Origin of the sequence: Actinomadura sp. 6K520 (genome assembly GCF_004349245.1) — a bacterium.
Lineage (GTDB): Bacteria > Actinomycetota > Actinomycetes > Streptosporangiales > Streptosporangiaceae > Spirillospora.
On sequence record NZ_SMLC01000044.1, the window covers coordinates 1 to 48310 of the forward strand.

Annotated in this window: 53 protein-coding genes, 1 tRNA gene and 1 riboswitch; of the genes, 34 read left to right on the forward strand and 20 right to left on the reverse strand. The window is 70.7% G+C overall.

Annotated elements, in window-relative coordinates:
• Positions 1-403: 403 nt before the first annotated feature.
• Positions 404-766: a hypothetical protein gene (locus E1289_RS14385; protein ID WP_131980208.1), complete on the forward strand. Its 363-nt coding sequence runs from the start codon at positions 404-406 to the stop codon at positions 764-766.
• A gap of 140 nt (positions 767-906) precedes the next feature.
• On the forward strand, positions 907-1323 hold the full coding sequence (locus tag E1289_RS14390) for a hypothetical protein (RefSeq protein WP_131980210.1): 417 nt from the start codon (positions 907-909) through the stop codon (positions 1321-1323).
• Positions 1324-1328: 5 nt separating this feature from the next.
• Here E1289_RS14390 and E1289_RS14395 read toward each other — a convergent pair whose 3' ends face one another.
• Positions 1329-1991 carry a M15 family metallopeptidase gene (locus E1289_RS14395; protein ID WP_243712825.1) on the reverse strand — a complete coding sequence of 221 codons (663 nt, stop codon included), beginning with the start codon at positions 1989-1991 and terminating at the stop codon, positions 1329-1331.
• 6 nt (positions 1992-1997) lie between these two features.
• Positions 1998-2172, reverse strand: a riboswitch (cyclic di-AMP (ydaO/yuaA leader).
• Between the two features lie 718 nt (positions 2173-2890).
• On the opposite strand from E1289_RS14395, the gene E1289_RS14400 reads away from it, so the two are divergent.
• From E1289_RS14400 to E1289_RS14485, 18 genes are all read left to right on the forward strand, one after another.
• Positions 2891-3847 (forward strand): helix-turn-helix domain-containing protein, encoded by a 957-nt coding sequence (locus tag E1289_RS14400; RefSeq protein ID WP_131980212.1) that lies wholly within the window; start codon positions 2891-2893, stop codon positions 3845-3847.
• Positions 3844-4479 carry a hypothetical protein gene (locus E1289_RS14405; RefSeq protein ID WP_131980214.1) on the forward strand — a complete coding sequence of 212 codons (636 nt, stop codon included), beginning with the start codon at positions 3844-3846 and terminating at the stop codon, positions 4477-4479. The genes E1289_RS14400 and E1289_RS14405 overlap by 4 nt, the downstream gene beginning before the upstream one ends.
• Positions 4480-4630: 151 nt before the next feature.
• Positions 4631-4882 (forward strand): thioviridamide family RiPP peptide, encoded by a 252-nt coding sequence (gene tvaA / locus E1289_RS14410; RefSeq protein ID WP_165970469.1) that lies wholly within the window; start codon positions 4631-4633, stop codon positions 4880-4882.
• A gap of 12 nt (positions 4883-4894) precedes the next feature.
• Positions 4895-6004: a phosphotransferase gene (locus tag E1289_RS14415; protein ID WP_131980218.1), complete on the forward strand. Its 1110-nt coding sequence runs from the start codon at positions 4895-4897 to the stop codon at positions 6002-6004.
• The gene (locus E1289_RS14420) at positions 6001-6987 is read left to right on the forward strand and encodes a T3SS effector HopA1 family protein (RefSeq protein WP_131980220.1); all 987 of its coding nucleotides are present in this window, start codon (positions 6001-6003) and stop codon (positions 6985-6987) included. The genes E1289_RS14415 and E1289_RS14420 overlap by 4 nt, the downstream gene beginning before the upstream one ends.
• Positions 6984-7856 carry a hypothetical protein gene (locus tag E1289_RS14425; RefSeq protein ID WP_131980222.1) on the forward strand — a complete coding sequence of 291 codons (873 nt, stop codon included), beginning with the start codon at positions 6984-6986 and terminating at the stop codon, positions 7854-7856. The genes E1289_RS14420 and E1289_RS14425 overlap by 4 nt, the downstream gene beginning before the upstream one ends.
• Positions 7853-8449: a flavoprotein gene (locus tag E1289_RS14430; RefSeq protein ID WP_131980224.1), complete on the forward strand. Its 597-nt coding sequence runs from the start codon at positions 7853-7855 to the stop codon at positions 8447-8449. The genes E1289_RS14425 and E1289_RS14430 overlap by 4 nt, the downstream gene beginning before the upstream one ends.
• Entirely contained in the window at positions 8446-9675 is a 1230-nt protein-coding gene (locus E1289_RS14435) for a 50S ribosomal protein L11 methyltransferase (protein ID WP_207928967.1), read from the forward strand. The genes E1289_RS14430 and E1289_RS14435 overlap by 4 nt, the downstream gene beginning before the upstream one ends.
• On the forward strand, positions 9672-11027 hold the full coding sequence (locus E1289_RS14440; RefSeq protein WP_131980226.1) for a YcaO-like family protein: 1356 nt from the start codon (positions 9672-9674) through the stop codon (positions 11025-11027). Before E1289_RS14435 ends, E1289_RS14440 begins: the two co-directional genes overlap by 4 nt.
• A complete protein-coding gene (locus tag E1289_RS14445) occupies positions 11027-11704 on the forward strand; it encodes a TfuA-like protein (RefSeq protein WP_131980228.1) in 678 nt (225 codons plus the stop codon). Before E1289_RS14440 ends, E1289_RS14445 begins: the two co-directional genes overlap by 1 nt.
• Positions 11701-12516, forward strand: a complete 816-nt coding sequence (locus E1289_RS14450) for a phytanoyl-CoA dioxygenase family protein (protein ID WP_131980230.1) — start codon at positions 11701-11703, stop codon at positions 12514-12516. The genes E1289_RS14445 and E1289_RS14450 overlap by 4 nt, the downstream gene beginning before the upstream one ends.
• On the forward strand, positions 12513-13223 hold the full coding sequence (locus E1289_RS14455; RefSeq protein ID WP_131980232.1) for a C1 family peptidase: 711 nt from the start codon (positions 12513-12515) through the stop codon (positions 13221-13223). Before E1289_RS14450 ends, E1289_RS14455 begins: the two co-directional genes overlap by 4 nt.
• Positions 13220-14083, forward strand: a complete 864-nt coding sequence (locus E1289_RS14460; protein ID WP_131980234.1) for an SDR family NAD(P)-dependent oxidoreductase — start codon at positions 13220-13222, stop codon at positions 14081-14083. The genes E1289_RS14455 and E1289_RS14460 overlap by 4 nt, the downstream gene beginning before the upstream one ends.
• Positions 14080-15255 carry a cytochrome P450 gene (locus E1289_RS14465; RefSeq protein WP_131980236.1) on the forward strand — a complete coding sequence of 392 codons (1176 nt, stop codon included), beginning with the start codon at positions 14080-14082 and terminating at the stop codon, positions 15253-15255. Before E1289_RS14460 ends, E1289_RS14465 begins: the two co-directional genes overlap by 4 nt.
• A gap of 18 nt (positions 15256-15273) precedes the next feature.
• Positions 15274-16170 carry a cupin domain-containing protein gene (locus E1289_RS14470; protein WP_131980238.1) on the forward strand — a complete coding sequence of 299 codons (897 nt, stop codon included), beginning with the start codon at positions 15274-15276 and terminating at the stop codon, positions 16168-16170.
• Between the two features lie 348 nt (positions 16171-16518).
• Positions 16519-17325: an ATP-binding cassette domain-containing protein gene (locus E1289_RS14475; RefSeq protein ID WP_131980240.1), complete on the forward strand. Its 807-nt coding sequence runs from the start codon at positions 16519-16521 to the stop codon at positions 17323-17325.
• Positions 17322-18083, forward strand: a complete 762-nt coding sequence (locus E1289_RS14480; protein WP_131980242.1) for an ABC transporter permease — start codon at positions 17322-17324, stop codon at positions 18081-18083. The genes E1289_RS14475 and E1289_RS14480 overlap by 4 nt, the downstream gene beginning before the upstream one ends.
• A gap of 10 nt (positions 18084-18093) precedes the next feature.
• Complete coding sequence (locus E1289_RS14485; RefSeq protein WP_131980244.1) at positions 18094-18942, forward strand: MerR family transcriptional regulator; 849 nt, start codon at positions 18094-18096, stop codon at positions 18940-18942.
• Between the two features lie 181 nt (positions 18943-19123).
• On the opposite strand, the gene E1289_RS14490 is transcribed toward E1289_RS14485, so the two are convergent.
• Positions 19124-19699: a TerD family protein gene (locus E1289_RS14490; protein ID WP_131980246.1), complete on the reverse strand. Its 576-nt coding sequence runs from the start codon at positions 19697-19699 to the stop codon at positions 19124-19126.
• 211 nt (positions 19700-19910) lie between these two features.
• Between E1289_RS14490 and E1289_RS14495 the strand changes: the two genes are divergently transcribed.
• Positions 19911-20366, forward strand: coding sequence for a TerB family tellurite resistance protein (locus E1289_RS14495; protein WP_131980248.1), 456 nt, complete (start codon positions 19911-19913; stop codon positions 20364-20366).
• A gap of 242 nt (positions 20367-20608) precedes the next feature.
• Here E1289_RS14495 and E1289_RS14505 read toward each other — a convergent pair whose 3' ends face one another.
• From E1289_RS14505 to E1289_RS14515, 3 genes are all read right to left on the reverse strand, one after another.
• On the reverse strand, positions 20609-21958 hold the full coding sequence (locus E1289_RS14505; protein WP_131980250.1) for a hemolysin family protein: 1350 nt from the start codon (positions 21956-21958) through the stop codon (positions 20609-20611).
• Between the two features lie 179 nt (positions 21959-22137).
• On the reverse strand, positions 22138-23058 hold the full coding sequence (locus tag E1289_RS14510; protein ID WP_131980252.1) for a cation diffusion facilitator family transporter: 921 nt from the start codon (positions 23056-23058) through the stop codon (positions 22138-22140).
• Positions 23059-23250: 192 nt separating this feature from the next.
• Complete coding sequence (locus E1289_RS14515; protein ID WP_131980254.1) at positions 23251-23631, reverse strand: tautomerase family protein; 381 nt, start codon at positions 23629-23631, stop codon at positions 23251-23253.
• A 63-nt stretch (positions 23632-23694) separates the two neighbouring features.
• Between E1289_RS14515 and E1289_RS14520 the strand changes: the two genes are divergently transcribed.
• From E1289_RS14520 to E1289_RS14530, 3 genes are all read left to right on the forward strand, one after another.
• Complete coding sequence (locus tag E1289_RS14520) at positions 23695-24186, forward strand: helix-turn-helix domain-containing protein (RefSeq protein ID WP_131980256.1); 492 nt, start codon at positions 23695-23697, stop codon at positions 24184-24186.
• A gap of 180 nt (positions 24187-24366) precedes the next feature.
• Positions 24367-25626 (forward strand): acyl-CoA dehydrogenase family protein, encoded by a 1260-nt coding sequence (locus tag E1289_RS14525; RefSeq protein ID WP_131980258.1) that lies wholly within the window; start codon positions 24367-24369, stop codon positions 25624-25626.
• Positions 25627-25690: 64 nt separating this feature from the next.
• Positions 25691-26350 carry a TetR/AcrR family transcriptional regulator gene (locus E1289_RS14530; protein ID WP_131980260.1) on the forward strand — a complete coding sequence of 220 codons (660 nt, stop codon included), beginning with the start codon at positions 25691-25693 and terminating at the stop codon, positions 26348-26350.
• Between the two features lie 115 nt (positions 26351-26465).
• Here E1289_RS14530 and E1289_RS14535 read toward each other — a convergent pair whose 3' ends face one another.
• Positions 26466-27416, reverse strand: coding sequence for a WYL domain-containing protein (locus E1289_RS14535; RefSeq protein WP_131980262.1), 951 nt, complete (start codon positions 27414-27416; stop codon positions 26466-26468).
• Between the two features lie 63 nt (positions 27417-27479).
• On the opposite strand from E1289_RS14535, the gene E1289_RS14540 reads away from it, so the two are divergent.
• The gene (locus E1289_RS14540; protein ID WP_131980264.1) at positions 27480-28634 is read left to right on the forward strand and encodes an epoxide hydrolase family protein; all 1155 of its coding nucleotides are present in this window, start codon (positions 27480-27482) and stop codon (positions 28632-28634) included.
• Positions 28635-28987: 353 nt separating this feature from the next.
• Complete coding sequence (locus E1289_RS14545) at positions 28988-29983, forward strand: winged helix DNA-binding domain-containing protein (RefSeq protein WP_165970470.1); 996 nt, start codon at positions 28988-28990, stop codon at positions 29981-29983.
• Positions 29984-30094: 111 nt separating this feature from the next.
• Here E1289_RS14545 and E1289_RS14550 read toward each other — a convergent pair whose 3' ends face one another.
• From E1289_RS14550 to E1289_RS14570, 5 genes are all read right to left on the reverse strand, one after another.
• Positions 30095-30679 carry an HD domain-containing protein gene (locus tag E1289_RS14550; protein ID WP_131980268.1) on the reverse strand — a complete coding sequence of 195 codons (585 nt, stop codon included), beginning with the start codon at positions 30677-30679 and terminating at the stop codon, positions 30095-30097.
• Positions 30680-31221: 542 nt separating this feature from the next.
• Entirely contained in the window at positions 31222-31797 is a 576-nt protein-coding gene (locus tag E1289_RS14555; RefSeq protein WP_131980270.1) for a GNAT family N-acetyltransferase, read from the reverse strand.
• 230 nt (positions 31798-32027) lie between these two features.
• Positions 32028-32246 (reverse strand): hypothetical protein, encoded by a 219-nt coding sequence (locus E1289_RS14560; RefSeq protein ID WP_131980272.1) that lies wholly within the window; start codon positions 32244-32246, stop codon positions 32028-32030.
• The gene (locus tag E1289_RS38205) at positions 32243-32791 is read right to left on the reverse strand and encodes a hypothetical protein (protein WP_165970471.1); all 549 of its coding nucleotides are present in this window, start codon (positions 32789-32791) and stop codon (positions 32243-32245) included. The genes E1289_RS14560 and E1289_RS38205 overlap by 4 nt, the downstream gene beginning before the upstream one ends.
• 370 nt (positions 32792-33161) lie before the next feature.
• The gene (locus E1289_RS14570; protein ID WP_165970472.1) at positions 33162-33719 is read right to left on the reverse strand and encodes an alpha/beta hydrolase; all 558 of its coding nucleotides are present in this window, start codon (positions 33717-33719) and stop codon (positions 33162-33164) included.
• A 59-nt stretch (positions 33720-33778) separates the two neighbouring features.
• Here E1289_RS14570 and E1289_RS38210 point away from each other — a divergent pair, with 59 nt between their 5' ends.
• Positions 33779-33994, forward strand: a complete 216-nt coding sequence (locus E1289_RS38210) for a hypothetical protein (protein ID WP_165970473.1) — start codon at positions 33779-33781, stop codon at positions 33992-33994.
• Between the two features lie 907 nt (positions 33995-34901).
• Here the strand turns inward: E1289_RS38210 and E1289_RS14585 are convergent.
• The 9 genes from E1289_RS14585 to galU all read right to left on the reverse strand — a co-directional run bounded on the left by E1289_RS14585 (position 34902) and on the right by galU (position 40491).
• Entirely contained in the window at positions 34902-35228 is a 327-nt protein-coding gene (locus E1289_RS14585; RefSeq protein WP_131980278.1) for a hypothetical protein, read from the reverse strand.
• A gap of 214 nt (positions 35229-35442) precedes the next feature.
• The gene (locus E1289_RS14590) at positions 35443-35631 is read right to left on the reverse strand and encodes a hypothetical protein (RefSeq protein ID WP_131980280.1); all 189 of its coding nucleotides are present in this window, start codon (positions 35629-35631) and stop codon (positions 35443-35445) included.
• 174 nt (positions 35632-35805) lie between these two features.
• A tRNA-Ala gene (locus E1289_RS14595) sits at positions 35806-35879 on the reverse strand.
• Positions 35880-35926: 47 nt separating this feature from the next.
• Positions 35927-36451, reverse strand: coding sequence for a hypothetical protein (locus tag E1289_RS14600; protein ID WP_131980282.1), 525 nt, complete (start codon positions 36449-36451; stop codon positions 35927-35929).
• A 215-nt stretch (positions 36452-36666) separates the two neighbouring features.
• The gene (locus tag E1289_RS14605) at positions 36667-37287 is read right to left on the reverse strand and encodes a GNAT family protein (RefSeq protein ID WP_131980308.1); all 621 of its coding nucleotides are present in this window, start codon (positions 37285-37287) and stop codon (positions 36667-36669) included.
• A gap of 99 nt (positions 37288-37386) precedes the next feature.
• Positions 37387-37863: a MogA/MoaB family molybdenum cofactor biosynthesis protein gene (locus E1289_RS14610; protein ID WP_131980284.1), complete on the reverse strand. Its 477-nt coding sequence runs from the start codon at positions 37861-37863 to the stop codon at positions 37387-37389.
• A complete protein-coding gene (gene moaC, locus E1289_RS14615) occupies positions 37860-38285 on the reverse strand; it encodes a cyclic pyranopterin monophosphate synthase MoaC (RefSeq protein WP_131980310.1) in 426 nt (141 codons plus the stop codon). Before moaC ends, E1289_RS14610 begins: the two co-directional genes overlap by 4 nt.
• 50 nt (positions 38286-38335) lie before the next feature.
• Positions 38336-39541: a gephyrin-like molybdotransferase Glp gene (glp, locus tag E1289_RS14620; protein WP_131980286.1), complete on the reverse strand. Its 1206-nt coding sequence runs from the start codon at positions 39539-39541 to the stop codon at positions 38336-38338.
• A gap of 26 nt (positions 39542-39567) precedes the next feature.
• Complete coding sequence (gene galU, locus E1289_RS14625) at positions 39568-40491, reverse strand: UTP--glucose-1-phosphate uridylyltransferase GalU (RefSeq protein ID WP_131980288.1); 924 nt, start codon at positions 40489-40491, stop codon at positions 39568-39570.
• A 33-nt stretch (positions 40492-40524) separates the two neighbouring features.
• Here galU and E1289_RS14630 point away from each other — a divergent pair, with 33 nt between their 5' ends.
• The 7 genes from E1289_RS14630 to E1289_RS14660 all read left to right on the forward strand — a co-directional run.
• Positions 40525-41106, forward strand: a complete 582-nt coding sequence (locus tag E1289_RS14630; protein ID WP_131980290.1) for a 5-formyltetrahydrofolate cyclo-ligase — start codon at positions 40525-40527, stop codon at positions 41104-41106.
• 81 nt (positions 41107-41187) lie between these two features.
• Positions 41188-42177: a 2-hydroxyacid dehydrogenase gene (locus E1289_RS14635; RefSeq protein WP_131980292.1), complete on the forward strand. Its 990-nt coding sequence runs from the start codon at positions 41188-41190 to the stop codon at positions 42175-42177.
• 105 nt (positions 42178-42282) lie between these two features.
• Entirely contained in the window at positions 42283-43767 is a 1485-nt protein-coding gene (locus E1289_RS14640) for a potassium/proton antiporter (RefSeq protein ID WP_131980294.1), read from the forward strand.
• A gap of 161 nt (positions 43768-43928) precedes the next feature.
• Entirely contained in the window at positions 43929-44279 is a 351-nt protein-coding gene (locus E1289_RS14645; RefSeq protein ID WP_131980296.1) for an FmdB family zinc ribbon protein, read from the forward strand.
• A 463-nt stretch (positions 44280-44742) separates the two neighbouring features.
• Complete coding sequence (locus tag E1289_RS14650) at positions 44743-46872, forward strand: MMPL family transporter (protein WP_131980298.1); 2130 nt, start codon at positions 44743-44745, stop codon at positions 46870-46872.
• A gap of 143 nt (positions 46873-47015) precedes the next feature.
• Positions 47016-47876: an S-methyl-5'-thioadenosine phosphorylase gene (locus E1289_RS14655; RefSeq protein ID WP_131980300.1), complete on the forward strand. Its 861-nt coding sequence runs from the start codon at positions 47016-47018 to the stop codon at positions 47874-47876.
• On the forward strand, positions 47873-48310 hold a 438-nt coding region (locus E1289_RS14660; protein ID WP_131980302.1), incomplete at its 3' end, for an SAF domain-containing protein. The genes E1289_RS14655 and E1289_RS14660, both read left to right, overlap by 4 nt.

The window sequence follows — 48310 nt, forward strand, 5'->3', positions numbered from 1 at the left end:
CCTGTTCGCCCGGCGGCGCGGCGGCACCGCCGCCCCCCGCCGGGACGCCAGATGACAGGAGAATCACCCAAACAAGCGATTGAAAATTCACAAATCGGGCTTACAGCTTTCGAATGAGCGGTGCCATGGCGATATGTCCGTCGTAATCGCACATGGTTGATCAATACCGGCTAAGATCGCCAATCGGACGCGGCGGCCGATCATGGTCGGCCGCGCCCGCCCCGGCCTGCGCAACGGCGCCCGGGCCACCCCGCACACCCAGGTGGTAATCAGTGCTGATGATCGTCGATGCAATAACCGCCATCTCCGCCATTCCGTACATTTTCATGTGGTGACCGGCAGGGACGGGGCCGATTAGGGACGTTCCCCGCACACGGGGCGCCGGTCGTGGTGAACTGAACGGATGACAGATCCCATGACCGTGGCGATCGCCACCGCCATGGCCGGCAAAGCCGTCGAGGTCGCGGGCGAACCCGTCCGCGCGGCCGTCGCCGAGATGTGCCGGCGGGTGCGCGAGCGGGTGCGCGGACGTCCAGCCGACGAGGCGGCCCTGGCCAGGGCCGCCGAGGACCCCGAAGCCGTCGAAGGGGCCGTCCGGCGCCTCCTGGACGACGATCCCGGTTTCCGCGCCGAACTGGAAACGCTCTGGAACCAGGCCCAGACGAAGGCGTCCGCGAACGACGAGGGCGTCGTCAACGTCTTCAACGGCCGGGCCGACAAGGTCGTCCAGCTCCGCGACGTCCAGGGCGACCTGAACATCAACTAGCCGGGGCCGCGGCCGGCGCCTCCCGAGCGAGTTTCGGTCCGTGTCGAACCACGGGCGAGCGGTCCCCGTATGACCGGCCGTGGGAGACCAGCCGGGAGCCGGGGTCGCGGTCGGCGGAGAACCGTGAAGGCGCGCGTCAGATGACCGGCGACGCGCCCGGCCCCGCCGATCCGTGGGCACCGTTCCTGGCGGCGCTCGAAACCGGATGCGGAACGTGCGGCGGCACGGGCAGCGTCGTCCGCGAGCAGTGGCGGGCCTGGTACCGGCAGGCCGACGAGCTGGTCCGGGTCGCGCAGGCGGCGCGCAGAGCGGCGGAGATGACCCCCGACAAGGCACCGCACCAGGACTTCTCGTACGGCTCGGTCAGGCTGGGCCCCGCCGAGCCCTCCATCGTCGCCGCCATCGACCGCGCGATCGACGACCACATGAGGGCCCGGCCGGAGGGCCCGGAGGAGACCGCCTGTGCGACATGCCGCGGCTCCGGGGCGGTACTCACCCCCGCCGGGCGGCGCCTCGCCGAGATCCTGGCCCGCCACGGCTTCTTCCGCGACAGGTGACGCCCCTACTCCTGGCCGACGTCGAACTCCCAGTGCCACGGTTCGTACGGGCTGCTGTAGGCCCACTTGGGGTGGATCCAGCCGTACTTCTCGGAGTTGTCCTCCAGCCACTTGAACTGGGGTGAGGACTCGCGCTGGACGCCGTCGCACAGATCGACGGCGATGCCGATCCCGTGCTTGCTGTTGCCGGGACGCGCGGCCATCCCCGCCGGCATGCTCTCGTACAGCCGCTTCTGCTTGTTGTAGCCGCGGTAGGAACTCCGCACGCACATCTGGTCGCCGAAGCGCTCGTGGTACGCGGCGTTGAGCTTGTAGAAGGCCACCGCGGCGTCCGCGCGCAGGTACTCCCCGCCCTGGGGCAGCTCGCAGAGCTGGTCGACCGGGATCCGGCCGTTGGCGTACCGGGCCGTGCTCTTCGAGGGGTCGCAGTCGTCCGGTGCCTTGCGCGGCGGCTCATCGGCTCGTCGCGACGACCGTTCGGTACGTTCCGCGGCGGCCTTCGTGGGCCGGGTCTCGCCGGCCTCCGCCGAGTTCCCGCGTCCCGCGCCCTCGTCCCCCGAATCTCCGTCCAGCGGCGCCAGGGCCACGGAGCCCGCGAAGACGCCCGCGAGGACGACGCTCAGCACGGGTGCGGTCTCGATCTTCTTTCTACGGTGCCGACCAATCACGGCGTCTGCTCCTTCCATGCCGCCTACCGGGTTAGCTGACGGATTCGGGCATGGAAGTCGCCCTACGACCCTCGTCGCGCGTGGCGAGGAGGCGTCGATTCACCCCTGCGAGGCGGCATGGACCGCACGTCGCGCTGGTTCCCCGGCTCCGCGCATCACGCGGACTCGGCGCAGCCGTCCCGTCCGGCCAGGGCCTGCTCCAGACGAAACGGACACGAATCGATGGTTACGGCGCCTGGCAGGCACCGATTCGGACAGACCGTACCAAAAGCTCAAGCGACTGCAAACACCCCGCAAAGCCACCCCCACCTGCCAGAACGCCGCCAAGTCCCCCCAGTCCGCCCGGCCGCCCTTGCAGGAGCCAGGCGAGACAGGGCCCTGGCACGCATCCGCACGGGCGTGCGCGTCCACGCGGATGGGGGCTGCCGGCGGTCACGCTCCGCCGTCAGTGCGGACCCTGGCCCGCCCATCACCCTCGGCCGTCGCGAGACACCGGGCGCGAAGCGGACATGAAGCCGATCTGAAGCGGGTGGGTGCTTCACTGCCTCCTGCCCGGCCCGCCACAGTTCGGATTGCGAACGATGCGCTCCCTCCCGGCTGGCTTGCACTGAAAGAGGTTGTGACGTGCGTGGTGGCCCTGGCCGCAAAGTCCACGGGGCGTGGAACCCGCCCTACCACCGGTTCCCGCCCCGAAGGATGACGACTACGGCAGCGAATTCACCGCGGCTTTCGTGCTTACTTGCCCTGCCGTTCCGCCACCCGAGGCTCTTCGCATCGTCCCCCGCGCCAACGGCACCGTGACCACGGTTGATCAGAGCTGTTCTTCCCCGGTCGCAGCGGATCCTCTCGTTCACACATCGCGGCAGACAGGTTTCTCACATCGGAGAAGACGTATTCGCATGAAGACGCCAATTCGGTCCACTCAGCCGACGAGCGCCCTCGAAGACGAGGCCACGGGCTGTTGCCGGTCGCTGGGCGCCGCATTGCGCAGCGCCCGGCTTCGACGCAATATTTCATTGCGCGAACTGGCGCGGCGCGTCCATTACAGCCATACCTATCTGAGCAAGATCGAGCGTGGGGACAAAGCGCTCACACTGCCTCTGGCCGAGCAGTGCGACGAAATTCTGGGCCCGGACAGCAACCTGGCCGCCCTGGTCCAGCGGGCGCAACTGGCGCGCACCCGCTGGCCCCGGCCCCGGCAGTTGCCGGCCGGGCCCTCCCTGTTTGTCGGGAGGGAGGCGGAGCTGGCCAGCGCGCGCGCCTGGTCGCGCACCCGCCGGGCGGGAGAGGCCGGAGTGCCGATCCTGGCGGTTCACGGCCCGGCCGGGATCGGCAAGACCGCGCTGGTGCTGCGCTGGGCGGCCGAGCAGGCCGAGCGGTTTCCGGACGGCACGCTGTTCGCCGACCTGGGCGGCGGCGGACGGCGGGTGGATCCCGCCGTCGTGCTGCGCGGGTTCGTGGCAGCGCTGGGCATCGAGCGACATCGGATACCCCAGGACGTCCGGGAGTCCGCCGCCCTGTTCCGCTCACTCCTGCACGGCGCCAGGACGCTGGTCGTGCTGGACAGTGCGGTGGACGACGAGCAGGTCATCCCGCTGCTGCCCGGCGCGGGCGGCGGCAACAGTGTGGCGATCACCAGTCGCGAGCGGCTGACCACCGTGCACGCCCGCTTCGATCCGCTGCGAATCACGCTCGGCCGCCTCCCACCCGCGAAAGCCGCTGAGCTGCTGCACTCCCTCGTGGGCGGTGGCGGCGACGTCCAGGCCGGGCGGGTCGGCTGGGCTTCACCGGAGGAGATCAGGTCGGCGGCCTATGACCTGCTGAATCGCTCGCGGCAACCGGAAGTGGGAGGGTGACGGCGAACACGGTGGGTGCGCAAAAGCGAAGGAACAAGCCGGTGCTGCCGGATCTCGCCGCTACGGTGGTCAAGCACGGCCTGCTGATGATTCGGGCACTCTGGCTGGCGGTGCGGGGAGGGCGGGATGTGCCCGCAGACGGGAAGGCGATTCACTACAGCGGGCAATTGCGCCCGATGATGTGGGTCTTCTTCGTGCTCGGCCCGCTGGAGATCGCGTTGGTGGAGCTCGCGGTGCCGTGGCCGCCGCTGCGGCTGGTCCTGGTCGTGTTCGGCGTGCTGAGCGCCCTCTGGTTCCTCGCGCTGATCGCGACGTTGTACAAGTACCCGCACAGCGTCGATCCGCGTCGGCTGCGGCTGCGCTATTGCTCGTTCTTCGATCTCCGGGTGCCGGTCACCGATATCGAGACCGTCTCCATCTCCCGGCGGGGACGCTCGATGAGGCGGTCGGCCGAAGTCGTCGACGGAGTGCTGATTCTGGAGGTTTCCCGGGCGACCAACGTCTCCGTCACCCTCCACCGCGAGCACCAGGTGGATCTCGGACTGCGCGGCCGAAAAACGGCACACCAAGTGGATTTCTGGGCGGATGACCCGGCACGCGCCGTCCAACTCATCCGCGCTCGGATTACCTGAATCATATGTGCATGCGCCCCCTTTGCGAAGACCTCCGGCGCCCATCAATGGTTCCTCGAAGAGTCACCACTGATCATCTGGACGAATGCCGCCAATGGCGACACTCTGGTCCGGAGAGCGCGACCGCCGCGCTCCTGCCGAATGGGGAGTCATGGAGAAGAACGAGGACGTGGTGACCGCGTCGGTTCCCGAGGCCGACATCGAGAAACTGGTTCAGCAGATCCAGGCCGACGACGCGGCGAACGCCGAACTGGGCGAGGTCGACCTGTCGTTCGCCGAGATCTCCGGACTGAGCGACGAGGAACTGCAGAAGTTCCTCGAGGAAAAGGCCAGCGTCACGGCGGCGAGCGGCGTGCAGCAGAGCGTCATCGGCTTCGCGGTCACCATCGGCGTGCACTGCTGATCTGGCCTTCGCATGAATCCGACCATCGATCACGATGAGCGGATGCGGGTCCGGGCGCTGGGTTTTCACACCCGGCGTCCGGGCGCCCATCCGAAGCCCCCTGAGGACTGGCGTGCCGAGCGCACCGCCGATCGACCCGCGGTGGCCGACCGCGTGCACGGCCTGGAACTCGGCGCCCCGGTCGCGTGGGTGCGGCCCTGCGTCTCCCGGCGCCCCGTCGCGCTGGCCGGGTTGGTCGACGGACGTCACATCGTGCTCAAGTGGCCGGACGAGGACCTGGACCGGACGGGCAGCCGGGAAGCCGAGATCCTGGACCTCCTGCACGCCGCCCCGCTGGCGCCCGCGACCCGGCTGGCCCTGCCCAGCCCGGTGCCGCTGGACGCCCCCGGACGCGTGCGCGCCTACGACGCCGTCCACCCCGCCGTCAGCCTGCGCGATCTGCTGGGCGCGGGCGTGCTGGGCCCGGGGCACATCGACGCCCTCGCCACCGCCCTGGCCGGGCTCCACGCCGCGCCGTGGCCGGCCGAGGTGTTCGACGACCCGGACATGCGGATGACCGTCCCCGCGCCGCGCACCACGCTGCTCACCGTCGAGGAGTACTCCCGGGGGGTGGGCGCGGAGTTCGACGTCTGGATCCGCGCAATGCAGCGGCTCTCGGACTGCTTCGCCGAGCTGCACCGGGACTGGGACGCTCGCTCGCTCGTCCACTTCGACCTTCGCGACGACAACGTGCTCTACGGCTCAGGCGGGAGAGTGCGGATCATCGACTGGGAGTTCGCCGCCGTCGGCGACCCGCGCTACGACGTCGGCTACCTGGTGGCCCAGTTCGTCGTGCACGCGCTGCGCTCGCGTCCCGGCACCCGTCCCGCGCTGCCCGCCGAGGCCCTCGGCATGGCCGACCGGTTCACCGCCGCCTACTTCACCCACACCCCCGGCGGGCGCGACGCGGTGCGGACCGTCGTGCGATACGCCGGGCTCGTGCTGCTCCAGCATGCCGGCGCCCGCCTGGAGCTGTTCGGCTCACTCGGCCGCACCGGGCACCTGTGCCTGCTGCTCGCCGAGGGCCTGCTCCGCCACCCGGAGACGCTGGCCGACCGCCTGTCCACCGGATGTGCGCGGTGATCCGGCACGAGGACCTGTTCCGAGCCATCGCCGCCGATCTCGTGGTGGAGTCGCCCGAGAGGTTCCGGCACCGCGAACTCGGTGCGTTCACCCCGCCCCGGGATCTGGAGACCACCGCCGACCGGCCGCTGCTGGTTCCGCTGTGCCGCACCGTGTACCTGCTCTACCACGCGGGCGATCAGCCGTCGGCGCGGCTGTTCCTCGGCGGAGGCCACGCCGCCCGCGCGGTGCACGACCTGGAGGACGCCGAGCACGCCGAGCGGCTCTCCCACGCCGCCAGGCGCTACGGGCAGTGGTCCGGCGGCTGGACCGTCACCGAGTTGCGCGGCCCGGACGCGGTGGTGGCCCGCGACGGCCTGGCGCTGCTGGCCCGGCCGCACGAGCTGTCGGAGCCCGCCGAACGGGCCGGGCAGATGCTCGGCGTCCGGTTCCGCACGGACCACCCCTACCGGGTGCCGGGCTGGTACTGCGTGGTCGGGGAGGTCGGCAGGCCGAAGAGCGCCGACCTGGTGCGGATCTACTTCTGCCTCGACAACCCCGACGCCGCCCCGGCCCTGCTCACGGCGGTGCTGGACGAGCTGAACCGGCACCGGATCGCCTTCGAGGCGAAGACGGTCAACAACCCGGCGTCGCTGCTGCGCCGGGACTCCTTCGTCGTCTACCTGGAACGCCCGGAATGGGAGCGGCACCGCGGGTTCTTCACCGACCTGAGGCGCACGCACGAGGCGGACCTGCGTGAGGACTACCCGCGTTTCGCCCTGCGCCTGGACAAGGGCCTGTCGTACGCGCAGGACCCGGACCTCCCCGAGGGGACCATGAGTTTCGGCGAGCACCGCAGCCTCCTGGTGGCCGAAGGACTGCTGGACGCCTTCGACGCCGGCGCGCGCACCGCGGCGGAGCGCTTCCAGGCGATCCGCGCGCGGTACCGGGCGGCTGGGCTCGACGTGCGCACGCCCTACCTGAACGGGGAGCCCGCGCGGTGACCGGTTCCGAGTGCGTCCGCGACATCCGCGGCCCCATCGCCGATCGGCTGTGCCTGCGCACGCCATCGGGCTTCCACTGGGTCGAACGCCTCCACCGGCCCGGCCCGCAGTATCTCGACGCGGCCCAGCTGTCCCGGCTGGGCAGGGCACTCCCGGCCGCGCACCTGCCGCGGGTGCGCTCCGCCGCGGTGGCGGTGTGGCCCGCCGTGCCGTCCCCGGCACTGCTCAGCGACCGGATGCTGGCGCCCGCCTTCGCCGAGGACGACCCGGACTGGCCGCGGATCCTGCGTGTACTGGGTGCGCAGGCGGCCAGGGTGCACCGGGCCCCGCTGACCGAGGAGCTGCGCGCCGCCCTGCCCGACCGCAGCGGTGGCCCCGCCTGGCTGGCGGAGGAGGCCGTCGCCGCCGAGGTGCGGGCCCATCGCGAGCTGCTTCCCCTGGAAACCGCACCGGAGCTGTGTGCGGCCGCGGCCCGCCCGCCGGCCTCCGCCCCCGCGACGCTGGTCCACGGCCGGTTCTCCGCCGGATCGTGCGCGGACGGCCCGGTGCCGCTGGCGTGGCGCGAGGCCGGGATCGGGGACCCGCTGCGGGATCTGGCACACCTCGTCGCCGAGATCGTGGAGGCCGCCGCGCTGGTGAACTGCCCGGCGGCGGTGGCGCGGGCGCGCGTGGACTCCTTCCTCGACGGCTACCGGGACCTGGCACCCGCCGATCTCGCGCCGCTGTGGGACGCGGTCGCGCGCCGGATCGTCGAGCACTACGCGCAGGGCGTGTGGGCCGGCGGCGACCTGGCCGGAGCAGCCGCCGCGCTGCCCCAGGTGGAGCGGTACTGGACCGCACTGCGACCGGCGGATGTGGCGCACCGATGAACGGCGACAGGATCGACCTGTCCGGCGCGCGGATCGTTCTCGGGGTGAGCGGTTCGGTCGCCGCACTGGGCACCGCGCACCTGCTGATGTGGCTGCGCACCCGGTTCGGCATCACCGGCGTGTCCGTCGTCCTGTCGGACATGGCACAGCGTTTCGTGACCCCCGCCTCGCTGACCGCGGTCGCCGACTGCACGGTCGTCACCGGCTGGTACGACCTGCCCGAGGGCACCAGGTCGCACGTCGGCATCGCCGCGCACGCCGACGTCGTGCTCGTGGTGCCCGCGACCGCGAACACCATGGCGAAGATCGCCAACGGCATCGCCGACTCCACGCTCACCGCCGTCGTGGCCGCCGCGAGCTGCCCGGTGATCCTAGCGCCATCGATGAGCGAGACGACCTGGAACAAGCCCGCCACCCGGCGCAACGTCGCTCAGCTGGTCGCGGACGGTTACCAGGTCGTCGACCCCAAGGAGGGGATTTCGACCAGCACATCCGAACTGGAGCTGGGTTCGGTCGGCGACTTCCGCGGCCCGCTGGTGCGCGCGCTGATCGCCACCCGCTCGGCAACACCCTGGGGAGAGGAGCGACCGTGATCACCAAGGACACGGTGCTGATGAGAAGACCGGACCTGATCGTCCAGCTGGACAGTGCCAACACCGCCCGCGTGCACCACGGCAGGGTGGTGTCGGAGTTCGGCAGGCACGCGCCGGCCCTGCTGGACGTGTTCTGGCAGCCGCGCACCGTGGGCGAGGCGCTGCGCCTGCTCGCGCCGAGGCTGGCCGGTGCGCGGGCGCTGGACGAGGCGGTGAGCACCCTGAGCCAGCTGGTCTCGGCGGGGGTGCTGGCCACAGAGCACCGGCTGGGCTTCACCGACCTGGTGTTCCCTATGGGCGGCTACGGCATGGCCTACCCGAACATCCGGATGCTGGACGACCCGATGCGCAAGCGGCTGTTCGTACGCGCGGTCAAGGAGGTCGTCCAGCCCGGTGACGTGGTGCTGGACCTGGGCACCGGCTCGGGCATCCTCGCCGTGGCCGCCGCACAGGCCGGCGCCCGGCTCGTCTACGCCGTCGAGCCCGCGCAGTCGATCGGCGTGGCGCAGGCGGTGGCCGAGCGCAACGGCGTCGCCGACCGGATCACCTTCCTGCGCGACTGGTCGTCCTCGGTCGAGCTGCCGGAGAGGGCGGACGTCCTCACCACCGACATCGTCGGCAACGACGCGCTGGACATGGCCATCTGGGAGACCGTGCAGGACGCCCGCGAGCGCCTGCTGGTCCCCGGCGCCCGGCTGGTACCCGAGCTGATCAACGCCTATGCGACCCTGGTGGACCTGCCGTCGGAGTTCGTCGCGGCGCACCGGGTGGTGCCCGAGCACGTCGAGCAGTGGAACGCCCGCTACGGCATGGACTTCTCGCCGCTCCTGGAACACGACCGCGACCGGGTGGCCGGTTTCTACGAGCCGCCGGACCTCGCCGCGCGCTGGCCCCGGCTGTCCCCCCCGACCCCCCTGTTCGACGTGGACCTGCACCGCCGCGCCCGCGTGTTCACCGGCACCGCCGAGGTGGTCGCCGACCGGGCGGGGGCCGCGAACGGCGTGATCATCCACTTCGAAGCCCGGCTGTCCCCGGGCACGACCCTGTCCACCGACCCGGCGGACGGCTGCGACAAGAGTCACTGGTTCACCGCCGGGTGGGCGTTCCCCCGGCCGGCCGACGTGGCGCCCGGCACCGCGGTCGCCCTCTCGTACCACTACACCGGCGACGGCCGGGCCGCCGTCGAACTCGCCGGGTTGGCGGCGCTGGAGGAGGTGACGGCGTGAGAATCCGCGACCACGCACCGAAGTACGCGAGCAGCGGCACGCACCGCGAAGTGGCCGCCGAGGAGACCGCGTCCCGGATCTGGCCGTACCTGCGGCACATCGGGGTCACCCGGGTCGCGAACATCACCTGGCTGGACTCCATCGGCATCCCGGTGTACAACGCGATCTCGCCCCGCTCGCGCGATCTGATATCGGTCTACAACGGCAAGGGCCTGCGGCCCGTGGACGCCAAGGTGTCGGCGGTGATGGAGGCGGTGGAACGGTTCGCCGCCTGGCTGCCGCGCACGCCCACCGCCATCGCCTCCTACAACGAACTGGCCAGGGGCGCCACCGCGGTCCTCGACCCGGCCGACTGCAACACCAGGCTGCACGCGCGCTACCACGACGACCTGCCCGTGTCGTGGCTGACCGGCTACGACCTCGTCCGCAGGGAGCCAGTGCTCGTCTCCATGCACGGCACCATCTACAGCGACCAGTACCACGAGTCGCCGGTGTACCACATCGCCTCCACCAATGGCCTCGCCTCCGGCAACACCCTTGAGGAGGCGGTCACCCACGCGCTGTGCGAGCTGATCGAACGCGACTCGATGACCCTGGCCGAACTGGTCACCACCTACCTGGAGGGCGTGCTGCGGACCGGTACCTCGGTGCCCCGCCAGCCCGAGGCGGTGACCGCGGCGATGCGGTCGCGGCACCCGCACTTCGACATGGACCGGCTGCCACCCGCGGTGGCCGAGGTGGTGGGCCTCTTCCGGGCCGCCGACGTCGAGGTGCGGATGGTGGACATCACCTCGGAGCTCGGCGTGCCCAGCGTCTGGTGCGCGACCGTCGAGACCTTCGGCCCGACCCTGGACTCTCAGGGCCACGGCGGGTTCGGCACCCACCCCGACGTCGAAGTGGCGATGATCCGCGCGCTGACCGAATGCGCGCAGAGCCGCGCGGTGGACATCCAGGCCATGCGCGAGGACATCAGCACCCCCGACGAGGAGGTTCCCAAGCACCTGCAGCACGTGCACCGGGCCAAGACCATCAACAAGTCCGGCTGGTGGTGGGAGCCGACCGACGTGCTCACCACCGCGGCCGACGTGCCCAGCCACCCCTCCGGCGACGTCGCCACCGACCTGCGGCTGCTGCTCGACCGGCTCGTCGCCTGCGGACTCGACCGGGTGATCGTGGTGGACCTGAGCCCGCCGACGGTGCCCGCCTCGGTGGCCAGAGTGGTCGTCCCCGGCCTGGAGTCCTGGTCGGTCGACCACAGCAGGCTGGGTGCGCGGGCGGCCCGGCTGTGGAACGAGACGGTCACCGGCCTGGCCCGGCCCGCCGAGGCGGCGGCCGCGGGGAGGGGGGTCTGATGCGCGCGGCGGTGTTCTGCGGTACCAGCCTGAGCCACGCCGACGCGGCGCGGGTTCTCGACGCCGAGTACCTGCCACCGGTCGGCAAGGGCGACGTGGACCGGCTGCTGGCACGGCCCGGGCGGCCGGAGATGATCGGCATCGTCGACGGCCGGTTCTTCCAGTCGTTGTCCATCTCTCCCAAGGAGATCCTGCGCGCGCTCGACGCCGGCGTCGCGGTCTACGGCTCGTCCAGCATGGGGGCGCTGCGCGGGGTGGAGTGCGCCCCGTACGGCATGGTCGGCATCGGCGCGATCTTCGATGCCTTCCGGTCCGGAGAGACCGACGAGGACGACGAGGTGGCCATCACCTACTCGACCGAGACGCTGGAACCGCTGTCCGAGCCGCTGATCAACCTGCGGTTCGCGATCGCGGCGGCGGTACGCGCGGGCTCGGCGACCCCGGAGCTCGGAGAGCGGTTCCTGCGCGTGGCCAAGGAGATGTACTTCCCGCGACGGTCCGCCGCCGCCGTGCTGAACGTGCTGCGGCGGGACGTCCCCGCCACAGAGGTGGACGCTCTGGCCGCGTATCTGCGCACGAGCGCGCCGGACACCAAGCGCGCTGACGCACTCCTGCTGCTGGAGCGGATGGGCAGGGACCTGGCGGCCGGGCAGCCCCCCGCGGGGGTGCGCGCATGACGAGCGTGGCGCTGGACCTGCGCGAACGGTGGCTGGCCGACGGCTACGCCTTCCCGGTGCCGCTGCTGCCGCCGGACGAGGCCGCTGGGCTGCTGGCCGCCGTCCGCAGGCACGAGGAGATCTCCCGGCGGGTCGGCGGCCGGGTCGCGCAGCGGTGGAACTCGCCCAAGATCCACCTGCTGGCGCCATGGGCGGACGCCCTGGTGCGCGACGAGCGGCTGCTCGACGTGGTCACCCGGCTCATCGGCCCGGACGTCCTGGTGTGGTCCACAACTGTGTTCACCCGCCCGGCGGGCAGCACCGAGCGGCTCGCCTGGCACCAGGACGCCCTGCACTACGGCTGGGTGAACCCGCGCGGTACCGCGGTGCGGGTGTGGCTGGCGCTCACCGGCACCACCCGGGAGAACGGCACGATGCGGTTCCTGCCCGGCCCCCACAACCGGGAACTGGTGCCGCACCGTCCGAGCGGCGGCGCGCACGGGCTGGAGGTGGACATGGAGCTCGACGAGGCCGCCGGGGTCGACGTGCTGCTCGCGCCGGGCGAGGCGTCGGTGCACACGCCCACGACGGTCCACTCCTCCGGGCCGAGCGCGGCGGCGGCCGACCGCGTGTGCTTCGCCATCGACTACATCAGCCCGGCACTGCGGCAACTCCCCGCGCCGGACAGCGCCCTGCTCGTCCGCGGCCGTGCCGCGCCGGGCTCGTTCGCCCTGGAGGAACCGCCGGGCAGCGAGTACGGCGCGGCCGCCCTGCGCGGTTTCCACGAGGCCGTCCTGGCGCGGGACAGGCACTTCGTCGCGGTCAGCCGATGATCGCCGGCACCGGTCTCCCGGAACGGGTCGCCCTGGACCCGGCCGCGTTCCCGCCCGTCGAGGACCACCAGCGGTACCCGACGTGCGCGGCGGCGGTCACGGCGACACTGGCGGCCTTCCACGCGCACCGGCTCACCGGTTCGGTGTGGCGGCCGTCGGTGCTGTTCAACTACTTCACCTCGCGGATCGTCGGGGACTTCATCCGGGGCGAGGGCTCGCGGGTGGACTGGTGCCTGGCGGCGTGGCGTCGGTTCGGTATCCCCGACGAGGCCAGCTGGCCGTTCACGGCGGCGGCGATCGACCGGATGCCGGACGCGCACGCCTTCGTCCGCGCCAAGGCCTACCGGGGCATCGGCTACCGCAGGCTCGACGGTGCGGGCACCTCCGGGACGGCACGCCTTGAACGCATCCGCGAGCACCTCGCGTCGGGCGCACCAGTGACGGTGGACTACCCGCTGAATCCCGTGCAGGCCCCGGGAGGCGAAACCGGGGAGATCCCCGAACTGCCGCCCGGCGCCGAGCACTGTGCCCGGCACGTGGTCCTCGCCGTCGGGTACGACGACCGGCGCGGCGCCCTGCGCGTCCGCAACAGCTGGGGCACCGGCTGGGGCGAGATGGGCCACGCCTGGCTGCCGTACCGGTACGTGCTCGAGGGCCGGACGGAACACCACTGGACGGTCGAGACGGGACATCGGGAGAGCACATGACGGACACGGTTGCGGTGGTCACCGGCGCCAGCGCGGGCATCGGCGCGGCGACCGCGCTGGAACTCGGCAGGCGGGGCATGCACGTGGTGCTCGTCGGCCGTGACGAGACCCGCCTGCTCGCGGCCTCCCGCGCGGTCAACGAGGTCGCGCCGACCCCCTCGCGCCCGGTGCGCGCGGACTTCACGCGCCTCGACGACGTGGAGGAGCTGTCCCGCGTCCTGCACGGGGACTATCCGGCCATCGAGGTCCTGGTCAACAACGCCGGTGTGCACACCACGCGCTGGGAGCTGACCGGGGACGGGCACGAGATCACCAATCAGGTCAACCATCTGGCGCCGTTTCTGCTGACCAGCCTGCTGTGGGAGCTGCTGTCGGCGCGGCCGGGCGGCCGGGTCGTGCAGACGGGCTCGCTGCTGGCCGAGGGACTGGACCCCGACGACCTCGACCGCACGCGGCACCGCCGGGCAGGCTGGGGTGCCTACAAGGCCTCCAAGCAGGCCAACGCGCTGGTCGCGGTGCGCCTCGCCGGGCTCACCGGCCCCGCCGGGCCGGTCCCGATGTGCTGCCACCCGGGCATGGTGCGGACCGCCTTCGCCTCCGGGTCGGTGCCGTACCGGACGTTCCGCCGGGCGTTCCCCTTCCTGTTCCAGCCGGTCGAGACCGCCGCGCTCGCCCTGGCCGAGCTCGCGACCGGCGAGGACGGGGTGAAGCATCCGGGGGCGTTGTTCAACGGCACGAAACCGGTGCGGAGCCTCAAACGCTGGCGGGACCCCGTGCTGGCGCGGCGGCTGTGGGAGGCCACCGAACGGGCGCTCGGTGAGGACAGGCTCGGCCCTGCGCACCCGAGGGTCGACGCATGACGGCCATCGCCACACCGCTGGAGCGGTTCCTCGGCGCGGACATGTTCCACCGCGACGTCCACCCGCTGATGGCAGAGGTGCGCGCCGAGACCCCGGTCGCCGCCGTCGACGTGCCCGCCACGGCCGAGTCCCCCGCGTCCCGACAGTTCTACGTGTTCACGCACGCGCTGGTGCGGGAGGTGATGGGTGACCCGGCGCGGTTCTCCAATCTCGCGTACGCGCCGCAGATGCGCATGTTCGCGGGGCGGACGATGCTGGAACTGGACCCGCCCGAGCACTCCGAGTACCGGGGGCTGATCGCGCCGCTGCTGCGGCCGTCGGTCGTGGGCCGCCGCTACCGGGAGCTCGTGGAGTCGGTCGTCGCCGCCGGAGTGGGCAGGCTCACCGGGCGGGCCGAGCTGCTGGCGGACCTGACCTCGTGGGTGCCGGTGCGCGTGATCGGCGGGCTGCTCGGCGTGCCCGGGGCGGACATGGAGAAATTCTGCGCGCTCGCGCTGCGGTTGATCGACGTGGCCTCGGAGTGGCGCGTGGTGGCCGAGGCGCGGACGGAACTGGCCGGGTACTTCACCGACCTCGTCGCGGCACACGGGGGCGGACCCGACCTGCTGGGCGACCTGCTCGCGATCCGGACGCCTCGCCGGTTGAGCACCGAGGAGCTCGTGTCGTTCCTGCTTCTGCTGATCCCCGCGGGCATCGAGACGACCCACCGGGCCGCCGCGAGCCTGCTGCTGACCCTGCTACAGCGCCCGGCGCTGCTGGCCGAGGTACGTGCGGACCGGTCGCTGCTGCCGAAGGCGCTGGAGGAGGTGATGCGTTGGGAACCCGCCGTGGCCGGCGGCCTGCGGATCGCCCGGCGCCCGACGACCCTGGACGGGGTCGCCGTGCCCGCCGGCGCTGTGGTGTACACCTCTTTCCTCGCCGCCAACCGGGATCCTGCGCAGTTCGCCGACCCGGACGCCTTCGACGTGCACCGCGGCGGGCTACAGCACGTGACCTACGGGCACGGGCCACACCTGTGCCTGGGGATGCACCTGGCGAGGTTCGAGGTCGTCGCCCTGGTGAACCGGGTCCTGGACGTCCTGCCGGGACTGCGGCTCGATCCGTCGGCTCCGGAGCCGTACTTCCACGGCAAGATCTACCGGACGCCGAACGCCTTGCCCGTTGTTCTTTGAGTTGAAGCGGAGGTTGACATGTACGTACCAGAATTCGCCGATCTCGTGGGTGAGGAATCCGAGTTTTTCTCTTCCGTCTTCAACAAGAAACCGATCCTGCGGCGAGGCGCGCTGCGCGAGAAGCACGCCGAGCTGCTGACGGTCGACGATCTGGACGGCCTGTTGAGGTCGGGCACGGCACGGCTGCCCTACGTACGGGTCACCAAGAACGGCGACCCGGTGCATCCCATGAGCTACACGAAATTGCTCCGGGTACAGGGAGAGTACTTCGCCGACGCGGTGGTGCCGGAGCAGGTCCTCGGTCTGTTCCGGTCCGGAGCGACCATCACCTGGAACACGATCAACCACCTGCACGCGGGCGTGCGGGGCCTGACGACGATGCTGGGCGCCAAGTTCTCCACCAAGTGCGACGCCGTGGCCTTCCTGACACCGTCGGGAACCGAGGGCTTCCGTCCACACCATGACCCGGTCGACGTGTTCGTGGTGCACCTGCACGGCCGGAAGCGGTGGCAGGTGTGGGGCCTCCCCGAGACGCGGAAGGGCGATGCCGCCCAGTTCTCCCGCGAGGACCTCGGCGACCCGTTGCTCAGCGAGGTGCTGGAACCCGGAGACGTCATGTACATGCCCTACGGAACTCCGCACGTCGCGATGGCGGAGGGCGGCGTGTCACTGCACCTGTCGGTGGTGGTGCGCCCCCGGATGTGGGGTGACCTGGTCCAGCAGGTCGTGCAGTCGGTGGTGGCAGAGAACCCCGCCTTCACCACGTATCCCTACGTGAACGTGGACAACGTCGGAGAGCTGCTCGTCGGCGCGAAGGAGATGCTGGGGACGCTCATAGAGGAATTGGAAAAGGTCGATATCAAAGAGGTCGTTGCCGGATTCACCCGGAGCGGCGGAAAGGAAGTCCGCCTGTAGGGAAAGGGTCGACTTCTCCGCCCCGACGAGCCCGCACCTCAAGTGTTGTCGCAAAGGCCGATTCCCCTAGGGGGCCGGCCTTTGACCTGCGTGGCGCCCGCCTCCGGCGGAGTGCCCCACTGAGCCCGGCATGGGCTACCGCTTCGTTCCCTGCCCCTCCTTCGCAGAGGGGATGAGCCACCGGGCCCGCCGCGGCCGGACTCGGTCCAACCTGGATACCGTCGGCCATGCCCGAATGCCCTGGTCAAGGCCGGGGTTGACCTTGACGCTGGGTCAACCCTTCATCCTTTGCGGCAGGGGCCTTTCGAAGGATTTCGAGGCCATCGCGAAGACAAGGGGGTCCCCTCCATGAAGGGTCGGTCGACCGCGGATCCGGCGGTTCGCGTGCATGGGCTCCAGAAGTCGTACGGGAAACTCCGGGTGCTGCGCGGCGTGGACTTCGACGTCTCGCGGGGCAGCATCTTCGCGCTGCTCGGCTCGAACGGGTCGGGCAAGACCACGATCGTGAACATCCTCGCCACGCTCCTGAAGGCCGACGCGGGGACGGCCGCCGTCAACGGCTTCGACGTCGCCGCGGAACCGGTGAGGGTGCGGGAGTCCTTCAGCCTCACCGGGCAGTTCGCGGCCGTCGACGAGATCCTCACCGGCCGGGAGAACCTCGTGCTCGTCGCCAGGCTGCGGCACCTCAAGGACCCGGGCGCGGTCGCGGAGGACCTGCTCGACCGCTTCTCGCTGACCGAAGCCGGCGCGAAGAAGGTGGCCACCTACTCGGGCGGGATGCGCCGTCGGCTGGACATCGCGATGAGCCTCATCGGGAACCCGGCGGTGATCTTCCTGGACGAGCCGACGACCGGGCTCGACCCCGAGGGGCGCATCGAGGTCTGGCAGACGGTCAGGAGGCTCGCGGGGTCCGGGACGACGGTGCTGCTCACCACGCAGTACCTGGAAGAGGCCGAACAACTGGCCGACCGCATCGCGATCCTGCACAGGGGGCGCATCATCGCGAACGGCACCCTCGCCGAACTCAAGCGACTGCTCCCGCCCGCCAAGGTGGAGTACGTCGAGAAGCAGCCGACCCTGGAGGACATCTTCCTCGCCATCATCGACGGCGACGGCGACGAGGCGACGGCACGAGCGACCAAGGAACAGCGATGAGCACGTACTTCTTCGGCGACACCGCGGCTCTCACGGGACGCACCCTGCGCCATGTCACGCGCAGCATGGACACCATCATCACGACCGCGGTCATGCCGATCGCCATGATGCTGATGTTCGTCTACGTGTTCGGCGGCGCGATCGAAACCGGCGGGGTCCGGTACGTCGACTACATGCTGCCCGGCATTCTGCTCATCACGATCGCGTCGGGCATCTCCTACACCGCCTTCCGGCTGTTCACGGATATGAAGAGCGGGATGTTCCAGCGGTTCCAGTCCATGCCGATCGCGCGGTCGGGCGTGCTGTGGGCGCACACCCTGACCTCGCTGGTCGCCAACACGATCTCGCTCGTGATCGTGGTCGGCGTCGCCCTGCTCATGGGTTTCCGCTCCGGCGCCGGTCTGCCGGCCTGGCTCGCGGTCGCCGGCATCCTGCTCCTGTTCACCGTGGCGCTGACGTGGATCGCCGTGATCGCGGGCCTGTCCGCGGGGTCGGTCGAGGGCGCGAGCGCGTTCTCCTACCCGCTCATCTTCCTGCCGTTCGTCAGCTCGGCCTTCGTCCCCACCGAGACCATGCCCGGCCCCGTCGGCTGGTTCGCCGAGCACCAGCCGGTGACGTCGATCGTCGACACGATCCGCGACCTGTTCGCCGGGCGGCCGGTCGGCGACGACATCTGGATCGCGCTCGCGTGGTGCGCGGGAATCCTCGTCGTGGCGTACGTTCTCGCCATGGCCACCTACCGCCGGAAGACCGCCTGAGAACCGCGTCATGCTCACCATCGGCCAGCTCGCGGCGTACGCCGGGGTGACGGTGCGGGCGGTGCGCCACTACCACCGGATCGGCCTGCTGCCGGAGCCCGCACGCGACCGTTCCGGTTACCGGAGCTACGACGCCGCCGCCGTGGCGCGGCTGATCCGGATCCACGCCCTGGCGGACGGCGGCGTGCCGCTGGCCCGGGTGCAGGAACTCCTCGACGCCGATCCCGAGGAGTTCGCCGCCGCCGTCCAGGAGATCGATGAAGAGCTGCGCGCCACGATCCGGCGGCTTCAGGGCACCCGCAAACGGCTCGCCCGGCTCGCCGCGGGGGAGCATCTGGCGCTCCCGCAGCGTGTCGTGGACTACCTCGACCGCCTGCGCGGCCTCGGTGTCGAGGAGCGGTACATCGAGCTGGAGCGGGACAGCTGGATCATGATCGCCGCCCAGGTGCCGCACCTGATCGACGACGTGATCGCCAAGAAGCACCGGGAGCTCGACGACCCCGACATGCAGCGGCTCTACCACCTGGTCAGCGGCGCGCTCGACTGGCGGCCCGACGATCCCCGGGTCGTCGAGCTCGCCGACGTCCTGGAGCGCGCGATGATCCGCGCCGTCGAGGCCGGCGAGGTGGGCGAGGTGGGCGCCGACGGCATCGACGACCAGTTCGCCGACTTCCTGGACGCGATCGTGGTCGAGTCCTCACCGGTCGCCGAGCGGGTGGTGGCGATTCTGGAGGAACGGGGCTGGAAGGGCTGGACCCGCATCGAGCGCGTGCCCGCCGACAGACTCGACACGCACCCAAATCCACCGGCGTGCACTCGTCGGCGCCACGGCCCTGCTGGAACCGACCGGGCGCGGTGAAGTCCCGCATCAGGACCGTTCCCCGTGGACGCCGTCGTGACGTCTGGTGGCCCTGCGGGCGGGCCACCAGGCGCGGTCGCCGAGGAGGGCGAGTACCGGACGCCGTGTCGCGCGGCACCCGCCCTCGGCGCCGCCTCCCAAGCGATCGGTGGCGGCTCGGATCGCGGCCGGGCGGCCCGGGTCAGACGCTGACGCCGAAGTCGGAGGCGACACCGCCCAGCCCGGACGCGTAGCCCTGCCCGGTCGCCCGGAACTTCCATTCGGTGCCGTTGCGGTACAGCTCGCCGAAGACCATCGCGGTCTCGGTGGAGGCGTCCTCGGACAGGTCGTAGCGGGCCAGCTCGGAGTTGTCGGCCTGGTTGACGACGCGGATGAACGCGTTGCGGACCTGCCCGAAGTTCTGGGCGCGCGCGTCGGCGTCGTGGATCGAGACGGGGAAGGCGATGCGGGCGACCTCGGCGGGAACCGCGGCGAGGTTCACCTTGATCTGCTCGTCGTCGCCCTCGCCCTCGCCGGTGAGGTTGTCGCCGGTGTGCTCCACGGAGCCGTCGGGGCTCTTCAGGTTGTTGAAGAAGACGAAGTGCCCGTTGGAAGGGACCTTGCCCGACTCGTCCAGCAGCAGCGCGCTCGCGTCGAGGTCGAAGTCGGTGCCCGTGGTCGTGCGGACGTCCCAGCCGAGTCCGACCACGACCGCCGTCAGTCCGGGGGCCTCCTTGGTCAGCGAGACGTTGCCGCCTTTGGAAAGGCTCACTCCCATGATGTTCTCCTCATGTCGTCGTGCGGGGCCGCCGTGGAACCGAAGGGCGGGCAGGACCGTTCGAGAGGGTGAACGCCTGCGGGGAACGACGCTGGACGCCGTCCGCAGGAAACCAACTCCCGTGTGGCAACCACGGAGGAATTATGCTACTACACTTGTAGTAGATCATGCCGGAGTTCGATACGGCGGCTAGCCGAAAGGGAGTTTCCCGATGGCCTTCTGGGACAAGTTGCGCGAGTCCTCTCAGACCATGCAGACCCAGCTGATGGCGAAGAAGAACGACCTCAAGAGCGGCGCCTTCCGGGACGCGAGCATGGCGATGTGCGCGCTGGTCGCCGCCGCCGACGGCTCGGTCGACCCGAGCGAACGGCAGCGGACCGCGGCACTGATCGCCTCCAACGAGGTCCTGCAGAACTTCCCGGCCGAGGACCTGCAGCGGCGGTTCAACGGCTACGTCGACAAGCTCACCGCCGACTTCGCCTTCGGCAAGGTCGGCGTCCTCCAGGACATCGGCAAGGCGAAGAAGAAGCCCGCCGAGGCCCGCGCCGTCATCCAGATCGGCATCATCATCGGCGGCGCCGACGGGAACTTCGACGACAACGAGAAGGCCGTCGTCCGCGAGGCGTGCCACGCCGTGGGGCTGCCGCCCGCCGAATTCGAACTCTGACCGCGCCCGCCCGGCACCCCGCGGCACCGAGGGCCGCCGCGTTCGCCGGCCTCCAGCACGACGGCCGGCCCATGCGGGCTCGCGACGAACGTCAGTTCCACCTCGTTCAGGCGGCCCTGGCGCTCCGGCGGCGGGAGAACTCCAGGTCGCTCTTTCTTCGCTCCCACGGGAACTATCACGGATGTAGTAGATCGACTGACGCCCTTCCACCGGAGGTCCTTCACCGCCTCGGCCGTCGAGCGTCAGTCCTCGTGGGGCTCCGCTCCGCCTCGGCCGGCCGGGTTCTGGTCCGCCGCCGGTTCGGCGGCGGGCGTGGCGCGGGCGGACGGGCGCATCCGCACGCCGGTGATGGCGCGCCGGTCGATCTCGGTGACCTCGATGCTCCAGCCGGGCACGCCGACGTGGTCGCCGGGGCGTTCCGGGACACGGCGGAGCAGAGCGAGGACCAGGCCCGCGATGGTGGTGTAGTCACCGGGCGGGGGGTCGGCGACCTCCACGCCGACGTCCGGAAGGTCGTGGATGGGGAAGGTGCCCGGGAGCAGCAGCGCCCCGTCCGGCTCGGTCCGCACGGCCATGACGTCGCGGTCGGTCTCGTCGTAGATCTCCCCGACGATCTCCTCCAGGAGGTCCTCCAGCGTGACGATGCCCTCGACGCCGCCGTACTCGTCCACCACCAGGGCCATCTGCTGGTGTTCGACCTTGAAGCGGCGCAGCGCGTCCGACACCCGGACCGTGTCCGGGAACACGACGGCGGGACGGACCAGGTCCGCGACGGGCGCGGAGGGGTCTCCGGCCATCAGTTCCCGCAGGTTCGCCACGCCGACGACGTCGTCCAGCTCCCCCACCGAGATCACCGGGGCGCGGGAATGGCCCGATTCGGCCAGGGCGGTGCAGGCCCGGCCGGCCGGCTGGTCGTCCGGCAGGGTGAACACCTCCCGGCGCGGGACGAGCACCTCCCGCAGCGTGCGTTCATGGATCTCCAGCGCGCCGGAGATGATCAGACGCTGCTCGGCGTTCAGTCCCCGGTGCCCGGTCACCAGGTCCCGCAGTTCCTCGGGGCTGAGCTGCTCCTTGTCGGCGCGGGGGTCGCCACCGAGCACCCGCACCACCAGGTCGGTGGACGCCCCCAGCGCCCAGATCGCCGGACGCGACGCCATCGACAGCACGTCCAGCGGGCGGGCCACCATCATCGCCCACCGCTCGGAGAACTGCATGGCCAGCCGCTTGGGCGCCAGTTCGCCCAGCACGAGGGTGACGAAGGTCAGCACGATCGTCACGAGCGCGACCGCCACCGCGTCGGCGGCGCCGCCGAGAAAGTCCAGCGGGGACACCAGCGGTTCGGCCAGTGACACGGCGGCGGTCGCCGAGGCCAGGAAGCCGGCGAGGGTGATTCCGACCTGGATGGTGGCGAGGAACCGGTTGGGGTCGCGCGCCAGCCGGACGAGCGTCCGCGCGGCGGCCCCGCCCCGCCGCTCCAACTGCCGCACCTGCCCCTCCCGCAGGGAGATCAGTGCGATCTCACTGCCGGCGAACACCGCGTTGAGCAGTATCAGCACCGCGACCAGCGCGATGTTCAGCCAGTAGTCCCCCATCGCAGAGCCCTCCACCCACACGCTCACGGCCGCGTCGCACGAAAAACTACACTTGTAGACGATATACGCCTAGGTCTCCCACGACCGGCCACGAGCCGGCGGCCCACGGTCGGCGGCCAATGCCATGACCACGTTCCTACCCCGGGGCTTCGAGCATCTCGCGCAGGTGCCGGGCCTCCTCACCCCTTGGCGCGGAGGACGTCGGGCTCCAGGTAGATCAGCCGGGCGATGGGCACGGCCTGCCGGATGCGGGCCTCGGCGCCGTTGATGGCCTCGGCCACCTCGCGGGCGTCGTCCTGCAGATCGACGGCGACCTTGGCGGCCACCAGCAGTTCCTCCGGGCCCAGGTGCATGGTGCGCATGTGGATCACCGCGGGGACGTCCCGGCTCTGCACGATCGCGTCCCTGATCAGCCGCACCTGCTCGGCGGTGGCGGACTCGCCGATCAGCAGGCTCTTGACCTCGGTGGCCAGCACGATCGCGATGGCCGTGAGCAGGACGCCGATCGCCGCCGTGCCGATGCCGTCCCAGACACCGTTGCCGGTGACCAGGGTCAGGCCGACCCCGGCCAGCGCGAACACCAGACCGGCCAGCGCACCGGCGTCCTCCAGCAGGATCACCGGCAGCTCGGGTGACTTGGACCGCCGGACGAACTGCACCCAGCCCGCCTTGCCCCTGCTCCGGTTGGACTCTATGACCGCCGTGCGCAGCGCCATCGACTCCAGGACGATCGCGGTCAGCAGCACCACGATGGGCACCCACTGCCACTCGGTGATCCCGTGCGGGTCGCTGATCTTGTGCCACGCCTCGTACAGCGCGAACAACCCGCCCAGGCTGAACAGCACGATCGCCACGATGAACGCGTAGATGTAGCGTTCCCGCCCGTACCCGAACGGATGCTCCTCGGTGGCGCCCCGCCGGGCCCGCTTCCCGCCGATCAGCAGCAGCGCCTGGTTGCTGGAGTCGGCCACCGAGTGGATCGACTCGGCCAGCATCGAGGACGAGCCCGTCAGCGCGAACGCCACGAACTTGGTGACCGCGATCCCGAGGTTCGCGCCCAGGGCGGTGACGACCGCCTTCGTACTTCCCTCGACGCTCACGTACTCCCCCGATACGTCGGGCCGCCGTCCGACTCGGCAGCATCCCATCCGGTGCGCCCCTGGCCGGACCATCGTCACGTTCCGCTTGCGCCCCGGCCGTCGAAACCGCCGCGCTCCGGCTCGTCCCGTCCGGTACGGGCACTTTCAACCACACTTGTAGCAGAACATTGGAGCCGGCGCCGCCACCCGCGGTCACTCGGCGCGGGCGCCGCCGACGAACGTCCGCTCCTGCGGGGACGCCACGAGTTCGACCATGGTGCCGGCGCGGAACTCCTCGCCGAGGACGTCGGTGATCGCGTCGGTGAGGCCGGCGCCGAGGCGTGCGGTGATCTGGTCGGCGTCGGGACGCTCGAAGGCGGCGGCGCGGACGCCCATCGTCAGCGAGGCGCCGGTGTCCACGGTCCTGCCGCCCTGCGCGAAGCGACCCGCGGGGACCCCGGCCAGGCGGATGCCCACCAGGTCGCGGGCCCATTCGCCGTAGACTTCGACGATCGCCTCGGTCAGCGCGGTGACGAGTTCGGGCTCCTTGCCCGACAGCCTGTTCTCTGGAAGGTGCACGGTCAGATGCGGCACGGCGAACCTCGTTCCCTTTGACCTTAAAGGCTTTAGATTTAAAGGTACTTGGAGGGGTCGCCGATGTCCACCGCCCCGGACGGCCCGGCCGTCGACGAGGCCGTCCGCACCCTGCTGCTGCTCATGCCCCGGCTCGTCGGCCGCGCCAAGCGGCTGCCCGTCCCCCAGGCACTCCAGGGCTTTGATCTGGCGCCGCGCCACCTGGCGCTGCTGGCGCACCTGGAGTACGACGGCCCCGCCAGCGTCAACGAGCTCGCCGCCCGCCTGGAGGTCGCCCCGACGACCGTGAGCCTCATGGTGAGCGAGCTGTCGCGGCGGGGTGTCCTGGAACGCACCGCCGACCCCGCCGACCGCCGCCGCCGCATCGTCGCCATAGCCCCCGCCTACACCGCACCGATCACCGAATGGCTTTCCGGCAACGCCTCCGCCTGGGAACGCGTCATGCGCGACCTGACCCCCGCCGACCGCGCCACGGTGATCACCGCCCTGCACGCCTACGAGGCCGCCCTGGAACAGAACACCGACCGGCACCGAGAGCGCATTGGCGAGCCCTGACAACGGTCGGCCTGGACGTGCGCCAGTCGAGCAGGGCGCCCATCAACGCTTGGTGCGCTCCACGGCGAAGGGGACGCCGAGGCGATGCCGTCGGCCGTCTCGTAGCGGACATCCCCGCTCCCTCTTGGCTCGGCGAGCCGGTTGGTGTAATGCTGGTTAAACAAACGTTCAGGAGGATTTGTGGACTTCGCGCTGCCCGACGACCTGATCCGGCTCCTGGCGGACCTGGACGCGTTCATCGATCGGGAGATCCTGCCGCTGCAGGCGCAGGACGATAACGAGCGCTTCTTCGACCACCGCCGTGAGTACTCCCGCACCGACTTCGAGAACGGGGGCGTGCCCCGTCCGGAGTGGGAGGAACTGCTGGGTGAGATGTTCCGCCGCGCGGACGCGGCGGGCTGGTTGCGCTACGGGCTGCCGAAGGAGGCGGGCGGCTCCGGCGGGACGAACCTGGACATGGCGGTGATCCGCGAGCACCTGGCGCACCGGGGTCTGGGACTGCACAACGACCTGCAGAACGAGGCGTCCGTGGTGGGGAACTTCCCCTTCGCGCACATGCTCTTGGAGTTCGGGACGCCCGAGCAGAAGCAGGAGTTCCTGGAGCCGATGCTGACCGGCGCCAAGCGGATCGGGTTCGGGCTGACGGAGCCCGAGCACGGCAGCGACGCGACCTGGATGCAGACCACCGCGGTCCGCGACGGCGGGGACTGGGTCATCAACGGCGCCAAGCGGTTCAACTCCGGGATGCACTCGGCCACCCACGACGTGGTGTTCGCCCGCACGGGCGGCAAGGACGGCGACGCCCGCGGCATCACCGCGTTCTTCGTGCCCGCCGATACGCCGGGCTTCTCGGTCGACTACCACTGGTGGACGTTCAACATGCCCACCGACCACGCCGAGGTGACCATCCGCGACGTCCGGGTGCCGCACTCGGCGATCTTCGGCGCGGAGGGCGAAGGGCTGGCGGTGGCGCAGACGTTCGTCCACGAGAACCGGATCCGGCAGGCGGCCTCGGGTGTCGGTGCCGGGCAGTACTGCATCGACCGCAGCGTCCGGTACGCCCGCGAACGCGTCACGTTCGGGCGGCCGCTGGCCACCCGGCAGGCGATCCAGTGGCCGCTGGTGGAGTTGCAGACCGAGGCCGAGATGCTGCGCGGGCTGATCCGCAAGACGGCCTGGGAGCTGGACCGGGTGCCGCACATGCAGATCAGCGACCGGGTCTCGATGTGCAACTACCGGGCCAACCGGTTCGTGTGCGAGGCGGCCGACCGAGCGATGCAGGTGCACGGCGGCCTGGGCTACACCCGGCACGCCCCGTTCGAGCACATCTACCGCCACCACCGCCGCTACCGGATCACCGAGGGCGCCGAGGAGATCCAGATGCGCAGGGTCGCCGGCTACCTGTTCGGCTTCGCCGGGCCGAACAGGGCGCAGGGCTGACACCGGATGACGAGGACCGGCCGGCGGCCCGCCGAGGCTAGGGTGGCCGGCGGGAGGTGGTCGCGTGGCGAGTGGTGTCGTGCCCGATCCCGACGCCTGCCCGGCGCCCGCGCGATCCCGCCCGGCGACGCCGGCGCGCCCGGCACCGGGGCCCGGCGAGGAGGGGATCCTGAAGGCCGCGGTCGCGGTGATGGCCGAGAACGGCTACCACGGCACGTCGGTCCGCGACATCGCGGTGCGGGCGGGGCTGAGTCCCGGCGCGCTCTACTACCACTTCGAGTCCAAGCAGGAACTCCTCGCGACGATCATGGAGCGCGGGATCGAGGAGCTGCTGCGGCGGACCCGCACGGCCCTCGCCGAGGCCGGGGACGCCCCCGCCGCCCGGTTGCGGGCGATCGTCCGGACCCACGTGCTGTTCCATCTGGAGGACCAGCGGGGCACCATGCTCGGCACGAGCGAGCTGCGCGCCCTGGAGGAGCCGGTGCGGACCCGTCATCTGGGCAAGCGGCACCAGCAGCAGCACTTCTTCGACGACGTCGTGGTGCAGGGCACCGAGCGCGGCGCGTTCGGTACGCCGATCCCCCTGGAGGCTTCCCGCGCGATCGTCGTGATGTGCACCGGCGTGGCCGGCTGGTTCTCGCCGGAGGGCCCGCTCAGTCGCACCGAGATCGCGCTGCGCTACGAGAGGCTCGCACTTGACATGGTCTGCGCCGGCCAGAGCTGAGCCCCGCGGGCGGGAGGACGGCTGATGGCCGCCGGCACCTGCACGCCTTCCGCCGCGCACCCGGCGAAGGCATCGGACTTGGGCTGTCGACCGTCGCCTCGCCCTGGCCGCGGCACTAGTCCGTCGCACGGGTGAGGCGGGCCGTCAGTGTCCGGATGTGCTCGACCAGTTCCGGGGGTTCGTGCACCTGGAAGTCGAACCCCTTGGTCGTCACGTAGATGGCCAGTTCGTCCAGGGAGTCGGATCCGGCCCGCAGGGTGCAGCTGTGCTCGTCGATCGGCTCCAGCGTCCCAGTGGTCGGGGCGATCCGTTCCGCAGCGGTCTCGGCGCTCACCTGCAGGGTGAACCGGGCCTGGTAGCGGTAGGCCGAGGTGGAGATCGCCCGGGAGGTGTAGCCGCTGAGATCGGGGTCCGGAGGTTCGCGCGGGGTGAAGCGGGGGCCGGTGGGCGTGCGCGGGACCAGGCGGTCCACGCGGTAGGTGCGCCAGTCCCGGCGGTCGACGTCCCAGCCGATGAGGTACCAGCGGCGGCCCGTGTGCACCAGCCGGTGCGGCTCGGTCGTGCGGACGCCGCCGGTTCCGTCGTGGGTCCGGTAGTCGAAGCGCAGGCACAGCGAGTCGCGGCAGGCGGTCGCGATGGCGGTGAGGGTGCCGGGGTCGACGGTGGGGCCGCCGGCCGCCATCGGCACCGTCACCGACCGCAGCGCGTTGATCCGGTGGCGCAGCCTGGACGGCAGTACCTGTTCGAGCTTGGCCAGCGCCCGCACCGAGGTCTCCTCGATCCCGGTGATCGAACCGCCGACGGCGGTGCGCAGGCTCATCGCGACCGCGACGGCCTCGTCGTCGTCCAGCAGCAGGGGCGGCAGGTCCGCGCCGACCCCCAGCCGGTAGCCGGCGGTGCCCGCGGTGGCCAGCACGGGATAGCCGAGGTCGCGCAGCCGGTCGATGTCGCGGCGCACGGTCCGCGGAGTGACGTCCAGCCGCTCGGCCAGTTCCGCGCCGGACCAGTCGCGCCGGGTCTGCAGGAGCGAGAGCAGCCGCAGCAGCCGTGCCGAGGTTTCCCACATGACGTGCAGTCTGCCCGCTACCTAGGACCGAACTTGACCTAACCGCCTCGTAGCGTCGTCTTCATGGAGCACAACAGCGAGATCCGGCCCTTCACCATCGACATCCCGCAGGCCGACCTGGACGACCTGGCCGACCGGCTCTCCAGGACCCGGTGGACCACCGACCTGCCCGATGCGGGATGGAGCCGCGGAGTGCCGGTGAGCTACCTCAAGGGGCTGGCCGAGTACTGGCGCGACGGCTACGACTGGCGCGTCCACGAGCGGCGGCTCAACTCCTGGCCCCAGTTCACCACCGAGATCGACGGGCAGAACATCCACTTCCTGCACGCGCGCTCGCCCGAGCCGGACGCGCTGCCGCTCATCATGACCCACGGCTGGCCCGGCTCGGTCGTGGAGTTCCTGGACGTCATCGGCCCGCTGACCGACCCCCGGGCGCACGGCGGCGACCCGGCGGACGCGTTCCACCTGGTGATCCCCTCCATCCCCGGGAGCGGGTTCTCCGGGCCGACCGGTGGGGCCGGCTGGGACACCGGCCGGGTGACCAGGGCGTTCGCCGAGCTGATGAACCGGCTCGGCTACGACCGCTACGGCGCGCAGGGCGGCGACACCGGCGCGGTCATCTCCCCGGGGCTCGGCCGGCTCAACCCCGGCAAGGTGGTCGGTGTGCACGCCAACGGGCTCTCCGCGTTCACCGAGGTCGACCCCGAGGAGACCGCGGAGCTGACCGAGGCCGAGCGGGCACGGCTCAAGCACCTGGAGTACCTGAAGACCGAGCAGTCCGGCTACATGATGATCCAGATCAGCCGGCCGCAGACCCTCGCGCACGCGCTGCACGACTCCCCGGTCGGGCAACTCGCCTGGATCGTGGAGAAGTTCAAAGAATGGACCGACCCGGCCGCCGAACTCCCCGAAGACGCGGTGGACCGGGACATGCTCCTCACCAACGTGACGCTGTACTGGCTGACCGGCACCGCCGGATCCTCCGCCAACAGCTACTACGAGACCGCGCACGCCGGAGCCTGGGCCGCGAGCGAGCGTTCCACGGTACCGACCGGCGTCGCGGTCTTCCCCCTGGACGTGTCGATCCGCCGCACCGCCGAACTCGAACACACCATCGTGCACTGGTCCGAGTTCGACCGCGGCGGCCACTTCGCCGCCATGGAGGCCCCCGACCTGCTCGTCGGCGACATCCGCGAATTCTTCGGCAAGCTGCGCTGACACCGCCGCGGCACCGGCCCGGACCGGGCCGGGTCGCAGCCCCGTACGGAAGCCGCAACCTGGCGGGACGGCCGGTCGCAGCACCTCGTGCGGTGCGCCCGTCCGCTCGCCGTCGTCCGAGCGGCAGCGAGCATCCCGTGGGGTACGTCCCGGACACCTCCGGTAACCAGGGCGGGGTATCTTCGGCGACCAGTTCGCCAGGAATCCCGGGCCGGAACCGTCGGTGGGCTTGATTAGGCTGTCCCCGGTTCGGGCCTGGGAGGGGCGGCATAGTGCGGGACGTCGACATTGCTCGCTGGCGGTTGCGCAGTCAGCACCTGGTCTGGCCCCACGCCGGGTCGGCAGGTGAGGCGGTGGGGTCACTGCTGGCCGTCCAGGCAGAGAACCCGAGTCAGGTGGCTTGGGCGGTGGCCTCGCGGACACAGAAACCCGACCGAGCCGACCTCGCGTCCCTCCTCGACGACGGCGCCGTCCTGCGCACGCACGTGCTGCGCCCGACGTGGCACTACGTGCGGGCCGAGGACATCGGCTGGCTGCTCGACCTGACCGGACCCCGCGTACGGCGGGTCACCGGCCAGCAGCTACGCAATACGCACGGCCTCGACGAACCTTCCGTCGACCGGGCCATCGCCGCCGTCACGGAGGCACTGGCGAGCCGGGGACAGCTCACCCGCGCGCAACTGGCCGAGGAGTTGCGCGAGCGCGGTGTCGGGGGCAGCAAGCAGATGCTGGTGATCCTGCTGGCCCACGCCGAACTGGACGGTCTGATCTGCAGCGGCCGGGTCGTCGACGGCGAGCACACCTACGCGCTGATGGCCGAGCGCGTGCCGACACCACGGCGGCTCTCCCGGACCGAGGCCCTGGCCGAACTCGCGCTGCGCTACTTCACCGGGCATGGCCCGGCCACGGAACGCGACCTCGCCTACTGGGCGACACTCACCCTCACCGACGTACGCTCCGGCCTGCAACAGGTGCGTGATCGGCTCGACTCGTTCGAGCACGACGGGCGCACCTTCTGGCACGCCCCCGCGGAAGCTCCCCGCGAACCGCAGGACCCCGCGGGCCATCTTCTGCAGATCCTGGACGAGACATACCGCGGCTACCAGGACTCCCGCTGGGTACTGGACGCCGCCGGCGACGTGCCGCGCACCCGGGAGTCCGCAATCGGGATGGCCCTGGTCGACGCACAGCTCCTTGCCGCAATGAAGCGCACCATCGGCCGCGACCATGTGCGCTTCGACCTGCGCCCTTACCGCGTCCTGACACCGTCACAGACCGAGGCCCTGAACCATGCCGCCGGCCAGTACGGCGAGTACCTCCAACTCAAGGCCGAGATCACCCTGCTGTGACCGCAGCACCCGGAGAACGAACCGTCAGCCCGACGGACGCTCGGCCGAAGACCTCGGCGGCAACCCAACCGCTGTACAGCAGCACCACCGAATGCCCAGGTACCTACGCCTTTACGCGTCCTCGTCGCCGTTCAAAGCTCGCATGAACCAGTCGAGAGAACCAGTCTTCTGCGCCTCCTCGGCGAGAAGCCTCGCGGACGCGGTCTGAAGCTGAGCGAGTGAGCTGTCTATCCACGGCTGGGTGTTCTGGTTGCCGTGCTCCCGGTACTCGACTGCCTGAATGAGGCACTCAAGCTTGTCCGCGTCGCGGGCGCACATCGCCTCGGCGCTGACCTTGCCTTCGTACTCCGCGACGACACCCGTGATCATCGCAGAGACCACCTCGGGCAGACCGCGCGTCTGACGCTCGGTGACCTGCTCGTTGGGCGCCTTCTTCACATACGGCTTGGCTAGATACGGGATGTCGGTGAGGCGCGTTTCCTGGGTGTCGTGGAAGAGGCTGAGCAACGCGGCGCGCTCGGGATCGGCACCCTCCATCGCGGCCAGGACGCTCGCGATGATCGCCGTACGGAGCGAGTGATCGGCGATGCTCTCGGGGTCCTTCACACCTGCCACAAGCCACCCGGTGCGCTTGTAGCGCTTGAGAAGCCCGATCTCGTACAGGAAACCCGCCAGCCGCTCCGTCTCGTTCGCCATGCGCGCCCTTCTCTCAACGGCCGTCCGCCATACGTAGACCGTAGAGGACCTCTTTCCAACTCCCGTAGATCGTATGAGCGGCGACATCGATGTAGACGTTCGTCGGCTCCAGCTTGGCCACCAGATGAGCCGGCAGCTTCGTGCCTCTCCAGGACCGCGTGGGCAACTCGACCATGAAGTGTCGGCCGTCTGCGGCTCGGTGATCTCGCCAAGCCAGTGCGCTCCGGAACGCACAACCGCCCATGACGGCGACCAGTCGGCGGAACGCTGAGACCCCCCTCCTCCTCGTACTGCATGCCCGTCAGCCATTCCGCCGTCTCTACGGAATCATCGAAGTCGCGACGTAATGCACCTGCCGACAAAGAAGCATTCCGTCAACGCTGCCGACATCGGCCGCGACGGGAAGGTGAACGCGGCACATCGGTCAAGAAGGACGGCCGCTGACCCGACACCGCCCACGAGGTCATGTCAGTGAACGGTCGGGTGATCACCCATGTGGAAAGCGGATGCTCGTCCGGCAGACCGGACAGCGGGGCGGTCCATCATTCGGGAGCGGGCCATTCCTCGGCCAGGAGCGCGTATGAGAGACCGTCGAGCCACCCCTTGGTGCGGTGGAGAGACTCTCTCACCGTGTGCTGTTCGCGGCGCATCCCAACCCGCTCCATCAGCCGCCACGAAGGTTCGTTGTCGTAGAAACATTCCGCGTACAGGCGGCGCAGGCCAAGACCCCTGAAGGAGACGTCGATGAGGGCGCGTACAGCTTCGGTGGCGTAGCCCTTGCCACCGTAGGAGGGATCCAGCGTCCACCCGAGCTCTCCTTGGACGCTTTTCGCCTGGTCAGCGACCTCCTCCTGGGCCCAAGCGTCCTGGACCCGCAGCGTCAGATCGCCGATCACCCGGCCGTCCAGTTCGACGATGAGCAGGTCTGCGAGCCGCTCCTCGCTGAGAAAACGCTCACGGTAGTCGTCGTACGTCGGCGTGGCGGCCACGACCCATTCTTGAATCTCCGGCAGCTGCCGGAAGGCCCAGGTCGCGTCCAGGTCGTCGGGGGCAGCCCGGCGCAACAGCAGTCGGTCGGTCGAGATCGGCCAGTCCAGCGTGTCAAGGGGGTGGCGCATGGGCTTCATGCTGGCAGAGAGCCGTGGTGACACACAAAACGGACTACTGCGGGCGACGTCCCAACAATGACGCGGCGATCGCCCTACCGGAACTGACAGGACACCGAAGCGACCAGGGCTCCCGGAAACCCGCATTCTGAAATCAAGCGCTCTGCTGCACCGCAACCTGCGCCGCCACGGCACCGTCTACAACACCCTCGTCGCCACCTGCGAGATTCAGGGCAGCATCGTCACGAGCCCGTCGGCCGCGACGCCGTCCTGATCAATGCGCGGTCAGCGGTGCGCGTCTGCCTGCGCAACCGAGTGAGGACGTGGCGGGCGTCGGCGGCGACCCCGCGCAGCGTTGCCGAGGCGAACGAGCGCTGGACATCGGACGCCCGCACCGCCTGCCCAGCCGGGTCGTCCAAGGAGGCGCCGGGCGCCTCGGGCAGGTGCGCAGTTGTGGTCACGGTGTTCCTTTCTTCTCGGTGTCGGCGGGCGGACTGCAGGATGAGCCGCTGTCGAAGTCGTCGCGAGCCCGTTCGAGGGCGTGGTCGGCAACCCGGGCGCCGTGGCGCCGGCTCAGGAAGCGGCCGATGGCAGCCGTGCCGCCAGGACGGCCTGGCCCAAGGCTGCGAGGTCGTCGTTCAGCCGGGGGGCGCCTGCGCAGGTGTCCGATGCGGCTGAGGTCGTTGACGATGGCGAGAACGGCCTGGGTGATCACGCGCGCTTCGGGTTCGGTGAGGCCGGGTCGGCGGGTGGTGAGGAGCTGGCCCCATTCGCCGACGTAGTCGTGCTGCAGGCGGCGGATGGCGTGCCGCTGCTCGTCGGGCAGGTGCACGACCTCGGTGATCAGGGCGCCGGTGAGGTGGCTGGAGGTGACGGTCAGCTCGATGTAGGACCGCAGGAGCAGCGCGAGGGCCTGCTCGGGGGTGGACGAGGTGCCCGTGCAGGGCGCGCATGCAGGTCCATTCCACGATGCCGACCAGGTAGCCGGTGGCCAGGACGGGGGCATGGCGGCGAAGTGGTCGGCACCGCCACGGTCATCCAGGCGGCCCGGCCCGCCCTCACCACGGCCGACGCGGACCTGCTGGCCTGGGCACTGTTCTCCGTCTTCGCCAGCCCCTCCCACCACGCGGTGGGAAGTCCACGAACAGACCCTGGGCGTCCACGTCGACCTCAGCCGCCAAGCCCCACACCACCCTGACCGTCCACGCCCACGACGACGCCACCGTCTGCCAGGGAACCCACCGCCGCGCCGTCATCAACACCGAACGCTTCCACGCACGACTCCGCACCCGAACCACCACGCCCCATCCAAACCGACCAGAATCGCGCTAATGGATCGGGGGTGATTGAGTCACAGACCGGCCGAACACAAATGATCAGGGCGAGTCTTCCCCAGCGGCCAGCCACTGGCCGACCGCCTCGACGTAGCCGCCTGACGCTTCCAGCGGCAGAAGATGCCCGACCGTCGCGAAGACGCGCCGTTCCCAGTCGGGTCGCCGTCTGGCCAGATCGTCGATCGCGCTTTGGGGGATGAGGCCGTCCTGGTCACCCCAGAGCAGCAGCACGGGCGCGTCCACGGCGGCGATCGCCTGGTGGATGGGCCGCTGGTCGATGAACAAGGCCGACATCACCGAGGCGAAGGCCGTGACGGCGTCCCCGAGCCGCTGCGGTTGCGCGCTGCGCACTTCGGCGTTCAGCAGTGCGGTCATGTCCGGCGACAACCACGACAGGTCCCCACCGGCAATCTTGCCGCTCCCCCGGTTGCCCGAGTCGGTGACCATTTTCAGCTTGAGGTCGAGCAGGCGTCGACCGGCCAGGCGCAGCACGGCCCGCGCCACCGGTGGCCCGACCGCCAGGCCCATCCTGCCCAGGGTGCGCCAGAACAGCACCTCGCCGGCGGGCAGCGGACCGGGCAGCGCGGGGGCCGCGAGCACGACCCGTCCGACCCGTTCGGGGGGCCGAACCGGCGAACAGCACCGCCACCAGCCCGCCCATGGACCAACCATGGACGACCGCGTCCTGGATGCCCAGCCGAGCGGCGAAGGCCCTCAAGAAGCGTGCGTTCGGCGCGGCCTTGGCCGCCCGAGAGTGCGGCGAGACAGTGTGGCCGAACAACGTTCCCGGCAGATCGGGGGCGACGACCGGCCCCAGCGCGCTCAGCGGCGCGATGAGATCCAGCAACATCGACGCGCTGCCCGCCATCGGGTGAATCAGCAGATGGGTGGGCCCCGCCTGGCCGGCACCGGCGCTCAGAAAGTGCACGCTGGTTCCGCAGACATCGATCTCCTGGCTGCGGATCCCGGCCCACCGCGGGGACAGTACCCCCCAGTCGGCATGACGCATACTTCCTCCTCCACCTGGCTATGAGCAGGAGCCCGCTGCGCTCAGGCGGGTCCGGTGGCCTGGCGGACGCGGGTGTGGCCAAACGGTAGGAAGCACTGCCGGTCTCGATGATGATGGCGTTGAAGGTGAGTCGGTCGACGATAACGCCGCAGAGGCGTGGGGCGGTGCAGGTGTTGGTCCAATGCCCGCACCGACAGGCCCTCCCGCCGCAAATCTCAGCGGACGGCCGCGAACATCTCCAGCTTGTGCTCACGCACCACGTCCACCCCCAGATGCTCCCGGGCAGCCGCAGCGTCTCACCCCACCACCCACGGTGGAGCCAAACCCCACGGCCACGCCGAGCGGCTCGGTCCGCTGATCCGGCAGGCGCTCGACCCGGGCAAGCTGTGCAGCTCAAACCCCCTTTGCTCCGAGCACGACCCCCGCAACCACGGGCGCCTATACGGTGGTCCTGTGCGAGCCTTCCGCCGTCCGAAGCCTCGTCCGCCACTTCCGAGCACTGATGCGCCCCGACACCGGCCCGCTCGCCCCTCTCCCCTGATAATCCGGCTCCGGTGGCCTCGCTCGGTGCTGTGGACTGAGCTTGTCAGGGCTCCATGAGTAGGGCGTCGCACCAAACCGGGCCGAAGCTACCGCCTGGCCACAGCTCGGCCATCTGCGGGAGGTCTGGAGAACCTGAGAACCAGTTCACAAGAAACTCGGTCACAGTGATCTGAAGGGGCTCCTGGTCGGCCCATTGGTCGCCTCGTCCCCACAGAACGATCGGCCAGTCGTCAGGCTGGCCGACGGTCAGCCAGCCGAAGTGGTCGGGCGTCGATGGTGTTGCCCCATGACAGGAACCCACCGGGTTCCGGCCATGCCGCCATGGGATAGCTAGGCGGATGAGCTTGCCTGAGCTCTCGGTAGACGTCCCCGATGTGTACCGCGCCCTTCGCCCAGCTGCCACCCGCGCATCGCGGGTCCATCACGCCCAGGTATTCGAGGCGGTGCCTGTTCTCGCCCCTCCAGTCGGTTCCGTAGCCGCCGATCTGGAAGCTGCCGTACCGCTCGACCAGCAGCATGAAGTCCGCGGGTAGAGGGCCGCCGAGCTCGGTGAACACGGTGTCCCAGCTCTTGGTCCCGAGGTCGGGAACGTCCGGGGGGAACGAGCTCTGCGAGCTCGTCCAACATGATGCTGAGTTCTGTCACCCGCCGTGTCATACACCACATGGCCGAGTATTGGTAAGTGTGACGTCATTGCGGCACTCGCGTAGGAGCCGCCAGGCGAGTCGTAAGAGCCTGTGTTGGCTGCTTGAAGTTCTATGAGCATTAAGGTCAAACCGCGCCGCGGAACGCTCGATTTTTCGACGCGGCGACCGCGCTGCTTTGGAAGCGGGCGACACTCGGGCGATGGGCGCACGGGTCACGCGCACGGGCCTCGCCGTCCGTATCGGTGACCGAGTTGCTCCGGTGGTCCTGGCCGAGGGGGCTATAGAGGCGTCCTGAGGTGACGATCTTGCGCACCGGGTGAGCCTGCGTCACGGGTCTGTGACTGCGGCGGCGTGGCGTGGGGGTGATGTTCGGGTGGCAGGGACGTGCCAGCTGGTGTCGGGTGGTCTTGGTGGCGACGTGGCGGCAAATGATCAAAGGCCGGTTTAGGATCTCTCCTAAACCGGCCTCTCACCTGGGGTTTCTCGGTGGAGCTGAGGGGATTTGAACCCCTGACCCCCTCGATGCGAACGAGGTGCGCTACCGGACTGCGCCACAGCCCCGAGGACTCCGTAAGGTTAGCAAACTTCGGGGGGTGTTCGCGCACGGGTCATTCGCCGACGGCGCGGCGGTCGGGGGCGTACTGGTCGAAGACCTCCTCGGGGGTGGGGAGTTCGATGACCTCGGCGGTTTCGGTGGCGAGGAGGGCTTCGCGGGCGCGGGACCTGGCGCGGGCGCGGGCCTGGGCGGCGGACTGGCGGCGGGCGGTGTCCATGCCGACGGCGACGCGGAGCAGCGCCAGGTGGCCGGCCATGAGGGCGGCCGGGGGCACGGTGATCCACCACGGGGCCAGGCCGGTGGCGGTGGCGGCCGTGGTGGTGAGGAGCAGGGCGGTCAGGCCCGTGGTGCGGCGGCGGCGCCGGGCGATGACGGCGGCGCGGCTCGACCGGCGGCGGGGCCGGGGGGCCGGGACGTCCTCGGGCTCCTCCTCGTCGTCCTCGACGAGGGGTTCGTCGGGGCGCTTGTGGAGGAGGCGGGTGAATCCGGTCGTCTCGGTGTCGCGGCGCAGCCACATCGGCACGAGGACCATGGCCCAGACGGCGACGATGGCGAGATAAAGAACTGCGCTGCTCATCGGGACCACCGTCCCAGGGCACGCTCAAGAGGCGGGCCGACTTTCGGCGCGCGAACGTGCATTGGGAGCAGGGTCACGCCCCGCACGGTACGAGGGGGTGTCAGAGGTTGACGAGCATAAGGGGCGGTGTGTCGCGAGATCGATCTCGCCGTTACTCTCCGTTTACCGCGGCTTCTCGATCGCAGGATTTTTACGGCGGGAAAGCCACGGCGGACTCAAGTGCGCCGGGGAAATGCCTGTTTGCGCTCGGCCAGCCAGCGTGCGCGCAGGCCACCGGGCACGTCCTCCACGGTCAGGGCGTAGCAGATGTGGTCGCGCCAGGCTCCGTCGATGTGCAGATGGCGGCGGCGAATTCCCTCTTCCCGGAATCCGAGCTTTTCCACGACGCGGCGGCTCGCCGTGTTCTCCGGGCGGATATTCGCCTCCAGGCGGTGGAGGCCGACGGTGAAGAAACAGTGGTCGACGGCGAGGGCGACGGCGGTGGGAATGACACCGCGGCCCGCCACCTGCTTGTCGACCCAGTAGCCGATCTGGGCGGATCTGGCCGAACCCCAGACGATCGCGCCGATGGTCAGCTGGCCGGCGAACGCGTCCTGGTAGGTGACGACCCAGGGCAGCGCGAGACCCTGGCGGGCCTCGCGGCGCATGGTGTGGACCATGCTGACGTAGGGGCCGAGGCCGCTGCGGAACAGCGGCGTCTCGGGGTTCGTGGGCTCCCACGGGCGGAGCCAGTCGGCGTTGCGTACCCGCAGCTCACGCCAGGCGGCGGCGTCGCGGTGCCGTAGCGGGCGCAGCCCGACGGGACCCTCGGTCAGGGTGGCAGGCCATCCCCGCAAACGTTCCACGGTTCCATGATTCCCTGGTCGGACGTCCGAACGCCATCAATTGTCCCCGAGAAAACGGTCACGCGGGACGTTCTCGTACGCGGTCGCTTTTCAGCGCGGGTGGTCGCCGCCCTTGATCTGGTCGATGGCGTGGGCGAGGACGCGGCCGAGAACGGCCATGCCGTCGCGGACCCCGCCCGTCGAGCCCGGGAGGTTGACGATGAGGGTGCCGCCCGCGACGCCGGCGAGGCCGCGGGAGAGGATCGCGGCGGGCACCTTCTCGCGGCCCTCCAGCCGGATCGCCTCCGCGATGCCCGGGATTTCCCATTCGATGACGCGGCGGGTCATTTCGGGGGTCTGGTCGGTGGGGGTGAGGCCCGTCCCGCCGGAGGTGACGACGACGTCGTAGCCGGTGGCGACGGCGTCGCGCAGGACGTCGGCGACCGGTTCGCCGTCGGGGACGACCACCGGGCCGTCCACCTGGCAGCCGAGGTCCGCCAGCATCTCGACGAGGACGGGGCCGGACCTGTCGGCGTACACGCCCGCGGCGGCCCGGTTCGAGACGGTGACCGCCATCGCCCTGATCATCGGCGCCACCCGCCCTTCTTGCCGCCGGTCTTCTCCTCGACCCGCACGTCGGTGATCACGGCAGCGGGGTCGACCGCCTTGATCATGTCTACCAGCGCCAGCGCCGCGACGGTGACGGAGGTGAGCGCCTCCATCTCCACCCCGGTGCGGTCGGCGGTGCGGGTGACCGCGGTGATCGCGACGCCCTCGTCCCGGATCTCCAGGTCGACCGTGACGCCGTGCAGGGCGATCGGGTGGCACAGCGGGACGAGGTCGGGGACGCGCTTGGCGCCCATGATCCCCGCGATGCGGGCGACGGAGATCGCGTCGCCCTTGGGGACGTCGCCGGCGCGCAGGAGGGCGACGCATTCGGGCGACAGCCGGACGAATCCCGTGGCCGTCGCGGTGCGGGCTGAGACGTCCTTGGCCGACACGTCGACCATGCGGGCCGCGCCCGCCTCGTCCAGGTGGGTGAACTCGGGGCCCTTGGCGCTCAAGGCAACCTCATGACGTCGACGTGGGAACCGGCGGGGAGGGTCTCGATGTCCTCCGGTACCTGGATGAGCGAATTCGCGGTGGCGAGCGACCCCAACTGGTGTGAGCCCTGCACCTCGGCCGCGGTGACGGTGTACGTACCGCGGTCGAACGAGAGTTTGCCGCGCAGGAAGTGACGCAGTCCGGCGGGGGACGTGATCTCTTCCGCAAGGACGGCGCTCACCATGGGCAGTGGGTCAGGTACCAGTCCCTGCATGGCGCGCAGGGCGGGACGCACGAAAACCTGGAACGACACGTACGCGCTGACGGGGTTGCCAGGGAGGGTGAAGACGGGCGTGCCTTCGAGGAGGCCGAACCCCTGGGGCTTGCCCGGACGCATGCGCACCTTGTGGAAGTTCACCGTCCCGGTACCGGCCAAGACCTCCTTGACCACGTCCTTGGTGCCCATGGAAACACCACCCGTGGTGACGATGGCGTCGGCGCGGGCGAGTTGGTCTTCGAGCATCTCCAGCACCTTGCCGGGCTCGTCCACGACGGTGGCCTGCCGGAAGCCCACTCCGCCTGCCTCGACCACAGCGGCGGTGAGCATGTAGCCGTTGGACTCCCAGATCTGGCCGTGCCCGAGCGGGGAACCCGGCTCGCGCAGCTCGTCCCCGGTGGCGACGACGACCACGCGGGGCCTCGGACGCACCGTCACCCGGGCCCGGCCCACGGCGGCGATCATGCCGATCTGCGGGGCGCCGAGCCGCGTGCCCGCGGCCACGACGACCTGCCCGGCGCGGACGTCCTCGCCCGCCCGGCGGATGTAGTTGCCCGCCGGCGCGGAGCGGGAGACCCGGACGGTGGCGTTGCCGCCGTCCGTCCACTCGACGGGGATCACCGCGTCGGCGCCGGCCGGCAGCGGCGCGCCCGTCATGATCCGGGCGGTCAGGCCCGGCCGGATCGCCGACACGCCGGTGTCGCCGGCGACGATGTCCCCGACGACGGGCAGCGTGACCGGGGCGGTCTCGCTCGCCGCGGCGATGTCGGCCGCGACGACGGCGTACCCGTCCATCGCGGAGTTGTCGAACGGCGGCAGCGGAACCTGCGCGGACACCGGCTCCGCGAGCACCGTCCCCTGCGCCTCCAGCAGCGCCATGTCGAGCGGCGGCAGCACCGCGACACTGCCGAGGATCTCCGTCAGATGCTCATCGACCGATCTCATGCCCACGGTCCCAGCATGGCGTGCCGTCACGCGTCCCCGGAGCCGGCCGCGTCGTGCTCGCGCACGAACTCGCGCAGCCACGGGAGGAAGTCGGGCCCCAGGTCGGGGCGTTCCACGGCGAACTGCACGACGGTCCGCAGGTATTCGAGCTTGTTGCCCGTGTCGTAGCGGCGTCCCCGGAACTTGACGCCGTAGACGCCACCGCCCTGGCCGGCGGGCGTGTCGGCGAGCGTGCGCAGCGCGTCGGTCAGCTGGATCTCGCCGCCGCGCCCCGGCGGGGTCTTCTCCAGGACGTCGAACACCGCGGGGTCGCAGACGTAGCGGCCGATGATGATCCAGTTGCTGGGCGCCTCCTCGGCCGAGGGCTTCTCGACGAGGTCGGAGATCCGGACGACGTCGTCCTCGTCCGTCGCCTCGATGGCCGCGCACCCGTACGCCGAGACCTGGTCGGGCTCGACCTCCATCAGCGCGACCACGCTGCCGCCGTGCCGCTGCCGCACCTCGATCATGCGCCGCAGCAGCTTGTCGCGGGCGTCGATCATGTCGTCGCCGAGCAGCACGGCGAACGGCTCGTCGCCGACGTGCTGGCGGGCGCAGTGCACCGCGTGCCCGAGCCCGCGCGGCTCGCCCTGGCGCACATAGTGCATGATGGCCAGGTCGCTGGACTCGTGCACGGCCTCCAGGCGCTCGTCGTCGCCCTTGGCCCGCAGCGCCTCCTCCAGTTCGTACGCCCGGTCGAAGTGGTCCTCTATGGACCGCTTGCTGCGGCCGGTGACCATCAGGACGTCGCTGAGGCCGGCGTCGACCGCCTCTTCGACGACGTACTGGATCGCCGGCTTGTCGACGACGGGCAGCATTTCCTTGGGAGTCGCCTTGGTGGCGGGCAAGAATCGGGTACCGAGCCCGGCCGCCGGGACGACCGCCTTGAGCACAGGTGCATTGTCGGCCATGTACAGACCCTAGCCACCCACGAGGACGGCAGCGTGCAGGACATCGTTTCCAAGAGCGACCTACGAGCCGAACTGCTGCGCAGGCGTGCGGCGATGACGCCGGACGCCCGCGCGTCGGCCGGGAGATCGATACGCGACGCGCTGCTGTCGGTCCCCGAGGTCGAGATGGCGGGGACTGTCGCGGCATACGTCTCGACCGGCACCGAACCGGACACGCGCGGCCTGCTGTTCGCGCTGTGGAAGCGCGGCGCGTACGTGATCCTCCCCCGCCTGCTCCCGGACGGCGATCTCGACTGGGCGTCCTACGAGGGCCCCGACTCGCTCGTCCCGGGGCCGCGCGGGAACCTGGAGCCGTCCGAGCCGCCCCGCGGCCCCGGCGCCGTGGCCAGCGCGGACGTCGTGATCGTCCCCGCGCTCGCCGCCGACCGGACCGGCATGCGGCTCGGGCGCGGCGGCGGCTCCTACGACCGGGCGCTCGCCCGCGTCGGCCCGGCGATCCTGACCGTGGCGCCGCTGTACGACCCGGAGGTCCTGCAGACGGTCCCGGCCGAACCGCACGACCGGCGAATCCGCGCCGCCGCGACCCCGGCCGAGGGCCTGCTGCGCTTCGGCTGACGGAACGCCCCTGGCGGCTCAATAGAGTTGGGGGCAAGATCGCCCGGAGGCGGGCATGGTGGGCGAAACGGGAGGTTCGAGATGACGGCGCCGTGGCGGATCCTGTCGCTGCCCCCGATCGCGGACGAGATCGTCCGGCGGCTGTTCGAGCCGCTCGGGGACGCCGCCGAGGTGACGTTCCCGCAGACCAGGGACCGCGCCGGGCTCATCGCCGCGCTCCCGGACGCCGACATCGTGATCGGCGACTTCAGCGCCCGGCTGGCCCTGGACGCCGAGGCGGTGCGGGCCGCGCGGCGCCTGGCGTTCGTCCAGATGCCGGCCGTCGGGACCGACAGCCTCGACGTCGCCGCGCTGACGGCGGCGGGCGTGCCGGTCGCGAACGCGGCGGGCTTCAACGCCCGCGGGGTCGCCGAGTGGGCGGTGGGCGCGGCGTTCGCGCTGTGCCGCCACCTCGCCTGGGCGGACCGGGGCGTCCGCGCGGGCGGCTGGCCGCAGATGGAGGTGGTCGCCCGGCGGCCCCGGGAGCTCCACACGCAGCGCGTCGGGATCGTCGGGTTCGGCGCGATCGGCGCGGAGGCGGCGAGGCTGTTCACCGCGCTCGGCTGCGCCGTCTCCTACTGGACGAGGCGTCCGCGTCCCGAGGCCGTGGCCAGGTACAGGGAGCTGGACGATCTGCTCGCACAGTCCGACATCCTTGTGCTCGCCCTACCGCTGACAGACGAAACGCGCGGTCTGATCGGTCCCGAACGTCTCGCCCTCATGCCGGAGGGCGCGCTGCTGGTGAACGTGGCGCGCGGGGGCATCGTGCCCGACGACGCCATCCTCGCCGCTCTGGAGTCGGGACGGCTGGCTGGGGCGGCCCTCGACGTGTTCGACGAGGAACCCCTACCGGAGGGGCACCCGTTGCGTAGCCACGAGGAGGTCCTGCTGTCTCCGCACTCTGCGGGGTCGTCCGTCCAGTCACAGCTGAACCTGGTGTCGGTCGTGCGCGACAACGTCACCGCGGCCGTTCGGGGACACGAGGTACAAAACGTGATCAACGGGCTGGAGCCGCAGGTCACACGGCGGTAGCGGGCGTTCGGTCCGGGCCGTCCCTCAACCGCAAATGTGCGTTCGTCGCGTGAATGAATAGGATTGCTAAACGATCCGCTGTGAAGGCCCCGCGAAGGGTGGGATGTGCATCTCGACATTTGGCTACTCCTCGGGTCCACCCTCGTACTCAGCGCAATCCTCGCGGTCCGGTTGTCACACCGGGTCGGGCTGCCGTCCCTCCTGGTCTACATGGGGCTCGGCCTCCTCATCGGGGAGTCCGGGCCGCTGCACATCACCTTCGATGACGTCGAGCTCGCCCATCTGCTCGGCTTCGCCGCCCTCGTCCTGATCCTGGCGGAGGGCGGTGTCACGACCGACTGGCGGCGTGTCCGGTCCGCGGTGCCCGCCGCGATCGTGGTCTCCACCATCGGCACCCTGATCAGCATCGTCATCGTGGCGGTCGCCGCCATGTGGCTGATCGGCATGGACTGGCGGCCGGCGTTCCTGCTCGGCGCGGTGCTCGCCCCGACCGACGCGGCCGCCGTGTTCTCGGTGCTGCGGCGGCTGCCGCTGCCGTCCCGGCTGTGCGGGCTGCTGGAGGCCGAGTCCGGCTTCAACGACGCCCCCGTCGTGATCGTCGTGATCGCGCTCAGCACCCACGCCACCGCGCCGAACCTCGCCGAGCTCCTCGGCCTGATGGTCTACGAGCTCGCCGCGGGCGCCGTCATCGGCGTCGCCATCGCCTGGCTCGGGGCACAGGGGCTGCGCAGGATGGCGCTGCCCGCCTCCGGCCTCTACCCCATCGCCGTCATGTCCCTGGCCGTCGCCTCCTACGGCGTCGCGTCGCTGCTGCACGGCAGCGGGTTCCTCGCCGTGTACGTCAGCGCGCTCGTCCTCGGCAACTCCCGGCTACCGCACGGTCCCGCCACCCGCGGGTTCGCGGAGGGCATCGCCTGGCTGGCACAGATCGGGGTGTTCGTGATGCTGGGCCTGCTGGCGTCCCCAAGCGAACTTCCCGGGCAGATGGTGCCCGCGCTGCTGATCGGCTTCGTGCTGCTGCTGGTCGCCCGGCCGGTTTCGATCGCGCTCTCCACGGTGGGGTTCGGGATGTCGTGGGGAGAGAAGATCTTCGCGTCGTGGGCGGGGCTGCGCGGCGCCGTCCCGATCATCTTCGCCACCATTCCGATGGCGCAGGGGGTCGAGCAGTCCGGCCGGATCTTCTCGATCGTCTTCACGATCGTGGTCGTCTTCACGCTGCTCCAGGGGCCGACGCTGCCGCTCGCGGCGCGCCTGTGCCGGCTGGAGGGCGACGACCAGACGCGGGAACTGGACGTCGAGGCGGCGCCCCTGGAGGAACTGCACGCCGACCTCCTGGAGGTGCGGATTCCGCCGGATTCCATGCTGAGCGGTGTGGAGATCTTCGAGTTGCGGCTGCCGGCGGGCGCGTCCGTCACGCTGATCGTGCGCAACGGGTCCAGCTTCGTCCCGGAGAGCACCACGCCTCTGCAGGCGGGTGACACCCTCCTGGTCGTGGCCACCGACGCCGTACGGGAAGCCGCCGAACGCCGCCTGCGCGCGGTGAGCCGCAAGGGGCGGCTGGCCGGGTGGTTCGGGGAGACGGGCTTGTGACCGGGGCTGGCCCGGGGATCGCCTCCGGCGGCTTGCCGAACGGAGACCGGTCTGGGAACAGGCCGGGGGCGAAACATGTTGCAGCCACGGGTACCATTAGCAGTCGTTCATAGTGAGTGCCAGTCCGGGGCTCAGCCGGGCTGAGTCAGCGAGGAGGAACCGTGCCGACGTATCAGTACGTTTGCACCGAGTGCGGCGAGCCTCTGGAGATAGTGCAGAAGTTCAGCGACGACGCGCTGACCGAGTGCCCGGCGTGCAGCGGCAGGCTCCGCAAGGTCTTCTCCGCCGCCGGGATCATCTTCAAGGGATCGGGCTTCTACCGCACCGACAGCCGCGGCTCCGGCAAGAGCTCGACGGTGGGCGCCTCGTCCAACGGATCCTCGTCCAACGAGTCCTCCTCGAACGGGGACGGCTCCAGTTCGTCCAAGGCGGACACGTCTTCGTCGTCCTCCGGGAGCGACTCCTCGTCGTCCTCCAGCACGTCCTCCTCTTCCTCCGAGAAGGTCGCCTGATTCTCTAGGGCTCATACCGGGGGATCCGCTGCCCGTCCTACACGCAGGCCGTACGGGTCCCCCGGCTTTCGTCATGCCCGGACACCGGCCGCGTGGTCAGTCCGCCCGCCGAGGGGCCGCCCTCCCCGTTCAGTAGGAGGGCGCCCTCCGCCGCTGGTGTCTGCCGGGCCATGCCCGGCCTCCGTCTCAAGACGTAGCCGCGGCGTGGAGTTACCCCGCTGGCGGTAGCCGCGATCAAGCCTCACGCCGGAGGCGCGGACGGGTCTTCCATAAGACGATTGAGTGGCTGGGAGAGGCCCCGGGCAGGGCCCCTCCCCGCGCGTTCAGCTCTGCGGCGTGAATCTCCTGTGTCGAGAACGAGAGCGGGGGATTCGCCGGAAATCTCGCGATAGTACTTGACATTCGTCTCGGTAGGCGAGAAATTTCCGGAGACGCGATATATCTCGATAGCAGGAGAGGAACCATGAGCGGACAGAGCCCGGCTCCCCCCAGGACGTGGGCCCATCGCCTGGCCGGACTGATCGCCGGCCGGCGCACCAAGTGGGCCGTGCTGGCCCTGTGGGTCGTCCTCCTGGCCGCCCTCGGACCGCTGGCGGGCAGGCTCGGCGACGTGGAGAACAACGAGGCCGCGGCCTGGCTCCCCGACGGAGCGGAATCCACCCAGGTCGTCGAACTGGACGAGCAGTTCCGCACGGACGAGACGATGCTCGCGGTCGTCGTCTACGAGCGCGCCGGGGGCATCACCGCCGACGACCGCGCGAAGGCCGCCGCCGACGTGTCCGCGCTGCAGAACCTGCCGGGCGCGCAGAAGGCGCAAGGACCGATCCCCTCGAAGGACGGCAAAGCGCTGCAGACGCTCGTACCCCTCGCAGACGAAGACGTGGTCGGCGCCGTCGACGAGGCACGCGAGATCGCCAAGCGCGGACCTCCCGGCCTCTCCGCATACGTCACCGGGCCCGCCGGGGGCGGCGCCGACCAGATCGAGGTCTTCGAGTCCATCGACGGGTTCCTGCTCATGGCCGCGGGTTCCGTCGTCATCGTCCTTCTGCTCATCATCTACCGCAGCCCCATGCTGTGGTTCGTTCCCGTACTGAGCGCTCTCTTCGCTCTTGGGCTGGCCCAAGCACTGGTGTATCTGCTCGCCAAGTACGGCGACCTCACCGTCAACGGTCAGAGCGCCGGGATCCTGACCGTCCTCGTCTTCGGGGTCGCCACCGACTACGCCTTGCTGCTCGTCGCCCGCTACCGGGAGGAACTACACCGGCACGAGGACCGGCATGAGGCGATGGCCTTCGCGCTGCACCGCGCCGCACCGGCGATCCTCGCGTCCGCCGCCACCGTCGCCGCCGGCCTGCTGTGCCTGCTGCTCGCCGAGATGAACTCCACGGCCGGCATGGGCCCCGTGGCCGCGGCGGGCATCCTCACCGCCCTCGCCGCGATGACCACGCTGCTGCCGGCCCTCCTCGTCATCTGCGGCCGCTGGCTGTTCTGGCCGCTGATCCCCCGCTACGACGCCAAGTACCTGCGGCCGGAGGCGTACGAGGCGGAACACGGCATCTGGAGCCGGATCGCCGCTCTCGTCAGCAGGCGTCCGCGCGTCCTCTGGGCCGCCACCATGCTCGGGTTGATCGTCCTCAGCCTCGGCCTGGGCTCGCTCAAGACCGAAGGGACCTCGGACGCGGGGATGTTCACCGGACGTCCCGACTCGGTGCAGGGCTCGGAGGCCGTCGCCCGGCACTTCCCCGCCGGGTCGGGCTCCCCGGCCGTCGTCATCGGCTCGGCATCGGCGTCCGACAGGCTCGCCGAGACCGTCCGCGGCACACCGGGCGTCGCCGAGATCGGACCGCCCGCCACGGTGAACGGCCTGGTCAGGTACGAGGCGACGCTGAAGGACCCGGCCGACGGCGCGGCCGCCCGCGGCACCGTCGAGCGGCTGCGCACCGCCGTGGACGGCGTCCCGTCCGCGGACGCCAAGGTCGGCGGGACAACCGCGACGATGCTCGACATCCAGCGGGCCTCCGACCGCGACAACCTGGTGATCATCCCGATCGTGCTGGCCGTGGTGTTCCTCATCCTCGTCGCGCTGCTGCGCGCCGTCGTCGCCCCGCTGCTGATGATGGGGACCGTGGTGCTGTCGTTCCTGGCCTCGCTCGGCGCCTGCGCGGTGATCTTCGAGTACGGCTTCGGCTTCGAGGGCGCCGACCCCGGATTCCCGCTGCTGGCCTTCATCTTCCTGGTCGCGCTGGGCGTCGACTACAACATCTTCCTGATGCACCGCGTCCGCGAGGAATCGCAGACCCTCGGCACCCGCCGCGGCATCCAGCGCGGGCTCACCGTCACCGGCGGGGTGATCACCTCGGCGGGCCTGGTCCTGGCGGCGACGTTCGCGTCCATGGTCACGCTGCCGCTGGTGTTCATGGTCGAGATGGGCTTCGCGGTGGCGTTCGGCGTGCTGCTCGACACGTTCATCGTCCGATCCCTGCTGCTCCCCGCCCTGGCGCACGACCTCGGCCGCCGGATCTGGGCCCCGAGTCGCCTGGCCAAGCAGGAACCCGTCCCCGCCCCGCCCAAGGTCCTGGACCCTGTCGGCTGACACCACGAACCCCCGGCTCCGGCCGGGACGGGGAAGCGAAGGGGCCCGGTCCCGGCCGGGCCCCTTCTTCGCGCCCCGGGAAGTTATCCACAATCTGCGGACGGCCTCCCGGGTGCCGGGACGGGCTGGCTAGTGTCGGCGCCATGTCCTCTCAGTCCTCTCAGCCTTCCGCCGCAGAGCCCGCCGCAGAGCCCGCCGCAGGGCCCGCCGCCGAGATCGGCGTCATCGGCGGCTCCGGTTTCTACTCGTTCCTGCACGACGTCGAAGAGGTGCGGGTCGACACCCCGTACGGGCCGCCGAGCGACCCCATCGCGGTCGGCGAGCTGGCCGGCCGCCGCGTGGCGTTCGTCCCCCGGCACGGCCACGACCACCGGTTCCCGCCGCACAAGATCCCCTACCGGGCCAATCTGTGGGCGCTGCGCTCGCTCGGCGTCCGGCAGGTGCTGGCGCCGAGCGCGGTCGGCTCCCTGACCCCCCGCTACGGCCCCGGGACACTCGCCCTCCCGGACCAGATCGTGGACCGGACGTCCGGACGCGACCAGACCTACTACGAGCGCGGCGCCGCCGTGCACGTGTCGTTCGCCGACCCGTACTGCCCGGCGGGCCGCCGCACCGCCGCGGAGACCGCGAAGACGGCCGACTGGGACCTCGCCGACCGCGGCACCCTCGTCGTCATCGAGGGACCGCGCTTCTCGACCCGGGCGGAGTCCCAGTGGTTCGCCGCCCAGGGCTGGACGCTGATCGGCATGACCGGCCACCCCGAGGCCGTCCTCGCCCGCGAGCTCGCGCTCTGCTACACCTCCCTGTGCCTCGTCACCGACCTCGACGCCGGTATCGAGGAGGGCGAGGGCGTCACCATGGACGAGGTGCTCCGCGTCTTCGGCGAGAACATCGGCCGGCTCCGCACCCTCGTGGGCGACGTCGTCAAGGCGCTGCCCGCCGAACGCACCTGCCCCTGCCCGAACGCCCTGGACGGTATGAAGCTCCCCCTGGAACTGCCGTGAACGCCCGCTTAGCCCGGTTGCGGCGGCCCCTGGCGGCACTGTTCGCCGCGGCCGCCGCCGGCCTGGCCCTGCTCGCTCTCCGGCCGGGGCCGCCACCGTCCGTCCGCGTCCTCACCGCCGCCCGCGACCTGCCCGCCGGGACGACGCTCACCGCGTCCGACCTGCGCCGCGTGGACCTGCCGACCGCCGCCGTCCCGTCCGGCGTCCTCCGCTCCGGCACCGGCCGCGTCCTCGCCACCCCCGTCCGCGAAGGCGAACCCCTGACCGACACCCGCGTGGTCGGGGACGGCTTGCTGCGCGGCTACGGCACCGGCACGGTGGCCACCCCGGTCCGCATGGCCGACGCCGATGCCGTCCGCCTCCTCCACCCTGGGGACCGCATCGACGTCCTGACCACCCCCGAACCGCCAGCCCTCCCCGAGGCCGCGCCGGCC

Excerpts from the sequence above, each read along its gene's own strand:
- E1289_RS14400 (WP_131980212.1), top strand. The coding sequence starts at position 2,891 with ATGAAGACGCCAATTCGGTCCACTCAGCCGACGAGCGCCCTCGAAGAC.
- E1289_RS38210 (WP_165970473.1), top strand. The coding sequence starts at position 33,779 with ATGGACCAACCATGGACGACCGCGTCCTGGATGCCCAGCCGAGCGGCG.
- E1289_RS14465 (WP_131980236.1), top strand. The coding sequence starts at position 14,080 with ATGACGGCCATCGCCACACCGCTGGAGCGGTTCCTCGGCGCGGACATG.
- galU (WP_131980288.1), bottom strand. The coding sequence starts at position 40,491 with ATGGCCGACAATGCACCTGTGCTCAAGGCGGTCGTCCCGGCGGCCGGG.
- E1289_RS14485 (WP_131980244.1), top strand. The coding sequence starts at position 18,094 with ATGCTCACCATCGGCCAGCTCGCGGCGTACGCCGGGGTGACGGTGCGG.
- E1289_RS14490 (WP_131980246.1), bottom strand. The coding sequence starts at position 19,699 with ATGGGAGTGAGCCTTTCCAAAGGCGGCAACGTCTCGCTGACCAAGGAG.
- E1289_RS14505 (WP_131980250.1), bottom strand. The coding sequence starts at position 21,958 with ATGGGGGACTACTGGCTGAACATCGCGCTGGTCGCGGTGCTGATACTG.
- moaC (WP_131980310.1), bottom strand. The coding sequence starts at position 38,285 with ATGGTCGACGTGTCGGCCAAGGACGTCTCAGCCCGCACCGCGACGGCC.
- E1289_RS14480 (WP_131980242.1), top strand. The coding sequence starts at position 17,322 with ATGAGCACGTACTTCTTCGGCGACACCGCGGCTCTCACGGGACGCACC.
- E1289_RS14600 (WP_131980282.1), bottom strand. The coding sequence starts at position 36,451 with ATGAGCAGCGCAGTTCTTTATCTCGCCATCGTCGCCGTCTGGGCCATG.
- E1289_RS14470 (WP_131980238.1), top strand. The coding sequence starts at position 15,274 with ATGTACGTACCAGAATTCGCCGATCTCGTGGGTGAGGAATCCGAGTTT.
- E1289_RS14610 (WP_131980284.1), bottom strand. The coding sequence starts at position 37,863 with ATGATCAGGGCGATGGCGGTCACCGTCTCGAACCGGGCCGCCGCGGGC.
- E1289_RS14535 (WP_131980262.1), bottom strand. The coding sequence starts at position 27,416 with ATGTGGGAAACCTCGGCACGGCTGCTGCGGCTGCTCTCGCTCCTGCAG.
- E1289_RS14655 (WP_131980300.1), top strand. The coding sequence starts at position 47,016 with ATGTCCTCTCAGTCCTCTCAGCCTTCCGCCGCAGAGCCCGCCGCAGAG.
- E1289_RS14430 (WP_131980224.1), top strand. The coding sequence starts at position 7,853 with ATGAACGGCGACAGGATCGACCTGTCCGGCGCGCGGATCGTTCTCGGG.
- E1289_RS38205 (WP_165970471.1), bottom strand. The coding sequence starts at position 32,791 with ATGCCCCCGTCCTGGCCACCGGCTACCTGGTCGGCATCGTGGAATGGA.
- E1289_RS14540 (WP_131980264.1), top strand. The coding sequence starts at position 27,480 with ATGGAGCACAACAGCGAGATCCGGCCCTTCACCATCGACATCCCGCAG.
- glp (WP_131980286.1), bottom strand. The coding sequence starts at position 39,541 with ATGAGATCGGTCGATGAGCATCTGACGGAGATCCTCGGCAGTGTCGCG.
- E1289_RS14455 (WP_131980232.1), top strand. The coding sequence starts at position 12,513 with ATGATCGCCGGCACCGGTCTCCCGGAACGGGTCGCCCTGGACCCGGCC.
- E1289_RS14475 (WP_131980240.1), top strand. The coding sequence starts at position 16,519 with ATGAAGGGTCGGTCGACCGCGGATCCGGCGGTTCGCGTGCATGGGCTC.
- tvaA (WP_165970469.1), top strand. The coding sequence starts at position 4,631 with ATGGAGAAGAACGAGGACGTGGTGACCGCGTCGGTTCCCGAGGCCGAC.
- E1289_RS14385 (WP_131980208.1), top strand. The coding sequence starts at position 404 with ATGACAGATCCCATGACCGTGGCGATCGCCACCGCCATGGCCGGCAAA.
- E1289_RS14555 (WP_131980270.1), bottom strand. The coding sequence starts at position 31,797 with ATGCGCCACCCCCTTGACACGCTGGACTGGCCGATCTCGACCGACCGA.
- E1289_RS14520 (WP_131980256.1), top strand. The coding sequence starts at position 23,695 with ATGTCCACCGCCCCGGACGGCCCGGCCGTCGACGAGGCCGTCCGCACC.
- E1289_RS14445 (WP_131980228.1), top strand. The coding sequence starts at position 11,027 with ATGCGCGCGGCGGTGTTCTGCGGTACCAGCCTGAGCCACGCCGACGCG.
- E1289_RS14450 (WP_131980230.1), top strand. The coding sequence starts at position 11,701 with ATGACGAGCGTGGCGCTGGACCTGCGCGAACGGTGGCTGGCCGACGGC.
- E1289_RS14460 (WP_131980234.1), top strand. The coding sequence starts at position 13,220 with ATGACGGACACGGTTGCGGTGGTCACCGGCGCCAGCGCGGGCATCGGC.
- E1289_RS14650 (WP_131980298.1), top strand. The coding sequence starts at position 44,743 with ATGAGCGGACAGAGCCCGGCTCCCCCCAGGACGTGGGCCCATCGCCTG.
- E1289_RS14390 (WP_131980210.1), top strand. The coding sequence starts at position 907 with ATGACCGGCGACGCGCCCGGCCCCGCCGATCCGTGGGCACCGTTCCTG.
- E1289_RS14415 (WP_131980218.1), top strand. The coding sequence starts at position 4,895 with ATGAATCCGACCATCGATCACGATGAGCGGATGCGGGTCCGGGCGCTG.
- E1289_RS14635 (WP_131980292.1), top strand. The coding sequence starts at position 41,188 with ATGACGGCGCCGTGGCGGATCCTGTCGCTGCCCCCGATCGCGGACGAG.
- E1289_RS14495 (WP_131980248.1), top strand. The coding sequence starts at position 19,911 with ATGGCCTTCTGGGACAAGTTGCGCGAGTCCTCTCAGACCATGCAGACC.
- E1289_RS14550 (WP_131980268.1), bottom strand. The coding sequence starts at position 30,679 with ATGGCGAACGAGACGGAGCGGCTGGCGGGTTTCCTGTACGAGATCGGG.